We start from the raw sequence: 57671 nt of genomic DNA on the forward strand, positions 1-57671 counted from the left end.
TTCTGCGGGGACCTCCTCAGCGGCGGGGGCAGCGGCCGCGGGGGCGTCATCTGCCGGAGCGGAGGCGCTGCCGTCGCCGATGCGCGCGAGCAGCGCGCCGACCTCGATGGTCTCGTCCTCGGCGACGAGGATCTCCTCGATCACACCGGTGACAGGAGAGGGGATCTCGGTGTCGACCTTGTCGGTCGAGATCTCGAGCAGGCCCTCATCCGCCTGAACGGTGTCTCCCACCTGCTTGAGCCAGCGGGTGACGGTGCCCTCTGTGACGCTCTCGCCGAGAGGGGGGAGGACGACGGATGTGCTCATGACTGAGTCTCCTTCAGGAAGTTAAATGACGCGTGTCTAGCTTAGTGAACTGTTCACCGGTTGGTGTTCAGAGGGCGTGCAGCGGCTTTCCCGCGAGGGCGAGGAAGGCTTCTCCTAGTGCCTCGCTCTGCGTGGGATGCGCGTGGATCAGGGGGGCGATGTCCTCGGGGTGGGCTTCCCACGCGACGGCCAGCTGGCCCTCGGTGATGAGCTCGCCCACACGGTCGCCGAGCATGTGGACGCCGATGACCGGGCCGTCTTTGCGTCGGACGACCTTCACGAGCCCGCCGGTGCCGATGATCTCGCTCTTGCCGTTCCCGGCGAGGTTGTACTCGTACGCCACCACGGCATCCGCGCCGTGCTCGGCGACGGCCGCTTCTTCCGTGACGCCGACGGAGGCGACCTCGGGGCTCGAATAGGTGACCTTCGGGATCTGGATGTCGGGAACGTGTGCGGGGGAGAGCCCGGCGATGCGTTCTGCGACCGCGATGCCCTGCTGGAACCCGCGGTGCGCGAGCTGCAGCCCGGGTGTGATGTCCCCGACGGCCCACACTCCGGGGACACCGGTCCGGAGATCCTCGTCGACGGTGACGAAGCCGCGGTCGAGGGTCACCCCCGCCTCTTCGAAGCCGAGGTCGGCCGTGACGGGTCCGCGCCCCACAGCGACGAGCAGGTAGTCGGCGGTGAACTCCTTGCCGTCCTCGAGTGTGACGGTGACCGAGCGGTCGTCCTGAGTCGCATTCTGGAAGCGGACGCCGAGCGAATACTGGATTCCGCGGCGCCGGAAGGCCCGCTCGAGTCCCTTGCTCATCGCGATGTCCTCGTTCGGGACGAGGTGGGGCAGTGCCTCGATGATGGTGACCTCGGTGCCGAACGAGCGCCACACGCTGGCGAACTCGACGCCGATGACGCCTCCGCCGAGCACCAGCACACGCTCGGGGATGACATCGAGCGACAGCGCCTGCTCGCTGGTGAGGATCCGGCCGCCGATCTCGAGCCCGGGAAGAGTCCGGCTGTAGGAGCCGGTGGCGAGGACCACGTCTGTGCCGACGTACACGTCATCGCCCACGCTCACCGAGCGGTCGGCGTTCAGGCGGCCGAAGCCCGCGACGGTGATGATGCCCCGAGCCTTCACCAGGCCCTCGAGACCCTTGTACTTCTTCGCGACGATTCCCTCGCGGTAGGCGCGGACACCTGCGGGATCGATTCCCTCCAGAGTCGCCGAGATGCCGACATGCGCGGCATCTCGCACATGCTCAGCGACCTCTGCCGCGTGCAGCAGTGCTTTGGTCGGGATGCATCCACGGTGCAGGCACGTGCCGCCGACCTTGTCCTTCTCGATGAGCGCGACGGACTTGCCGAGTTCGCTCGCACGCAGGGCGGCGGCGTATCCGCCGCTGCCTCCGCCCAGGACGACGATGTCGAAGGTGTGCGTGGTCATGGTCATGCCTCCTTGTGGGATGCTTCGGCGAACGCGATGATCGATCGGACCATCGCTCCTGTGGGGCCCTTGTCGGTGAACCCGTACGGCGCCCCATTGTGCTCGCCGGAACCGGCGATGTCGAGGTGCACCCAGGGGATGCGGGGGGCGTCCTTCTCCTCCGAGACGCGGCCGATGAAGCGGCGCAGGAAGAGCCCGGCATACGAGGCCCCGCCCATGCGATCGCTCATGTTGGCGTTCTGCATGTCGGCGATGGGGGAGTCGAGCGAGTCCTCCATGTACGCCGGGAGCGGCATGTGCCAGGCCAGTTCGTCGGCTGCGTCGGTGGCGGTGAGGAACTCGGCGACCGCGGCGTCGTCACCGAACACACCGGTGTGACGGTGCCCGAGTGCCATGACGATCGCGCCGGTGAGAGTAGCGACGTCGATGATGACGTCGGGGTTCTCACGGCTGGCGGCCACGAGGCCGTCGGCCATGACCAGGCGGCCCTCGGCATCCGTGTTCGGGACCTCGACGGTCGTGCCGTCGAGGATGCGGATGACGTCGCCGGGACGCAGTGCGCGCCCGGAGGGCATGTTGTCGGTGATGCAGAGCCAGGCCGTGACGTGCACGGGCAGGCCGAGGGCGGCGATCGCGCGCAGCGCGGCGACACTCGTCGCTGCGCCCGCCATGTCGAACTTCATCCCGACCATCGAGGCTGCCGGCTTCAGCGAGAGTCCGCCGGTGTCGAATGTGATGCCCTTGCCGACGAGGGCGATGTGGCGTGTCGCCTTCGCGGGCGCATAGTCGAGGCGGACGAGGCGCGGAGGCCTGTCGGAGCCCTGACCGACGCCGAGGATGCCGCCGAATCCCTGCTCGGCGAGGGCGTCCTCGTCGAGGATCTCGACGGTGACGTCTGCCAGACCCGAGACACTGTCTGCCGCGCTCTGCGCGAGCTGTGTGGGGCTCTGCCACTCGGCGGGGACGAACACGAGGTCCTTGACCAGGGCCACTGCCTCGCCGACGGCGATCGACCGGGAGAGGGCGGCGTCGTCGAGTTCTGCGTGCAACAGGACTGAGGAGGCGCGACTCTTGCCCGAGTCCTTGCGGTACCCCTCGAACCGGTAGGCGCCGAGCACTGCACCGTCTGCGGCGGCTGCCGCGAACTCCTCGAGACCCGGTCCCAATGCCACGGACACCGTCTCGAAGCCGGTCAGTGAACGGAGAGCGGCGCCCACCGCGTTGCGCACTGCCTGGGCGTCCGGCGCGCGCCCGACACCGACGACGGCGAACGGCAGAGTCGTCACCTCGGGGGCATAGGCACGGGTGAAGGCGGACGCCGAACCGGTGAAGCCGATGCCCTGCAGCGATTCGGTGAGTCCGGGATAGCCGTTCAGCGACTCCGTCGAGTCCGAGATCTCGGGGATGACCAGCACTGCGGCGTCTGCAGCGCTTCCGGGGAACTGATCTGAGGTGCGCGAGAGCGCGGGAAGCGTCATGACTCCATCCTAGGTCGGCCGCGCGTCCGGTCGCCGAGCGGGTGTTCGCTCTCAGCTTGAAGGTCACCGCCCGGCCGTCCGACGCTGCTCGTAGCATTGACTCATGCCCTTCTCCGGAGAGATACATGAACGTGTAGCGAACGCGCCGGTCGTGCCGCGCGGACTGCCCCTTGTCCTGCTCCTCACGGGTTTCACCGACGCAGGCAACGCCGTCTCGGGGCTCATCGAGCACCTTCGCGAGACGACCTCTCCCCAGCCGGTCGTGGTCTTCGACAACGACGTGCTCCTCGACTACCGCGCGCGTCGCCCGGTGATCTCGTTCGATCAGGACCATCTGACCGAGTTCCGCCCCGCACGGCTCGAACTGTCGCTCGCGACCGATGCTCTCGGCCAGAAGTTCCTCCTCCTCGCCGGGTACGAGCCCGATTTCGCGTGGAACGAGTTCGCACGCACGGTGCTCGAACTCGCCGACGAATTCGAGGTGTCAGGGCTCAACTGGGTGCACTCGATCGCCATGCCCGTGCCGCACACCCGCCCCATCGGCACGACTGTGAGCGGCAACCGGCGCGAGCTCACCGTGGCGCATTCCGTCTGGCGTCCGCGCACGCAGGTGCCGGCGACCGCGGGCCACCTCCTCGAGTTCCGCTTCGCCGAGCACGGCGATCGGGTCGTCGGCTTCGTGCTGCTGGTGCCCCACTACCTCGCCGAGACCGAGAACCCCGACGCCGTGATCGCGGCGGCCGAGAAGCTGATGGCCGCGACCGGCCTGGTGATCCTGCTCGACGAGGTGCAGGAACGCCGGGAGGACTACCGCACCCGCGTCGATGATCAGGTGATCGGCAACGACGAGCTGCAGCAGATGGTGCAGGGGCTCGAGCGCCGGTACGACGCCTATATGGCCGGCCGTGACCCCGAGGACGGGTCGTACGACGAGGGTGGTTTCAACGAGCGCGACCTGCCGAGCGCTGACGAACTGGCTGCAGAGCTCGAGCGCTATCTCGCTTCTCGCCCCAGCGGCGACGAGGACAAACCGGGTCGAGGCTGACGTCGAAGGCGCGAACTTCGGCCGATTGCACCTGCATGCCCACACGTGTGCGATACTAGGAGTCTGACCCGTTGTCAATCGATCTTTCCGGAGATCTGACTTGACAAGGGTCTTACTAGTGTCCGAAATGCTCCGGGGCCTGCGAGCGGCCCCGTGAAAGGCGAAACGTGACTCCTGCCACGACGAAGAAGACCCGGACGAAGAAGACCGCCGACGCTCCCGAGGTCGACGCTCCCGTCGAGGAGGCGGCTGAGAAGCCGGCCCCCAAGACGGCAGCGCAGCGGGCCGCCGCCAAGCGCGCGCCCGCGAAGAAGAAGAAGGCCGAAGACATCGTCGAAGACGACGAGACTCCTCCCGCCGCAGAGCCCGACGAGGACGACGAGGACTCGAAGCCGAAGTTCACTGAGCCTCTGCCAACAGGTGCCATCGTCATCTCGTCGAACGACGACGAAGACGTGCCCGTCTACTCGACGCAGATCACCGGTGCCACCGCCGACCCTGTCAAGGACTACCTGAAGCAGATCGGAAAGGTCGCCCTGCTGAACGCGGCCGAAGAGGTCGAGCTCGCGATGCGCATCGAGGCCGGGCTGTTCGCCGAGGAGAAGCTCTCCACGATGACTGCTGCCGAGAAGGCCAGTCAGCTCGGACTCGACCTGCAGTGGGTCGCCCGCGACGGCCAGCGCGCGAAGAGCCACCTGCTGGGTGCCAACCTGCGTCTCGTCGTCTCCCTCGCCAAGCGCTACACCGGTCGCGGCATGCAGTTCCTGGACCTGATCCAGGAGGGCAACCTCGGCCTGATCCGCGCGGTCGAGAAGTTCGACTACACCAAGGGCTTCAAGTTCTCGACGTACGCCACCTGGTGGATCCGTCAGGCGATCACGCGTGCCATGGCCGACCAGGCCCGCACGATCCGCATCCCGGTGCACATGGTCGAGGTCATCAACAAGCTGGCCCGCGTGCAGCGCCAGATGCTGCAGGACCTGGGTCGCGAACCCACGCCCGAAGAGCTCAGCCGCGAGCTGGACATGACGCCCGAGAAGGTCGTCGAGGTGCAGAAGTACGGCCGCGAGCCGATCTCGCTGCACACTCCGCTCGGTGAAGACGGCGACAGCGAGTTCGGCGACCTCATCGAGGACACCGAGGCCGTGGTCCCGGCCGACGCCGTGGGCTTCACGATGCTGCAGCGTCAGCTCGAGCAGCTGCTCGACTCGCTGTCCGAGCGCGAGGCCGGTGTCATCCGGATGCGCTTCGGACTCGGTGACGGGCAGCCCAAGACGCTCGACCAGATCGGTGACACGTTCGGCGTGACGCGTGAGCGCATCCGCCAGATCGAGTCGAAGACGATGGCGAAGCTGCGCCACCCGAGCCGCTCGCAGTCGCTGCGGGACTACCTCGAGTGATGCAGGCGAACGAGGGCAAGGCGCTCGAGGCGAGCGTCGACGGCAAGAGCTACGCGCGCATCCCTCTGCGGACGCGCGTCGTCATGCCCGATGACGACCTCGAGTCGGTCGTCATGGAGTACGCGAAGGATGCGGTGCAGCCGGGCGACCTGCTGTTCGTGACCGAGAAGATCGTGGCGATCACGCAGGGCCGGTCGTACCGGCTCGACGAGATCTCGCCGCGACCTCTCGCACGCTTCCTCTCGCGATACGTCGTCCGCACCTCCTACGGGATCGGTCTCGGAATGCCGGAGACCATGGAGATGGCAATGCGCGAGTGCGGCACCCTGCGGATCCTGTTCGCTGCCGGTGTCTCGGTCATCACCAAGGCCTTCGGGCGCCGAGGCGACTTCTACCGCATCGCCGGCGACAAGGCGCGTGCGATCGACGGCCCGACGAAGAACACGATCCCGCCGTACAATCAGGCAGTCGTGCTCGGCCCGAAGAACCCGCGCGAGGTCGCAGTGCGCCTGAAGAAGATGCTCGGTGGGAACCTCGAAGTGGCCGTCGTCGACATCAACGACATCGGCGGCAACATCCTCGGTTCGACGCTCGACAAGGCAGGCGAGCGTCGACTCGTTCGGATCCTAGGCGACAACCCGCTCGGACAGGCCACGCAGTCGACGCCCATGGGCATCGTGCGCGAGGTCTGAACTCCTCGATTCGCACGTCGCAGCAAGAAGGCCCGGATGCTCAGCATCCGGGCCTTCTGCATGCCTGTCGTGCGGTCAGAATCCGATCGCGGCCTGATAGCGCGGCTTGTGTCCTGTGCGGATGCCGGTGACGCTCGGCTTGTTCTCGTACACGCCGGCACCCCAGTTGCCCTCGACCAGAACCGGACCGTCGGGGGTGACCACGACATCCCAGCCGACGTACTGGATCTGCGGCACGACACGAGCGACCTGATCCACGAACTCGCGGACCTCATCCATCAAAGGCAGCTGGAAGTCGGCGATGGGGAAGCCGGAATCCGGGTGCGTGACGTGCACGTGACCGTGGGAGTCGTATCCGGAGCCCACGGAGTGACCGCTCTCATCGAGCATCGTGTAGAAGCCGCCGAAGCTCATCTGGTCGCTCACCGCGCCGCGTCCGAACTTCTGAGCCATCGCGAGGATGTGCGTCTTCTCGCCATCGAAGAACGCGGTGATGCGCGTGGTGTTGACGGTTCCGGGGCAGACGGCCGCGAGATCGGCGTGCTGGCGGATGACCTCTTCGACGAGAACCTGCTTCTTCGACAGGAGCTCGGCATGGAACGCGTCCCAGTCGGTGACGTCGGCGGCGTGATAGCGGTGCACGCCGGTGCCCGCCTGCCCGTGGGTCTCCTTGACGACGATCGTGCCCTGGCGCTCGGTGAAGTCACGCAGCTCGTCTGCGTTGCCCTCGGTGATGAGCATCCATTCGCGCTTGAGGAATGCGTCGAAGACGGCGTTGAACTCCGCCTTGTCGTGGAACAGGTGGCGGTAGTCCGGGTGGTCGTACTTCTGGGAGATCTCGTTCGACACCGGGTGGGTCATGAACGTGTCGCGCTCCGCCTTGGTGAGGATCGCGAAGTCGTAGTCGATGTAGTCCTGGAACCCGACGTTGTGTCGCCCGGCGGACCACAGCATGTCGACGACCACGAGCGGCACCGCCTTGCCGTGCTGAGATGACGCCTCTTTGGCCCTCTCGATGACCGAGGCGACGTCGATGCGGCGGGCGCGCGCCAGCAGGTAGCGGACGCGGGGCGCGAGGGAAAAGCGTGACATGGATCTCCAAGTTCGGGGTCCCCTCCAGTCTACGGTGGGTGCGCAGGGCATCCTGAGAAGGCGGAGCTAGGCTGGAAACGTGTGTGAGAAGACTTCGAGCTCTCGTCCGCGCGCGATGATCTCGCGGTCGGCGCTGGCGGCCGCATCGACCGCCGCTGTCGCCGCCGGGGGCCGCGTGGCCGACCTTCGCCGGGATGCCTGGGGGCACGGAGTGCTCGCTGTCGCTCACGCCGTCGTCGCGGCCGGAGCGGCCTCCGTGCGGGTCGACTACGCCACCGAGGCGGAGGCGCTGGCGCTCGAGGGCATCGACGCGGTGACGGACGGCGATGCCGATATCGACCCGTTCCTGCTCTACGGTTTGCCTGACCCTGACGGAACTCTGCGGACGAGGCCGGTGATGCGCCTGGTCGGCAGAGTGCTCTCCACCAAGCCGCTGGCCGCCGGAGACGCGGTCTCCTACGGCTACACGCATCGAGCGACGCGCGATACGACTGCCGCACTGGTCACCGGCGGATACGCGCAGGGAATCGTCCGTGCTCTCGGCAACGCCGCCCACGTCGAGATCGAGGGCGTGCAACGGCCGATCATCGGGCGCGTCGCGATGGACGTGTGCGTGATCGATCTGCAAGGCACTGCCTCCGTCGCCACCGGAGCCGATGCCACCTATTTCGGAGGGCGCGGACCTGCCGCTCCCTCCCTCGCGAGATGGGGCGCGGTGACAGGACTCACGATCGCCGAGCTCGTCGCCGTCGCAGGCTCCCACGCGGAGCGGGGGTGGGAGGCGTGAGCCGTCCGGAACTGCGCGTGGATACAGAGAGGTTTAGGTCGAACATCCGTGCCGTGCGCGATCGCATCGCTCCGTCGGCGCTGATGATCGTGCTCAAAGACGACGCCTACGGTCACGGTCTGCGCTGGGCCGTGGAGGCCGCGAGAGGAATGGGCGTCGACTGGTACGGGGCGTACGACGTCCGCAGTGGTGTCGAGGCAAGACGCGTGCTGGGTGACACGGGGCGGATCTTCGCATGGGCCACCTCGACCGATGACGAGGTCGACGAAGCGTTGCGCGCACGCATCGACCTGGGAGTCGGATCAGCGGAGTACCTGTCGCGCATCACGGCGCTGGCTGCGCGACGGGGACTGCGGGCGCGGATCCATCTGAAGATCGACACCGGTCTGCATCGCAACGGGCTGCTTCCGGCCGAGTGGGAACGCACCATCGCCGAGGTGCGCGCCGGTGAGGCCGCAGGGCACCTGGAGCTCGTGGGAATCTGGAGCCATCTCGCCGAGGCGAGCGATGACGAGGACGACGAGGCTCAGACCCTTTTCCTCGACGCCGTGCGCGTGGCGGAGCAGTCGGGTGCGACACCCGAGGCGCTGCACCTGACGGCATCCGCCGCGTCCTGGTGGCGCCCCGAGCTTCGCGGCTCGGTGTCGCGGATCGGAGCGTTCTGCTACGGCGTCCGTTCGGCGGACGGCCCCGATCTTGCCGGGGTGGCACCGGTCGCGGAGCTCACTGCGACGGTCGTCGACATCGTCGACGGTGACGCCGTGGTGGGCATCGGCGCATTCGACGGCATCCCGTCGACGCTGGCAGGGGCCCGAGTCGGCACCCTCGCGGGGGCTCGCGAGCTTCTGCGCATCGACGCGGTGACCTCGGTGGTCGAGGGGTGGCCGGGAATGCGGATCGGCGACTCGGTCTGGATGTTCGGCGCAGGAGATCATGGCGAGTCGAGCGCGACGACCCTCGCCGAGCGCATCGACACCGTCGGTGAGGAGATCCTCACCCGACTCACCGCTCGCATCCGACGGGTGAGCACCCCTTAACGAATGCGGAGCCCGTCAGATGACGGGCTCCGAGGCGGATGTGACCGCAGCTGATCAGTCGATCAGGCGAGCGGTCTCGTCGTGCCAGCTCGTTGCGATGCTGCGGAGCTTCTCTTCGTACTTGCGTCCGTGGTGTGCGCAGAAGAGGAGTTCGGAGCCGTTGACCTCGGCGGCGATGTAGGCCTGAGCGCCACATGAATCACAGCGATCCATGGCGGTCAGGCGGAACTCGACGGCGGAGGTCTCACGTTCGGTCGTTGCGTTCATCATGGTGCCTCCTTGAGTGTCGGGTTCGCTGGTTGGGCGTGTTCAATACAACCACGCTGACGGTGTACACATGCCCGGTTTGCGGCGTGTTTCGCTCAGCGCGTACGCGCGGGACGCCTCGTAGGGGTTAGCGGGGAGTGTCTGCGGCTGCAGCAGGGGCATCGCGAATAGACTCGGAGATTGTGACCGCCGAGTATTCCGCCCATCATCTCCAGGTGCTCGAAGGGCTCGAGGCCGTCCGCAAGCGTCCCGGTATGTACATCGGTTCGAACGGATCCCCGGGCCTGATGCACTGCCTCTGGGAGATCATCGACAACGCCGTCGACGAGGCCGTCGCGGGCAACGGCTCGAAGATCGACATCATCCTGCACGATGACGGCAGCGTCGAGGTGCACGACCGTGGCCGGGGCATCCCCGTGGACGTCGAGCCGCGCACGGGCTTGACCGGCGTCGAGGTCGTCTTCACGAAGCTGCACGCCGGCGGCAAGTTCGGCGGCGGGTCCTACGCGGCTTCCGGCGGTCTGCACGGCGTCGGAGCTTCCGTCGTCAATGCCCTCTCCGAGCGCCTCGACGTCGAGGTCGACCGCGGCGGCAAAACCTACGCGATGTCGTTTCACCGTGGCGAGCCCGGACTCTTCGCCGACAGCGGCGAGAAGCGACCGGACGCGAAGTTCACGCCGTTCCAGGACAAGAGCGAGCTCCGGGTCGTCGGCAAGGCGCCGCGCGGCACGAGCGGCACGCGCATCCGCTACTGGGCGGATCACCAGATCTTCACGAAGGATGCTGCGTTCCAGCTCAACGACCTGGTGACCCGCGCGCGTCAGACGGCCTTCCTCGTTCCGGGGCTGGAACTCGTGATCCGCGATGAGCGCGCGGCCAACGGCTCGGAGGTCGAGGGGCAGCCGATCGAGACGTCGTACCGGTACGACGGCGGCATCTCGGAGTTCGTCGAGTACCTCGCGAACGACGCGCCCGTCACCGACACCTGGCGCATTCAGGGCGAAGGCACGTTCAAGGAGACCGTTCCGGTTCTGCAGGCCGATGGCCACATGATCGCCACCGAGGTCGAGCGCGTCTGCGCCGTCGACATCGCGATGCGCTGGGGCACCGGCTACGACACGACCACGCGGTCCTTCGTCAACATCATCGCCACGCCCAAGGGCGGCACGCACCAGCAGGGCTTCGAGCAGGAGCTGCTCAAGGTGCTGCGTTCGCAGGTCGATCAGAACGCACGCCGACTGAAGGTCGGCAGCAACGACAAGCTCGAGAAGGACGACGTCCTCGCCGGGCTCACCGCTGTGCTGACGGTGAACGTCCCCGAACCGCAATTCGAAGGTCAGACGAAGGAGATCCTCGGCACGCCCGCCGTGCGCCAGATCGTCGCCCAGGTGCTTCGCAAGGATCTCGCGGCGCGGTTCAGCTCGACCAAGCGCGACGACAAGAGTCAGGCGACGCAGCTGCTCGACAAGGTCGTCGCCGAGATGAAGGCTCGCGTCTCTGCGCGAGCCCATAAAGAGACCCAGCGGCGCAAGAACGCCCTCGAGTCGTCGACGCTGCCGACCAAGCTGGTCGACTGCCGCACCAACGAGGTCGAGCGCAGCGAGCTGTTCATCGTCGAGGGCGACTCCGCTCTCGGCACCGCGAAGAACGCCCGCAACAGCGAGTTCCAGGCGCTGCTGCCCATTCGCGGCAAGATCCTCAACGTGCAGAAGGCGTCGGTGGGCGACATGCTCTCCAACGCCGAGTGCGCCTCGATCATCCAGGTGATCGGCGCGGGTTCGGGCCGCAGCTTCGACATCGACGCCGCACGGTACGGCAAGGTGATCCTGATGAGCGATGCCGACGTCGACGGCGCTCACATCCGCACGCTGCTGCTCACGCTGTTCTACCGGTACATGCGTCCTCTCATCGAGCACGGTCGCGTGTTCGCCGCAGTGCCACCGCTGCACCGTGTGATCGTGATGAACCCGGGTTCCAAGCCCAACGAGACGATCTACACCTACAGCGAGCAGGAGATGCACGCGCTGCTTGCAAAGCTCCGCAAGTCGGGTAAACGTTGGCATGAGCCGATCCAGCGGTACAAGGGTCTCGGCGAGATGGACGCGGAGCAGCTCGCCACGACCACCATGGATCGTGGCGGACGCCTGTTGCGCCGCGTGCGCATGGAGGATGCCGAAGCGGCCGGCCGAGTCTTCGAACTGCTGATGGGCAACGAGGTCGCTCCTCGTCGCGAGTTCATCATCGAGTCGTCCGACCGGCTCTCGCGTGAATCGATCGATGCCTGAGCATCATCGCTTCAGAGCCATGGCGGCCCGGTAGACGTCCAGCAGCGCGTCTCGGTGGGTGTCCTGAGAGACTCGCTCTCGGTGAGCGATCGCAGCTGCGCTCATCCGAGTGAGCCGCGCGGGATCGTCGCGCAGCTCTCGGATCGCGGCCGCCAGGCCCTCGGCATCCGGTGTCCGAGTGACGAGCCCACCGCCGTCGGGCAGCATCTCGAGGAGATCGGGATCCGTGACGATCACCGGCAGACCGGAGGCGATCCCCTCGAGGATCACCATCGGCTGATTGTCGAAATCGAGGGAACTCGAGACCAGGACGTGCGCACCGCGCATCGCCTCGAGCACGCGCGATTGGGCGACCCCGCCGTGCACCGTGAGCTTGCCGGCAGCCATGCCGTCTGATGCCGCGGCGACGCGATGTCTGGCCACACCGTCGCCGAACATCTCGGCTCGGATGCCCGAGAGCTGACTCACGGCGTCGACGAAGACCTCAGGACGCTTCTCGGGCGAGAGCCTTCCGCACCACACCACTCGAAGCGGCTCTGCGGGGTCGAGGATGCGCGGCGGGGGAGCGCCGACCTCGTGGAGCACCGTCGCCTCCAGGCCGTTCGAGAGCACGGTGAGCGGCGTCCGCACGCCCTGAGCCGAGAGCTTCGCGGCGAAATGGGCGGAGGGCACGATGACCTGGTCGGCATGATTCGCCTGGCTGACCATGAGCCGCCACATGAGCCGCGCCGCACGTGTCTGCGCATATGGCGCGCTGCTGTCGACCACCGTGCTGTCGTGGCTCATGCGGCGCCGGTGCATGGTCGCGAGCAGCGCCGTCGTGATCGAGGGCAGCGGCAACACAGAGCGCGTGTAGACGTCGATGCGTCCGTGCATGGTCTGCACGACCGGTAGTCCGAGAGTCTTCGCCGCCTCGAAACCGCCCAGCGCCGCGAACATCTCGGTGTGCACGTGGACGATGTCGACTCGGCGGGAGCGCAGGCCCTCGGTGAGCGACGCCGCAACGGCCGAGGGGGTCCAGGCGAACGGGTATCCGTCCGGTGCGAAGCGACGGGCGGTCGGCAGGCGCACGACATGCGGGTCGTCGCCGGACTCGGCCAGGGGCGCGAACACGAAGACCTCGTGCCCGGCCTGCTCGAGAGCCTCTCTGTGCGCCTTGATGACCGTCTGCACGCCGCCGAGCGTGGGCAGGTAGTAGTCGGTGACCATGGCGATGCGCACTCGACCACAATAGGACGACTATCGTGATGAGCATGTCCGGAGCCCGTGTGCTGGTGACGGGGGCGAGCGGGTTCCTCGGCGGTCACGTCGTGCCCGAGCTGCGGAGACACGGATACGAGGTCTTCGCCGCGGGCCGCAACGAGCACGCGCTCGAGCTGGTCGCCGACGACGGTCACCGAGTTCTCGGCGATCTGGCCTCTCTCCGCACGCAGGACCTCCCCGTGGACGCCGTGATCCATTGCGCCGCGCTGTCGGCTCCCTGGGGGCGCTGGAGGGACTTCCGCGAGGCGAACGTCGACGGCACCGATCATGTCGTCGAGTTCGCCCGTCGCAACCGTGTGCGCCGGGTGGTGCATGTGTCGTCTCCCAGCGTGTATGCCGCACCTCGGGACCGCATCGGCATCCGCGAACCCGACGTCGATCGCTCCAATCGACTGAACGGGTACATCCGCTCGAAGATCGCCGCCGAGGATCTGCTGCTCGACGCCGTGGACAGCGGGAAGATCGCAGAGCTCGTGATCGTGCGCCCCCGCGGCCTGATCGGCGTGGGCGACCCGAGCCTCGTGCCCCGCCTTCTCGACGTCCACGCACGCATCGGCGTGCCGGTCTTCGACGGCGGCGACAATCTCATCGACGTCACGGCGGTCGAGAACGTGGCCTTGGCGCTGCGCCTCGCTCTGACCCACGGAGACGCCGCGGGCGGGGTGTACAACATCACCAACGACGACCCGCGGCGGTTCCGCGAACTGCTGACGATCCTTCTCGAGCGGATGGGGGAGACCCCGCGGTTCCGCCCGATGCACCGAAGAGCGGCCTGGGTGCTGGCATCCGCGTCGGAGGGCGTCTGCTCGATGCTGCCGTGGCGGCCGGAGCCGCCGCTCACTCGCTACACGCTCAGCACGATCGCGTACTCTCAGACGCTCGACATCACGCGCGCGAAGGCGGAACTCGGATACCGCCCCGAGGTGTCGCTCGATGACGCTCTCGCCGGCGTGGCCGCACACCTGAGGGAGAATGCGTGACCGGCCGCCTCCGCCACTACGTCTGCGGCAGCACCTCACATGACGTCGGCGCGATGTTCCGCGGCGCACCGCATGGTGTCCGCGAGTTCCCCTCCGGCGTGTTCCTGTACGACACCGCGGACGGCCGGCGCGTGCTGTTCGACACCGGATATGCGACGGGACGGTGGCACACCGGCTGGCGCGGTGCCGTCTATCGTCGTCTGCTTCCTCCGATCGTCGGGGACGCGGATGATGTGGCCGCCCGGCTCCGCGCGGACGGCGTCGACCCCGCGTCCGTGACGCACGTCGTGCTGTCTCATCTGCATCCGGACCACGTCGGGGGAGTCCGTCGGTTCTCGCATGCCACTTTCGTGCTGAGCGCGGGGCACGAGCGGACGCTGTCGGCTCCGCGACTGCGCGCGGGGGTGCTCACCGGCCTGCTTCCGAGCTGGTTCTCGGATGCCGAGCGGATCGTGATCGATGAGGGAGCCTTCGCCACCGTCGAGGTCGGCGGCACCGCACTGCGAACTCACGACCTTCTGGGCGACGGTTCGTACCTCGTCGTCGATCTGCCCGGCCATGCCGACGGACACCTCGGCGCGCTGATCGAGCGCCGCGTCCTGCTCGCCGGGGATGCGGCATGGGGGAGCGATCTGATCGACGCCTCCGGCACGCTGAAGGCCCTGCCCCGAGCCGTCCAGCACGATGCCGATCGATACGCCGCCACGGCGCGGATTCTCGGCGAGCTCGCAGCGGCCGGCATCCGCGTGGTCTGCAGCCATGATCCGCTCGACGCGAAGGAGCTGTTGAGCTGATGTCGAAGCTCAGGATCCTGCGCGAGTTCGCCGCGGCACGCTGGCTCCGCCCGTTGCGCACTCGGGCTGCGGTCGAACGGCGTCAGAGGCGCCTGCTGCGCTCGCACCTGAGATTCCTGCGACGGCGGTCGCCCTACTTCCGCGACCTTCTCGCGACGCGCTCGTTCTCGGAACTGCCGCTCATGGACAAGAGCGTCATGATGAGCCGCTTCGACGAGATCAACACCGTCGGCGTGGGCAAGGACGAGGCCCTCGCACTCGCGATCGCGAACGAGCGCTCCCGTGACTTCGACGCGGATCTGGGCTCGAACTCGGTGGGCCTGTCGAGCGGCACCAGCGGCCACCGTGGCCTCTTCGTGGTCAGCAGCGCCGAACGCGATGCCTGGGTGGGAACCGTGCTCGCCCGCACCCTGCCTCGGGGCAGGCTCCTCGGGCATCGGATCGCGCTGTTCCTCCGGGCGGACAACAGCCTGTACGAGTCGGTCGGCTCGCGGGCGGTCTCGTTCCGCTACTTCGACGTCTACACCGACATGGACGACAACACCGCCCGGCTGCGCGAGTACCGACCGACCATCCTCGTGGCTCCGCCGTCGGTGCTGAGGCTGATCGCACGTGCGGCCGACGCCGGTGGATTCGACGTCGTGCCGCAGCGGGTGTACTCGGTGGCGGAGGTGCTCGAGCTCTCTGACGAGCGGCGCATCACCGCCTCCCTCGGACAGCCCGTCCTGCACCAGCTCTACCAGTGCACCGAGGGATTCCTCGCGCACACCTGTGAGCACGGGGTGATCCATCTGAACGAGGACAACATCCTGGTCGAACGCGAGGCGCTGGATGCCGAGCGGTTCACGCCGATCGTGACGGACCTGCGCCGTCGCGCGCAGCCGATCGTGCGGTATCGGCTCGGCGACGTGCTCCGCGAGCGCACCCGACCGTGCCCCTGCGGCAGCGCGCTCACCGCGATCGAGCGCATCGAAGGACGAGAGGGCGACACGCTGGTGTTCCGTTCCCTCGACGGCCGCGATCTGCCAGTCTTCGCAGACGTGATCGCGCGCGCATTGCTCTATGCCGAAGGGTTCGACGAATATCGCATCACCCAGATCGGCGAGTCGCGGCTGCGGATCGCGCTCGACACCCTCGACGATCGATCTCGGCGTCTCGTCGAAGACGAGGTGCATGCGCTGGCCGACCGGCTGGGTTGCGAGCGGCCGGACATCACGTTCGTCGACTACGTGAACGACGGGGCCGTGAAGCTGCGGCGCGTGGTGCAGGAATGGGGGGACCGGAGATGGTGAGGAACTGCGAGATCGTGGGCTGGGGGACTTCTCTGCCTTCGCGTGTCGTCCGATTCGGGGAGGAGACGCGGTATCGCATCGACGACGACGTGTCTCATCTCGACATGCTGGCTGAGGCGTGTGAGCGGGCACTGGCGCACGCGGACATCACGGCGGACGACGTCGACCTCGTTCTCGGTGCGTCTGCCGCGGGGATCCAGCCGATCCCGTGCACGGCCGCGCTCGTGCTGGAGAGACTCACGCTCACCGGGCATGCGGCCGCCTTCGACGTGAACTCGACCTGCACGAGCTTCATCACGGCGCTCGACATCGCCTCGCGGTATCTCGATGCCGGGGATCATGAGACGATCCTCGTGTTCGCAGGAGATGTGGGGACGCGGTTCCTGAATCCGGAGCAGCGCGAGAGCTTCGAGCTCTTCAGCGACGCCGGTGCGGCCGTCGTGCTGCGCCGCTCCGCTGACGGCGACCGAGGAGTGATCGCCAGCGCTCAGCGCACCTGGCCCGCGTATGCGCACGACACGGAGATCAGGGGCGGGCTGTCGGGATCGCCCGCGCAGGCCTATGCGGCGGGAGACTCCGCTGACTACCTGTTCGACATGAATGGGCGCCGGGCGCTGTTGGGGATGATGCGCGTGCTTCCCGAGTTCTTCGAGGCGTTCCACCGAGGATCGGGAATCGCGCACGACGATGTCGCCCTCTGGGTTCCCCACCAGGCGTCTGCCGCGCTCGGGCCGATGCTCGACCGCCTCGGAATCCCGGCCGGCCGTCGGATCGATGAGGTGCGGGACTTCGGCAACATGGTCTCGTCGTCCGTGCCGTTCATGCTCGCCCGCTCGCTCGAGAGCGGTCGCGTCGGGGCAGGCGACACCGTGATCCTCTGCGGCACGGCCGCCGGGCTCACCGCCAACATCCTCGCTCTCCGACTCTGATCCGGCTCACCGGCCGCCGCCTCAGACGCCGCTGCGGGTCAGGTCGCACTGGCGCGCGCGCTCAGACCAGAGTGCGACCGATGCTCCCGATCACGCCGTCGATCGGCTGACCCGACGCATCGCGTCGGGCGCCGGGCTCGGGGAGCTTGCGCACCGCACCTGTCGGGTCGACGGCCTGCGCGGGGCTCGGCCCGACCCAGGCGACCGTGAGGTGGTCCTCGCCCTTCAGGAACGAATGCGCGCGCACTCCGCCGGTCGCCCGACCCTTCGACGGGTACTCGGCAAAGGACGTCACCTTGGCGCGTCCTGGCTCGGTGCCCGGAAGGCTGCTGTCGGAACCCGAGACGGTGGCGACCACGGCATCGGCATCCGGCGAGACCGCTCCGAAGAACAGCACCGATGAGCCGGCGCCGAGCTTGATGCCGGCCATGCCGCCTGCGGGCGCGCCCTGCGGGCGGACGGCCGAGGCGGAGAACCGCAGCAGTTGGGCGTCGGTCGTCACGAACACGAGGTCGGCGTCGTCCTGCGCTTCGACCGCGCCGACGACCGTGTCACCGGGCTTCATGCCGATGACCTCGAGATCCGGACGAACGGGAAGCGTCGACGGGACGATGCGCTTGACCGTCCCCTGCGCCGTGCCCATGGCGATCGGGACGTCGCTGTCGAAGCGCACGAAACCGAGGATCCGCTCTCCGCGGATGGTGATGCCGAGATAGTCGCGCAGCGGAGCTCCCGCCGCGAGCTGCACCGAGGACGACGGCACGGACGGCAGATCGACGGGGGAGAAACGCAGCACGCGCCCCTCAGAGGTCAGCGCGCCGATCTCTGCGCGCACCGTCGTCTCGAGAGTCGTCAGGATCGCGTCGTGCTTGCTTCGCCGTGCCGGAAGCGTCAGCTCCTGGCCCTCGGCGAGGTCCACCCGCACGGCACGCCCTGTGGTCGAGAGCACGAGCACGGTCGGAGCGTCGGCGATCTGCAGGTCGACCGCGCCCTTCGTGGCGCGCGGCTTCGGGGGCGCGGCGTTCATCAGCAGCGTGCGGCGAGGAGTCCCGTATGCGTCAGCCGCTGCGTCGAGCTCCTCGGCGACCACTGCTCGCAGGAGCACGTCGCTCCCGAGCAGGTCCCGCAGCCTGGCGATCTCGGCGAGCAGGGCGTCGCGCTCGGTCTCGAGCTCGATGCGCGAGAACTTCGTCAGGCGCCGCAGGCGCAGTTCGAGGATGTACTCGGCTTGAAGCTCGCTGAGGTCGAACACCGAGCGCAGTCGCGCCCGCGCCTGCTCGGAGTCGTCCGACGAACGGATGACCTGGATGACCTCGTCGATGTCGAGGATCGCGATGAGCAGGCCCTCGACGAGGTGCAGGCGCTCCTCTCGGCGGGCGAGACGGTATCGACTGCGGCGGGTGATGACCTCCAGCCGGTGAGCGACATAGACGCGCAGCATCTCCTTGAGCCCGAGCGTGCGCGGCTGTCCGTCGACCAGGGCGACGTTGTTGATGCTGAAGGAGTCCTCGAGCGGGGTGAGCCGGTAGAGCTGCTCGAGCACGGCATTGGGGTCGAAGCCGGTCTTGATGCCGATCGCGACGCGCAACCCGTGGTTGCGATCGGTGAGATCGGTCACGTCGCTGATGCCCTGCAGCTTCTTCGACTGCACCGCGTCACGGATCTTCTCGATCAGACGCTCGGGGCCGACCATGTATGGGAGTTCGGACACGATGATGCCGGTGCGCCGTGGCCCGAGCGGTTCGACCGAGACCTTGCCGCGCACCTTCAGGGCGCCGCGGCCGGTGGCGTATGCGTCTCTGACACCGTCGAGCCCCATCAGGATGCCACCCGAGGGGAAGTCGGGGCCGGGCACGAACTCCATGAGCTCTTCTGTCGTGGCGTCGGGGTTCTCGAGCAGATGGGTGGCGGCGGCGACGACCTCGATCAGGTTGTGCGGTGCCATGTTGGTTGCCATGCCGACGGCGATGCCGCTCGCGCCGTTGACCAGGAGGTTCGGGAACGCAGCAGGGAGCACGGAGGGCTGCTGGAACTGACCGTCGTAGTTCGGGATGAAGTCGACGACGTCCTCGTCGAGGTTCTCGGTGAGAGCCATCGCAGGGGAGGCCAGTCGTGCCTCGGTGTAGCGGGCCGCTGCGGGCCCGTCATCGAGCGAGCCGAAGTTGCCGTGGCCGTCGATCAGCGGCACACGCAGAGCCCATTCCTGGGCGAGTCTCACGAGGGCGTCGTAGATCGCCGAGTCGCCGTGCGGGTGCAGCTTTCCCATGACCTCGCCCACGACGCGGGCGCTCTTGACGTGACCGCGGTCCGGGCGAAGCCCCATCTCGGCCATCTGATAGAGGATGCGACGCTGCACGGGCTTCAATCCGTCGCGAGCATCAGGCAGAGCCCGCGAGTAGATCACCGAATAGGCGTACTCGAGGAATGAACCCTGCATCTCTGTTTCGAGATCGATGTCCTGGATTCGCTCGGGGGCGAGCTCGGCAGGCGGGGTCTTCGGCATGGGCATCCTGAAATGGTGCGAGGCTGAGGGCGTACGGGAGCCTGTGTCAGACTGGCTCGGATGCCCCTCATTCTACCGTCCGAGTCGCTCGCCGCCCGCAGCGTCGTCGGGGTGGCGGACGACGTGTTCGCCGCTCTCCGCGGCGAATCGGCGAGCCTGCCGCGGGCCGAATCCGTCGTCCTCGCCATCATCGACGGGCTCGGCGCCATCAGCCTGCGCGCCCACGCCGGCCATGCCAGGGCGCTCACGTCCGGGATGGCGAAGAAGGACGTCGCCCACTCGGTCTTCCCCTCGACCACCGCGGCGGCGCTGACCAGCATCCTCACCGGGGTCTGGCCGGGGCAGCACGGCCTGGTCGGTTATCGCGTTCTCGACCCTGCTCGGGGCATCCTGGTCAATCAGCTGACCGGCTGGGAGTCGGAAGGGCTGGATCCGGCGACCTGGCAGGCGGCTCCGACGGTCTTCGAGCGCGCTCGCGCAGAGGGGCGCCCGACCTTCGCGGTGGGCGTCGCCGCCTACGCGGCGAGCGGGTTCACCCGGGCCACGCTGCGCGGGGCCGAGTTCGTCGCCGCCCAGACACCCGCAGAGCGCGTCGAGGTGGCATACGACCTCGCCGAGCGTCACCCGGGCTCGCTGATCTACTGCTACCTGCCCGAGGCCGACAAGGCCGGGCACAGATACGGCCTCGACTCGGTGCAATGGGTGTCGGCGCTCGAAGAGATCGATGCCGCCCTGTCTCGACGCGTGCCTCCGGGCGTCGGCGTCCTCGTGACCTCGGACCACGGCATGGTCGACGTGCCGGTGCACCGGCAGGTCGTGCTCGAGGCCGAGCACCTCGACGGGGTCCGGCACATCGGAGGTGAACCGAGGATGCTGCACGTCTATGTCGAACCGGACGCCGATGCGGCGGTCGTCGCCGAGCGGTGGCGTCGCGATCTCGAAGGCCTCGCCGACGTCGGCACCGGGCAGGAGGCGATCGCATCCGGGTTCTTCGGCCCCGAGGTGACATCGGCCGCCGCGTCGAGGATCGGCGACGTGCTCGTCGTGGCGAGAGGCAACGGGGCCGTGTACGACGGCACGGCCGCGGATCAACGCAGCAGGGGGATGGTCGGCCAGCATGGTGGTCTGACCCCGGAGGAGCGTCAGGTCCCACTGCTCAGGTTCGGCGCGTTCGCTCGCTGAGCGTCGGCATCCACCCGCCTGAAGGCGCCCTATTCGTCGGTGCGTGCTCCGAACACGATCTCGTCCCACGACGGCATCGCGTTGCGGCGCTTGCGGCGTCCGTTGCCCTCGTTCGACGGCTCGGGGGTGACCTCCGGCTCGTCTTCGCCGGGCTCGTTGCTCTCGAAGGCGTCGAACAGTGCGATCGGATTCTGGTCCGTGTCGCTGTCGTCCGAGTGGTCGAGGATCGGCGCGGTCTCGCGCTGGCCGCGTCGGCGTCGCAGAGCCTCGAGCAGGTCGGCCGTCTCGGGGCTCGTCGTCGCCGACTCGGGTGCGCGCTTGATGGCGGCATCCTGCACCGCGGCGGTCGAGCGCTCGGGCGCGATGCTGTCATCGACATCAGCCTCGGGCGCGGGGAGCAGGCGGGGTCCGAAGGCGCCGGAGTCGAAGCGGCTGTCGTCCTTGTAGGGCGACGCCTGCCGTTCAGCCTCGACGGCGCGCAGACGGGGGATGAGACCGTCGGGCAGCGAGCCCTGGCGGGACAGCTGTGTGGCGTCGGCATTGAGGGGTGCCAGCGCACTGCGTCGGGGGTCGAAGCTCCAGCGTGCATCGTGCTCGACCTCGTTGGCGGTGAACTCGAGCTTGATGATCCAGCCGGTGTCGTCCTTCCAGCTCGCCCAGCGCTCGGCCGAGGCCTCGACCTCAGACAGTTTGGCGCGGATCGCGGTGCCGAAGGTGGGCTGAGCGTCGGGCTCGACATCGCTGCCGATCAGCACGGGAACGGCGAGCGCCTGACCGATGACGTGCTCACGCTCGGCGAGAACGGGTCCTTCGAAGCGGATGACGTCGTCGACGCTGATGCCGAGGAGTGCGGCGACCTCCGGTGCCGTGAGGCCGGCGCGGATCTGCGCCTGGATGTCGCGCGGACTCGCGGCGAGCCGCTGAGCAGTCGGCTCGCTCTGTCGCGTCGCGCGCCGGATCTCGCGGTGCAGGACGTCGTCGATGGGCAGCGCGAAGCGCTCGCCCGACTCGGTCGCGAGTACGAGCACTCCTGCCTCTGTGCCGACGATGGTGACGTTTTCCATGCGAATGCCCCTCTGATGGGTGTGCGTTCATGGTGTCACGCGGGGCCGCCCAGAACCGGGAATACTCTGGGCGTGCCGTGAGTTTGGTCTGTCGCAGCCGCGGGCATTTGCTTATTCCTCCGCGGTCATGCAAACTATGGCCGCCGATTACCCCGACGGCGCACCACCCACTCGCATGAAAGTGGAGATTCACCACATGGCAACCGACTACGACGCTCCCCGCAAGAGTGAAGACGACTCCGAGTCGATCGAAGCCCTCAAGGAGCGTGTGCCGGACAAGCTCTCCGGCTCGTCAGGAGACGAGGACGCGGACAACCCGTCCAGCTTCGATCTTCCTGGAGCCGATCTTTCCGACCTCGAACTTGATGTCGTCGTGCTGCCCGCGCAGCAGGACGAGTTCACCTGCATGAACTGCTTCCTCGTGAAGCACCGTTCGCAGCTCGACCACGAGGGGGCTTCCGGCCCCATCTGCAAGGAGTGCGCTGCCTGAGCGCACCAGAGAACAAGATCCCACGCGCCCCCGACCTCACGGTCAGGGGCGCGTCGTCTTGTGGTCAGGTCAGCGCTCGTCGCAGTCGGGCAGCGCCGGTTCTGGTCAAGTCAGCGCTGGGCGGCGACGATCGCCGCGGCGAGCCGATCGGGAGTTCGGGTCGAGATGGTCCAGGTGTCCACCGGGTCGTCAGGGTCATCGTTCGGAACGACGACCACCCCGTCGACACCTCCGCGGATGAGATGCCAGCCCCGTGCCGGCAGGTCTGGGCCCCGCGCCTGGCGCGCCTCTTCGGCGCTCAGCGCTCGGGGCGTGCCGAGGTGCTGGACCTCGATGTGCGCTCGACCGGCACGAAGCACGTCGCCGTCGACCGACACGACCGGCGCGAGCGCGATGAACGCGACCACCAGCACAGCCGAGACGGCGGCGCCGACGATCAGGGCGACGGTCGAGCCGATGGGCACGAAGATGAGCGCCACCATGGGGCCGGCGAGAGCGACCGTCACCAGCAGCCACAGGCTGGGGGACAGTCTCTCGCGGTAGCGGGTCCGCGCGTCGGGAGCGATGTTCTGCATTAGCCTCGTGGGGTGACTGAATCCGTTGATGTCCCCATTATCGCCTCTGTCGTGCCCGGCTACGCCCACCCCGGCGATGCCGGAGCCGATCTGGTGGCGGCCGAGGCCGTTCATCTGGCCCCGGGGGAGCGGGCGCTCGTCGCGACCGGGGTGCGCATCGCGTTGCCGGAGGGGTACGCGGCATTCGTCGTGCCCCGCAGCGGTCTCGCGGCCAAGCACGGCATCTCGATCGTGAACTCGCCGGGAACCGTGGATGCCGGATACCGCGGTGAGATCAAGGTGAGTCTGATCAACACCGACATCCACACGGCGTACGATGTGGCCGTCGGCGATCGCATCGCGCAGCTGATCGTGATGCCCGTGACTCGTGCCACCTTCATCCCGGTCGAGGAGCTGCCAGGCAGCGTCCGCGGCGAGGGTGGCTTCGGCTCGACCGGCTACCAGGCAGGACTCCATTCATCTTCGGCAGGACAGATCAATGACTGACAACAACGCGACTCCTTCGAAGTCGGCACCGGACGACCGGGCGACACAGGGTCCCTTCGACGACTCCGAGGCGAACCCCGTTCGTCCGTACATCGACCTCGGTGGAATCAAGATCCTCCCGCGTGAGGGGCTGAACCTCCGGCTCGAGGTCGAGGAGCAGTCCAAGCGCATCGTCGCAGTCGGACTCGACTACGCGGACTCCTCCCTCCAGGTGCAGCCGTTCGCCGCGCCCCGATCCGGTGGGCTATGGGACGAGACCCGCGTGCAGCTGCGCGATCAGGTCCGCACCCAGGGCGGGCGGGTCGAGGAGCGCGAGGGGCCGCTCGGCAAGGAGCTTCTCGCAGAGGTCCCTGCCGCGGCCAACGAGGGCTCCGAGCTGCGGCTCGCCCGGTTCATCGGCATCGACGGCCCTCGATGGTTCCTCCGCGGCGTCATCGGCGGCGCTGCGGCGTCTGACCTCGAGGCCGCCGCCAAGGTCGAGGATCTCTTCCGGTCGATCGTCGTCGTCCGCGGGGGAGCTCCGATGCCTCCGCGCGACCTGATCCCGCTGAAGATGCCCGCGACTCCCGGCTCCGCGTGACCACCCCCGCTCCCGAGCCCGAGCGCGAGCAGAGCGCATCCGACATCGTCGGGGCCGCGCTCGGCGGCGCTGCCCGCCGCGCCGGTCTCGACCCGACCGAGAGCGACGCGACGCACAAGGTGGTGTGGTCCGCGATGGGCGGATGGCGCGGCATCCTCGAATCGGTGCTTCCCAGCCTCGCGTTCGTCATCCTCTTCACGATCCGGCCCGAACCCCTGATCCTGCCTCTGGGCGTGTCGGTCGGACTCGCGGCGGTCTTCACCATCGTCAGACTGCTCCAGAAGTCCCCGCCCTCGGCCGCCATCGGTGGCCTCGTGGCCGCGGCGGCTGCCGCCGCACTGGCGCTGTGGACGGGGCGAGGCGAAGACAATTTCGTCCCCGGGCTCATCACCAACGCCGTCTACGGCACCGGGATGCTCGTCTCGGCCCTGATCGGCTGGTCGCTGATCGGTCTCGCCGTCGGCTTCCTGATGGGAGAGGGCACCGCGTGGAGGCGCGATCGTCGAAAGCGTCGTGCGTTCCTGTGGCTCGGCATCGCCTGGGCTGCGCTGTTCTTCGCACGTCTCGCGGTGCAGCTGCCGCTGTATCTGGCGGGGGACGTCACGGCTCTCGGCACACTGAAGCTCATCATGGGCCTGCCGCTGTTCGCGCCGTTGATCGCGGTCACCTGGCTCGTCGTGCGCGCCCTGTATCCGCGAACCCCGGATGCCGGAACACCGCAGCGGTCATGATAGATTTATCTTGACATCAAGATAAATTGCAGGCTTTCGCCCGGAGGTCGAGCAGAGCAGACTGGTTAGGACTGCCTTGCTAGCCGCAGGGGCTCGCTGGCGAGCAAGATGGAGGCGCCTGTCGCTCCCATCCGAATAGAAGGAGACGGAATCGTGTCCACGGTGAACAGCTTCGGTGCCAAGAGCACCCTGACGGTCGGCAGCACCGACTACGAGATCTTCCGCATCGACACGGTGCCCGGTTTCGACAAGCTCCCTTTCAGTCTCAAGGTCCTCCTCGAGAACCTGCTTCGCACCGAGGACGGCGCGAACGTGACGAAGGCGCAGATCGAAGCCCTGGGCTCCTGGGATGCCGCGGCTGAGCCGAGCACCGAGATCCAGTTCACGCCGGCCCGTGTGGTCATGCAGGACTTCACCGGTGTTCCCTGCATCGTCGACCTCGCCACCATGCGCGAGGCGGTCACCGCACTGGGTGGCGACGCGAACAAGATCAACCCGCTCTCACCCGCCGAGATGGTCATCGACCACTCGGTGATCGCCGACCTCTTCGGCTCGGAGAACGCTCTCGAGCGCAACGTCGAGATCGAGTACGAGCGCAACGGCGAGCGCTACCAGTTCCTGCGCTGGGGCCAGACGGCCTTCAGCGACTTCAAGGTCGTTCCCCCGGGGACCGGCATCGTGCACCAGGTGAACATCGAGCACCTGGCCAAGGTCATCTACGACCGCGACGTCGACGGCGTGCTGCGCGCATACCCCGACACCTGCGTCGGCACCGACTCGCACACCACCATGGTCAACGGTCTGGGCGTGCTCGGCTGGGGCGTCGGCGGCATCGAGGCCGAGGCCGCGATGCTCGGCCAGCCCGTGTCGATGCTCATCCCGCGCGTGGTCGGCTTCAAGCTCTCGGGTGAGATCCCGGCCGGTGTCACGGCGACCGACGTCGTCCTCACGATCACCGACCTGCTGCGCAAGCACGGCGTCGTCGGCAAGTTCGTCGAGTTCTACGGCGAGGGCGTCGCCTCGGTGCCGCTCGCGAACCGCGCCACCATCGGCAACATGTCGCCCGAATTCGGTTCGACCGCGGCGATCTTCCCGATCGACGACGTCACCCTCGACTACCTGCGCCTGACGGGTCGCAGCGAAGAGGCCGTCGCGCTGGTCGAGGCCTACGCCAAGGAGCAGAAGCTCTGGCATGACGCCTCTCAGGAGCCCGTCTTCAGCGAGTACCTCGAGCTCGACCTCGGCACCGTGGTGCCGTCGATCGCCGGCCCGAAGCGCCCGCAGGACCGCATCCTCCTCTCCGACGCCAAGTCGCAGTTCGAGCAGGACATCCTCGCGTACGCCTCGGCATCGACCTCGGACTCCGTCGTCGATCTCGAGTCGAAGCACTCCTTCCCGGCATCCGACCCCGGTTCGGTCCCCGGCGAGGAGGAGCCCACCACGACTCGTCCCGTGCACATCAACAGCGGAGCTCCGGCGCACGCGTCGAAGCCCGTGCCGGTCACGACTCCGTCCGGTGAGAAGTACATCCTCGACAACGGCGCGGTCACCCTCGCGGCGATCACCTCGTGCACCAACACCTCGAACCCCTCGGTGATGATCGCCGCGGGTCTGGTCGCCCGCAAGGCGCTCGAGAAGGGGCTCAAGCAGAAGCCGTGGGTCAAGACCACACTCGGCCCCGGATCCAAGGTCGTCACCGACTACTACGAGAAGTCCGGTCTCGACAAGGACCTCGAGGGCCTCGGCTTCTACACCGTCGGCTACGGCTGCACGATCTGCATCGGCAACTCGGGCCCGCTGATCGAGGAGGTCTCCGCGGCCATCAACGATCACGATCTCGCCGTGACCGCCGTGCTCTCCGGTAACCGCAACTTCGAGGGACGCATCAGCCCCGACGTGAAGATGAACTACCTCGCCAGCCCGCCGCTGGTCATCGCCTATGCGCTGGCAGGCTCGATGCACTTCGACTTCGAGAACGATGCGCTCGGCAAGGGAACCGACGGCGAAGACGTCTTCCTCAGGGACATCTGGCCCAGCCCGGCCGAGGTCCAGGAGCTCGTCGACTCGTCGATCTCGCGTGAGCAGTTCATCAAGCAGTACTCCACCGTCTTCGACGGCGACGAGCGCTGGCGCAGCCTGCCCACCCCGGACGACGACATCTTCCAGTGGGACGAGAACTCGACCTACGTGCGCAAGGCGCCGTACTTCGACGGCATGACGATGGAGCTCACCCCGGTGCGCGACATCGAGGGCGCGCGCGTCATGGCTACGCTGGGTGACTCGGTCACGACCGACCACATCTCGCCTGCCGGCAACATCAAGCCCGGCACCCCTGCGGCTCAGTACCTCACCGAGCACGGCGTCGACCGCAAGGACTTCAACTCCTTCGGATCGCGCCGCGGCAACCACGAGGTCATGATCCGCGGAACGTTCGCGAACATCCGCCTGAAGAACGTCATGGTCTCGGCCGTCAACGACGGCCAGGTCGTCGAGGGTGGCTTCACCCGTGACTTCACGAAGCCCGGTGGACCGCAGTCGTACATCTACGACGCGAGCATGAACTACCAGGAGCAGGGCACGCCCCTCGTCATCTTCGGTGGCAAGGAATACGGCTCCGGCTCGTCGCGAGACTGGGCGGCCAAGGGCACGAGCCTGCTGGGCGTCAAGGCCGTCATCACCGAGAGCTTCGAGCGCATCCACCGCTCGAACCTCATCGGAATGGGCGTCGTCCCGCTGCAGTTCCCCGCAGGCGAGAGCTGGGAGTCGCTGGGTCTCGACGGCACCGAGGTCGTCTCGATCACGGGTCTCGAGGAGCTCAACAACGGCACCACTCCGAAGACGGTCCGTGTGACCGCCACCCCGACCGAAGACTCGCCCGAGGGCAAGCAGGTCGTGGAGTTCGACGCGGTCGTCCGCATCGACACCCCCGGTGAGGCGGACTACTACCGCAACGGCGGAATCCTGCAGTACGTGCTGCGTTCGCTGGTCTGATCACAGCGACGACGAGGGCCCGGTTCTTCTGAACCGGGCCCTTTCGCGTGTGCGGGTCCGTGTCAAGGGGCGAGGCGTTCTCCGAGCTTTCACGGATGGCCGCGGTAGGATCGATCAGGCTTTCGAACCGGAATCGGATGCCGCCAACGGTGCCTAAGAGGAGGTGCAGATGCCCATTCTTCCGAGCATCTCAGGACCCCGTGATCTCGACTCCCTCTCGACGGAGCAGCTCATCGAACTCGCCGGCGAGGTCCGCGAGTTCCTCGTCGAGAACGTGTCCCGTACCGGCGGCCATCTGGGCCCCAACCTCGGAGTGGTGGAGCTGACGATCGCTCTGCACCGGACCTTCTCGTCGCCCGACGATCCGTTCATCTTCGACACCGGCCACCAGTCCTACGTGCACAAGCTGCTCACGGGACGCCAGGACTTCTCGTCCCTCCGCGTCCGCGGTGGACTCGCGGGCTACCCCCAGCGCGGCGAGAGCCTGCACGACGTGGTCGAGTCCTCCCACGCGTCGAGCTCTCTCAGCTGGGCCGACGGAGTCTCCCGTGCGCTGACCGCGACCGGTCGCGGCGATCGTCACGTGGTCGCGGTGGTCGGCGACGGTGCGCTCACGGGCGGCATGACGTGGGAAGCCCTCAACAACATCTCCGACGACAACGACCGCAATCTCGTGATCGTCGTCAACGACAACGGGCGCTCGTACGCTCCGACGATCGGCGGGATGTCGCGGTACCTCAACCGCGTGCGCACCGCCGCGGCCTACAAGGACCTGCATCACAAGTCGGACCGGCTCTTCCGGGCGTTCGGGCCCGTCGGTCGCGCGGTCTTCCGCGGCGTGCGTGGTGGCACCCACGGCTTCCTGTCGCGTTTCACCAACAACGAGGCGCTGTACTCCAACCTCGACATCAAATACCTCGGTCCCGTCGACGGGCACGACCTCCCGGCACTCCTCGAGACCCTCGAGCTCGCGAAGTCCTATGGTGCACCGGTCATCGTGCACGCCATCACGGAGAAGGGCCGCGGATACCAGCCCGCCCGAGACGACGAGGCCGACCAGTTCCACGCTGTCGGGCGCATCGATCCGACCACGGGCGAGACGCTCTCGTCGGGCGGCACCGGCTGGACCGACGTGTTCTCCGACGCCCTGGTCTCGGTCGGCGAGCGTCGCGACGACGTCATCGCCATGACGGCAGCCATGCTGCGCCCGACGGGGCTCGCTCCGTTCGCCGAGCGCTTCCCCGACCGTGTGTACGACGTGGGCATCGCCGAGCAGCATGCGGTGGCCTCCGCCGCTGGCCTCGCGTTCGGCGGACTGCATCCCGTCGTGGCCCTCTATGCGACCTTCATGGGACGCGCGTTCGACCAGGTGCTCATGGACGTCGCGCTGCACCGCGCGGGCGTCACCTTCGTTCTTGATCGTGCGGGTGTCACCGGACCCGACGGGCCCAGTCACCACGGCATGTGGGACCTCGCGATGCTGCAGATCGTCCCGCACATCCGCATCGCGGCACCACGAGACGCCGCGCGGCTGACGGAGGCTCTCGACGAGGCCGTCCTCGTGGACGACGCCCCGACGGTGATCCGCTTCCCCAAGGGCGACGTCGCGCCCGAGCTGCCGGCGATCGAGCGCCTGCACGACGGCGTGGACGTGCTGGCCAGGGGTGAGTCGGAGGATGTCCTGCTGGTGGCCATCGGCCCGTTCGCAGCTCTCGCGATGGATGTCGCCGAGCGGCTTCGTGCCCAGGGGATCGGCGCGACGGTCATCGACCCCCGGTGGGCGATTCCCGTGCAGCCCTCGATCGTGAGCATGGCCGCGCGGCATCGCCTCGTGATCACCATCGAAGACGGCATCCGCGTCGGCGGCATCGGCACTCGCGTTCGTCAGGTCCTTCGCGAAGCCGGCATCGACACGGCCGTCGACGAGCTGGGGCTGCCGGACGAGTTCATCGATCATGCATCGAGGGACCAGATCCTCGCGGATGCAGGCCTCACCGCGTCGAAGATCGCGCAGGACGTCGTCTCTCAGGTGCTCGGAACGCGAATCCCCGTTGCACGGGATGCCGGCGCGAACGGATCGATCGACCTGCCGCTGCACGAGCGGAGCTGATCGACGTCGCATTGCGGTCCCGGCCGAGGAAGGCCGAGGAGTCAGCGAACCCGACGATCAGTTCAATGCGTGGAGGGCGGCGACCGCCTGGGCCCCGCGATCGGAGTCGCGGAGAGCGGTCGAGAGCAGGTAGCCGTCGGTCAGGGCATCGCCGGTGACCATGACGCGCACGAGCTCGACTCCGCACGCCCGGCGCACCTCTTCGGCGCTGGCAGCGATCACGCGGGTGTTGATCTCGTCGTTGTGCGGCAGCTCGGCGCCGTCGAGTCCTCGGATGACGTCTCGCAGCGCCGCACCGACGATGTTCGAGGCGCGTTCCTTGACGTTGACGACATCGAGTTCGAAGACCCGGAGATCTCGCCCGGTCGGGATCGGACGCCACTCGAACGAGGCATGCACGCGGTGCTGATGTCCGTTCGCCCCGGTCATCTCGCGCGCGGGCAGATCGGTGGCACGGCACCGCACGTCGATGAGGCGGTACCAGTAGAAGAGTGGGAATGCGCCGTGGGATCCCGGGTCGAGCACGACGACCTCTCCGACCGCTCCGCCTCGGGATGACGGTCGACGCTGCGGTCGGTTGCGGATGATCGGCTTGCCGTTCCGCGTGCGGATCGCAGCCCACCCCTCATCGACCGTGACGATGAAGATCTTCAACAGCGCCGGCACGACCAGCAGGATCGTGAGGATCGCAGTGCCGGTCTTGAAGAGGCCCGACATTCCCTTGCCGCCCAGCATCGAGAGGAGCATGTCCATGCCACCACTGTGCCCCCTCGAGCGCGGGCGGATCGCCATCTTCGAGGCGCATGCGAAGGTGTTCATGCGCTGTTCCGCGCTCGTTACCCGGCCTGCCGCGAGGCGGATAGGGGGCGGGTCGGTCGCGGTGGTGCGGCCGTGTCAGGAGAAGGCGGCGAGTATTTCGGCGACGGCGGATTCGACGGCTGTACGCTGCCGCTCGCGGTCCGCGTCCACGAGGCCGACGCGCGTGCGCCGGTCGAGCACATCATCTGCGGTCATCGCGCCCTCGGCGCGGACGGCGAACTCGATGGTGGCGCGCGACACAGGCCCGCGGCCCACGCTGTCGCCGGCGGGAACGGCGACGGCGGTGTCGGTGAGCCGCAGGGTCGCCGTGCTGCTGGGGCCCGCGCCGAGTCCTGCCGTCTCCACGGCCAGGTCGACCGCGTCCTCGGCCATCCGTCGGTAGGTGGTCAGCTTGCCGCCGAGCACGTTGACGAAGCCCTTCTCCGAGACCGCGACGAGATGACGACGGGAGATATCCGCCGTCGAAGTCGCGCCGGTGTCGACGAGTGGGCGCAGCCCGGCGAATGATCCGCGTACCTGGTTCCGAGTGATCGGCACGGACAGCACTCGGTTGAGGTTCGTGAGCAGGAACGCGATGTCGCCCTCGGTCGCCACAGGAACGCGCGGCACCGGCCCCGGCGCGTCCTCGTCGGTGAGTCCGACGATCACGCTTCCGTGCTGCTGCGGCAGCGCGAAGACGTAGCGGCTGATCGAACCCTCGTGCGGAATCGTCAGCGCGGCCGACGGGTCGCCGAGATCGGCGGCATCGAGCACGATATGCGTCCCGCGACTGGGCCGCACCGTGATCGACTCATCGAGACTCCCGGCCCAGACACCGGTGGCGTTGACGACCGCTCGCGCCCGGATATCCAGGCGCTCGTCCGTCAGCACGTCCTGAGCGATGGCGCCGTCGCGGCGCAGCTCGAGCGCCCGCACCCGTGTGAGGATGCGAGCGCCGTGACTCGCCGCAGTCCTGGCGACCGTGACGACCAGGCGCGCATCGTCGACGAGCTGACCGTCGTACGAGAGCATCCCTCCTCGCAAGCCCGCCCGGGAGAGCGAAGGGACGAGGCGCTGAGCCGTTCGAGCCGAGACGAGGCGCGGCGGTGGCAGGAACCGGCTCGGCGTGCGGGCTCGTATGCGCAGCAGGTCTCCCATCGCCATCCCGACAGTCCCGGCCGCACGCTGGCGCGCGCTCACCCCGGTCGTGAAGGGCAGGAGCTGGCCGAGCGGACGGATGAGGTGCGGTGCGATCCGCGTCATCAGGAGGTGTCGCTCGACAGCGCTCTCCTTGGCGGTGGCCACATCGCCGGTGGCGAGATAGCGAAGTCCGCCATGCACGAGTTTCGAGCTGAAACGGCTGGTGCCGAACGCGAGGTCCTCTCCCTCGAGAAGAGTGACGCTCAGACCCCGTGCTGCGGCATCGAGCGCGACGCCGACACCCGTGATGCCCCCGCCGATCACGAGGACATCGACCGTCTCGTCGCCCGTCCGGCGGAGTTCTGCGGCCCGACGCGCGACGTTGAGGTCGGGGGAGTGAGAGGTCATGGCCGGAGCAGCCCGTCGAGTGCGGCGCGCAACTCGCGCTCCCACGAGTCCTCGGAGAGGAGCTCTGAGACCGTTCCGTGGGAGAGCACCGCAGACTGGGCGATGAGCAGCAGCATGACGGCGATCTCATTCGGATCACCCCAGCGGACTGATCCGCCCCGCTGCGCCGATCCGATGGCCGTGGCCAGCCAGCCCAGGATCAGTCGCTGGCTCGATCCCACCCGCTGCAGCGTGTATCGGGTGAATGCTTCGGGCTCTTCAGCGAGAAGCCGCCCGTACACGGCGTCTGCCCGGAAGAGCGCGGTGAAGCGCAGGACGTCGTCGACCAGCTCGCTTCGGGTGGCTGCATGAGCCGGGAACCGGTCGAGGATCACTGCGACTCTGCGCAGCAGCGCTGCGCGGACGACATCGTCGGCATCGCTCCAACTGCGATAGACGGTGGGCCGACTGTGACCGGCACGGCGAGCGAGCTCTGCGATCGTCAGGCCGTGCACTCCTCGGCGAACGATCAGCTCATCTGCGGCGTCGAGGATGCGCGATTGCGTGGCATCCCATTCGGGCGCTGAGGTGCCGACGTCGGCCAGTACTTGACGTTCTTCCATGATCTGTCACACTGTAACGCATGAGCGGAGAGAACGGCAGGGTCGCCGTGCGGTCGGAGATGCGCTGGAACGGCTGGGGCGATCCCGCTCGGGCATCAGATCTGCCGCGTGCCGTGCGCATGCTTCTGCCCTTGCTGCTCGGACGCCCGCAGAAGCCCGTGACGGCGGTGAACCTCGCCGAGGTGCGGGTCGAGCCGTCCGCACTGCTCGACGGCGATCTTGAGGCGCTGAGGGCGGTGGTCGGGGCAGAGCACATCGACACGGCGGATGAGTCGCGGATCCGCCATGCAGGGGGCCGCTCGACACCGGATCTGCTCAGACGGCGGCAGCGGGAACAGGCGTCGCCGGATGCCGTCGTGCTGCCAGGAAGCCACGATGAGGTCGCGGCGCTGCTCCGCGTGTGCGCCGACCTGGGGATCGCCGTGATTCCGTTCGGGGGCGGAACGAGCGTGGTCGGCGCTCTCGACCCCGATCGAGGCGCGCACCGCGCGGTCATCAGTCTGGACCTGCGGCGGCTCTCGGGCCTCATCCGTCTCGATGAGGTGAGCGGCGAGGCCTGTCTCGCCGCAGGGACCGCCGGTCCGGAGGCTGAGGCGCTGCTCGCTGCTCAGGGCTTCGAACTCGGCCACTATCCGCAGAGCTTTCGCTACGCCACGATCGGCGGGTTCGCGGCTGCGCGCTCGTCGGGGCAGAACTCGGCAGGGCATGGGCGATTCGACTCCATGGTCACCGGCCTCAGAGTCGCGACCCCGACCGGGGACATCGATCTCGGTCGATCACCGGGCTCCGCAGCCGGTCCCGATCTCATCCGAGTCTTCCTGGGGTCGGAGGGCATCTTCGGGGTGATCACCGAGGTTCGTGTTCGAGTCCACCCTGTGCCACGAGAACGCGTCCTCGAGTCGTGGAGCTTCGCGGACTTCTCGCATGGTGTCGACGGGCTGCGACAGGTGGCCCAGAACGGTGGTGGCCCCACGGTCATTCGTCTCTCAGATGAGGCCGAGACCGCCGTCAGCCTCGCCCAGGTGGGCCGGATCGGGAAGGCGCTCGCGAAGGGCGCGAGCATCGTCACCGTGTACGAGGGGGACGGCATCGCCGAGCGTCGGGCGCGGGCCTCGGAGATCCTGACGGCGGCAGGTGGCGTGTCATCCGGAGCGGGCGGCGCGGAGGGATGGCTCGACGGCCGATTCGATGGCCCCTATCTGCGAGATTCGCTGCTGGACGCGGGGGTGTTCTGCGAGACGCTGGAGACGGCGACCACGTGGTCGAACCTGCACCACCTCCGAGCGGAGATCACGGCCGCTCTTCGCGGCGGCTTCGCGGCGGCCGGAGCCAAGTCCTATGTGATGTGCCACGTCTCACACGTCTATCCGACCGGAGCCTCCCTGTACTTCACGGTGCTCGCGAACCTTCGGTCCGACCCCCTGGAGGCGTGGGCGGAGATCAAGCGACGGGTGAACGACTCGATCATCGCGGCGGGTGGCACGATCAGCCATCACCACGCCGTCGGTCGCGATCATGCCCCATGGCTCGAGAAGGAGATCGGCGAGACGGGCGTGCGGATCCTCGCGGCCATCAAGCGCGAGCTCGACCCGACGTGGATACTCAACCCGGGGGCGGTCATCATGTCGGATCGGTCGGCCTGACATGGCTGAGCACATCGCCGTGCTGTCGAACCCGTTCGCCGGCAAGGGGCGCGGAGCGCATCAGGCCGAAGCCGCGCTCGCCCACCTCCGCGCCCGAGGTCTGGACGTGCGCGTCTACACGGGAGAGTCGGCCGCGTCCAGCCGGATCCTGGTGGCACAGGCGCTCCGTGAGAGTCCTCGCGTGCTCGTCGTCGTCGGAGGAGACGGCACGCTCTCCGCCATCCTCGACGCGGTGTGCGCAGCCGGGGTGCCGGTCGTCCTGGTGCCGGCCGGCACCGGCAACGACCTCGCTCGAGCTCTGGGTCTGCCCCGCCGCGACCCGGTCGCCGCGGCGGAGCTCGTGCTGACCGGCGTTCCCCGAGCGATCGACATCGGTGAGATTCGCGCGGCGGGTCGCGTCGATCCATTCCTGACGATCGCCGCGCTCGGGTTCGATGCGAAGGTCAGTGATCGCACCAACCGGCTGCGCTGGCCGCACGGTGTGCTGCGCTACTACCTCGCCCTGATCGTGGAGCTCGTGCGCCTCCGGCCGATGGAGTTCACGGTCTCCGTCGACGGCGCCGCGCCCATCCACGCGCCCGGCACGCTCGTCGCGGTGGGCAACACCGAGAGCTACGGCGGGGGCATGCCGTTGTGCGTCGGCGCCGCCGCCGACGACGGGCTGCTCGACATCGTGCAGGTCGCGCCGCTGACTCGGCTTCGGCTGCTGCACCTGTTCCCGCTGCTGTTGCGCGGAGCGCATCTGACCAGACCCGAGGTGACCCGTCGCCAGGCTCGTTCCGTGACGGTGAGCGCCCCGGGGCTCGTCGTCTACGCCGACGGAGAGCGCATCGCCGAGAGCGAGTGCACCATCGGAATCCGCCGGTCGGCTCTGACGATCCTGGTGCCCACGACTGCGCAGGAGCAGCGATGAACGATACCTCGCGCGATGCGCAGGACAGCGGGGCCTTCGACGACGAGGTCGTCGTCATCGGCTCGGGGTTCGGCGGCTCGGTGGCCGCATTGCGGCTGGTGGAGAAGGGCTATCGCGTGCGCGTGTACGAGGCGGGTCGTCGCTTCGAGGACGAGGACTTCCCGAAGACCAACTGGAACGTCCGCCGCTATCTGTGGGCGCCGAAGCTCGGATGCTTCGGCATCCAACGCATCCATCGTCTGCCTCATGTGATGATCCTCGCGGGAGCAGGGGTGGGCGGGGGCTCCCTCAACTACGCCAACACGCTGTATCAGCCCGGCGGCGCGTTCTTCGATGACCCGCAATGGAGTGCTCTCGCGGATTGGGAGACCGACCTCGCGCCGCACTATGCGACAGCGAAGCGGATGCTCGGAGTGGTGGAACGCTATCCGCACACGGGCCCCGTCGAGCGCATCATGGCGGGCGCAGCCGACGACCTCGGAGTGGGCAGCACGTTCCGCAACGCACCTGTCGGGGTCTGGTTCGGCAAGCCCGGCGAGCGCACAGCGGACCCCTTCTTCGGAGGGGAGGGTCCGGACCGCACAGGCTGCACGCTCTGCGGCAACTGCATGGTCGGATGCCGCGTCGGCGCCAAGAACACACTGATGAAGAACTATCTCGCCCTCGCAGAGAAGCGCGGTGTCGTCATCGAGGCGTTGCGCACCGTCACCGAGGTGCGCGAACTCCCCGGCGGTGGCTTCTCGGTGACGACGGAGCGAAGCGGGGCATGGTTCCGGAGCGAGCGCCGCACCGTCCGCGCACGCCAGGTGGTGCTGGCAGCGGGGACCTGGGGCACGCAGCAGCTGCTGCATCGGATGAAACGCGCCGGAGCCCTCCCACGGGTGTCGGACGCGGTCGGCCGCCTCACCAGGACCAACTCGGAGGCTCTCGACGGCGCCGTCGCCGTTGCTGTCCCGGCCTCCCTCGAGCTCGCGCGCGGCGTCGCGATCACGACCTCGTTCCACATCGATGCGAGTACGCACGTCGAGAATGTGCGGTACGGGCCGGGATCGAACCTCATGGGGGCGCTCGCGTCGATCATGGTGCCCGGTGATCGCGGTCTCGGACGACGACTGGCGAGTCTGATCGGTCAATTCGTGCGTGCGCCGATCCGTCAGCTGCGTCTGGGCTCACTTCGACGCTGGAGTGAACGCGGCATCATCGCGCTCGTGATGCAGACGGTCGACAACTCCCTCTCGCTGTCACTCCGGCGACGGTTCGGGCGGCTGGTCATGACCAGTGCGCAGGGACACGGCGAACCGAACCCCAGTCATCTGCCGCAGGCGCACCGCGCGGCCGCGGCGATCGCAGCGCGGGTCGAGGAGGATGGCGGCGTTCCGGCTGCGGCCCGAGGCTCGTGGCCCGAGGTCTTCGGCATCCCGCTGACTGCTCACTTCCTCGGAGGCGCCGTGATCTCGTCCACCCCCGAGACCGGCGTGGTCGATCTCTACCATCGGGTATGGGGTCACCCGGGGTTGCACGTCGTAGATGGCGCCGCCGTGCCGGCGAACCCCGGGGTGAACCCGTCGCTGACGATCACCGCGCTCGCCGAGCGCGCTCTGTCGCACTGGCCCCGCCGCGGCGAGGCCGATCAGCGCCCGCCGCTGTAGACACGACGGAGGGGGCCGCCTGATGGCGGCCCCCTCCGATGTTCAGATCAGCGGTTCTCGATGCCGCGGATCTGCGGCGTGTGGAACTCGCCGCCGAACGCCCGCTGCGAGGCGCCCTCACGGTCGAGGTACGGCGATGCGCCGCCGTCGATGAACGGCCAGCCGGCTCCGAGGATGAGGCACAGATCGATGTCCTCGACCTCGGGCACGACGCCCTCGTCGAGCATCAGCTTGATCTCGCTCGCAAGGCCGTCCTGCACGCGCTGCAGAATCGTCTCTGCCGACGCCGGCGTCTTGCCGACGGCGGGCTTCAGCAGCTTCTCTGCCTGCTTCGTCCAGCCGGTGACGCGACCGCCCTTGTCCTTCTCGACGACCGCATCGAGCTCCGCGAGCGCATGGAAGTTCTCGTTCGCATAGAAGCGGTCGGGGAACGCGTGCGCCATCGTGTCCTGCACGTGAGCGGCGACCTTCCAGCCGACCAGGTCGATCAGCTGGAACGGACCCATCGGAAGGCCGAGCGGCGCGAAGGCCTTCTCGACGTCCGTGATCGGGGTGCCCTCGTAGACCGCGCGAGCTGCTTCGCCCATGACCTTCGCCAGCAGCCGGTTCACCACGAAGCCCGGGGCGTCGGCGGTGAGCACCGCGTTCTTGCCCAGGTTCTTGGCGACGACGAACGCCGTCGACAGCGCGGCCTCGGAGGTGCCCGGTGTCTTCACGATCTCGATCAGCGGCATCACCGCGACCGGGTTGAAGAAGTGGAACCCGACGAGGCGCTCGGGGTGAGCGAGCTTCGCGCCGATCTCTTCCACAGACAGCGACGAGGTGTTCGTCGCGAGGATGGCGTCTTCGGCGATGACCTTCTCGATCTCGCCGAACACCTGCTGCTTGACGCCGACCTCTTCGAAGACGGCCTCGATGACGAAGTCGCAGTCGGCGTAGAGGGTCTTGTCGGTGGTGCCGGTCACGAGCGCCCGGAGCTTGTTGGCGGAGTCCGCGTCGAGGCGACCCTTCGCCTCGAGCTTGCCGATCTCCTCGTGGATGTAGGCGACTCCCTTGTCGACGCGCGCCTGGTCGAGGTCGGTGATCAGCACGGGCACCTGCAGCTTGCGCACGAACAGCAGCGCGAACTGGCTGGCCATCAGGCCGGCGCCGATGATGCCGACCTTGCTCACCTTCTTGGCCAGGGCCTTGTCGGGAGCGCCGACCGGGCGCTTCGCGCGCTTCTGCACCAGATCGAAGGCATACATCGAGGCGGCGAACTGGTCACCCGTCACGAGATCGGCGAGGGCCTCGTCTTCTCGGGCGAAGCCCTCGGCTTTCGTTCCGCTCTTCGCCTTGTCGAGCAGGTCGAGTGCGGCGTACGGAGACTTCGGAACCGTGCCGATCTTCGACTCGAGCATGCCTCGGGCCATCTTGATCGCGATCGGCCACTTGGTGAGTCGTTCGATCTTGCCCGGCTCGTTCTTGCGCTCGACCTTCTTGCCCCCGAGGACCGCATCTGCCCAGGCGAGGGAGTTCTCGAGGTAGTTGGCCGCGGGGAAGATCGCATCGACGATGCCGAGATCGAAGGCCTGCTGCGGTTTCAGCATCCGGTTCTGCTTGAGCGGGTTCGAGATGACGACCTCGAGAGCGTTCTCGATTCCGATCAGGTTGGGCAGAAGGTATGCCCCACCCCACCCGGGGATGATCCCGAGGAAGACCTCGGGGAGCGCGATCGCCGCTGCGGAGGCGTCGACCGTGCGGTAGCTGGAGTTCAGCGCGATCTCCAGACCGCCGCCGAGCGCGAGGCCGTTCACGAACGCAAACGACGGCACGCCGAGCTCACCGAGCTTGCCCAACACCTTGTGACCGAGCTGCGCGATCAGGCGGGCGTTGTCACGCGAGCCGACCTTGCTGATGTCGGAGAGGTCGGCGCCGGCGGCCAGGATGTACTGCTTGCCGGTGATGCCGACCGCCTGGATCTCTCCGGCAGCGGCGCGGGCGGCGAGCCCGTCGAGGGTCTCGCCGAGGGCGGTGAGCGTGGCGGGTCCCAGAGTGTTCGGGCGGTTGTGGTCGCGTCCGTTGTCGAGGGTGATCAGCGCGAGGACCTTGCCCGACGCGAGGCGGATGTCACGCACGGGGGAGTGCGTGATCACCTCGCCGTCGGTGAGAGCCTGGATGGGGGAGAAGTCGACATTCGCGTACTGCTCGGAAATCGAGTTGGCCATCGGGCTTACTTCCTCTTCTTGCCGTCGTAGTGCGGGTTCTCCCAGATGACGGAGCCGCCCTGCCCGAGACCGACGCACATGGCCGTCAGGCCGTAACGCACGTCGGGGCGCTCGGCGAACTGCGCCGCGAGCTGGATCATCAGACGCACACCGGATGCCGCGAGGGGGTGACCGAGTGCGATGGCGCCGCCCCACTGGTTGACACGGGGGTCGTCATCGGCGATGCCGAAGTGATCGAGCAGCGAGATGACCTGAATCGCGAAGGCCTCATTGAGCTCGAACAGGCCGATGTCGGCGATCGTCAGTCCGGCCTTCTTCAGGGCCTTCTCCGTCGAGGGGATCGGTCCGATTCCCATGATCTCGGGCTGAACGCCGGCGAAGGCGAACGAGACCATGCGCATCTTCGGCGCCAGGCCGAACTCCTTCACGGCTCCACCGCCGGCGAGCAGCGACATCGTGGCGCCGTCGGTGAGCGGCGACGAGGTTCCCGCCGTCACCCGACCGTGCGGGCGGAAGGGCGTCTTCAGGGCGGCGAGGTCGTCCATCGTGGTCTGCGGACGACGACCCTCGTCCTCGGTGGCGAGACCCCAGGCGCCGTCGGCGCCCTTGGTCGCGACCGGCACGAGATCGGGCTGGATCTTTCCGGCGTCGTAGGCCGCCTGCACCTTGTGCTGGCTGAGCATGCCGAACCGGTCGGAGCGCTCCTTCGTCAGGTGCGGGAAGCGGTCGAAGATGCGCTCGGCCGTGACGCCCATGTTCAGGGCACCGGGGTCGACCATGCGCTCGGCGACGAAACGCGGGTTGGGGTCGGCGTTGCCGCCGATCGGGTGGTGGCCCATGTGCTCGACACCGCCGGCGAGAGCGAAGTCGTACATGCCGACGCCGATCGACGCGCCCATGGTCGTGACGCTGGTCATCGCGCCGGCGCACATGCGCTCGACGGCAAGTCCTGGCACAGTCTGCGGAAGCCCCGCGAGAATCGCCACGGAACGGCCGAGGGTCAGACCCTGGTCTCCGGTCTGACTGGTCGCGGCGATGGCGACATCGTCGATGCGGTCGGCCGGGACGGCTGCGTTCCGCTCCATGAGGCCGATGGTCGCCTTGACAGCGAGGTCATCAGCGCGGGTGTTCCAGTACATGCCTTTTTCGCCGGCGCGCCCGAAGGGGGTGCGCACTCCATCGACGAAGAAGACGTCCGATATTTCGGCCACTCTGCCTCCAAGTTTGTGCGGTGGCCTCAGTCTATGGAGGGCCGGAAACGGGGAGGAATCGGTTGGATCGAACCTACGAAGCGTCCGACGGGGGCTCGTCGGGTGTTTGCGCGGCTTCTACAAAGGCGTCGGCGATCTTCTGTGCAGTCTGTGCAATCTGCCAGGGGCGGGCACCGAGCTCCGCGAGCGCGTCGCCGATGGCTTCCGGCGTCGTTCCCGGCACGTCCCAGGCCACCCGGCGGAGGTGATCGGGGGTGAGCAGGTTCTCCGTCGGCATTCCGAGCTCCTCAGCCGTGGCCTCGACGACGGGGCGCGCGGCCTTGAGGCGCGCATCGGCCTCCGGATTGCGGTCCGACCATGCCCGAGGCGGCGGCAGCGTGTCGCTCGGAACCCGCTCACGGGGCAGCTCCTCCGTGGTGCGTCCATCGACCATCGCCTGCCACCAGCGATCGAGTTGCGTACGGCTCGCTCGACCTTGGAAGTCCTTGATGCCTGCCAGCGCCTGCTTGCTCTGCGGGTTCGCGAGCACCGCAGCGATCAGTGAGCGATCCGGCACCAGACGTCCCGGAGAGACATCCTGATCCTGCGCGAAGGCCTCGCGAGCCTGCCACAGCGAGCGCGCGACGGCTAGGTTGCGCGCACCGCGCACCTGGTGGAGCCCGCTCAGGCGACGCCAGGGGTCTTCGCGCGGAGGCTTCGGGAGTCGGGTGAGCGTGGCGGCGAACTCCTCGGCGGCATACGCGGTCTTGCCCTGCTCTTCGAGCTCCGCCTTCAGCGCCTCATAGACGTCGATCAGGTACAGCACATCGAGCGCCGCGTACTCGAGCCAGGCCGCGGGGAGCGGTCTGGTCGACCAGTCCGCCGCGGAGTGCTCCTTCTTGAGGGTGATGCCGAGCGTGTTCTCCACGACGGCAGCGAGACCGACTCGTTCGTGACCCAGCAGACGCGATGCGAGCTCGGTGTCGAAGATCTCCTGCGGCAGCAGATCGAGTTCGCGAAGCGAAGGGAGATCCTGGCTGGCTGCATGGAAGACCCAGAGCACATCGCCGATCGCCTCCTGCAGCGGGCTGAAGTCGCCGAGCGCCGGGGGGTCGAAGAGGAAGACCCCCGCGTCTCGGCGGAAGACCTGCACGAGATACGCCCGCTGGGAATAGCGGAATCCGGATGCCCTCTCGACGTCGACGGCGACAGGGCCTGTGCCTGCGGCCAGTGCAGCGCACGCCGCACGGAACTCCGAGACGTCGGAGATCACGGAGTATTCAGTCACGTGCTGCCTTTCGCGCGCCGATAACGGCGATGCCCTCGGAACCCGGCGGAAGACCCGCCAGCATCCCGACCAGTTCGACCCAGGCCTCGACATGGGGTGCGAAGGGGCCCTCGGGTGTCCAGGACGCCCTCAACTCTATCTGTGCGCCGTCTCCTTCGACGGCGAGGCCACCGAAGCCCTTCGAGAGGGTCTTGGTCGACGTGCCGGACTCGGAGTGATAGCCGGCGCCTCTGGAGTCGAGCGCGTCGACGAGCCACGACCAGGTGACATCGGCGAGCAGGGGATCGGTGCCGATCTCCGTCTCCAGAGGAGCCTGGGCGAAGATCACGATTCGCCAGTCGCCGTCCCACGCTGCCGGGTTGTCGGGATCATGCAGCAGCACGAAGCGTCCGGTGCCGTAGGCGGACTCCCCGCTGTCGTCCGGGCGGACGTCTGCGGCGAGCGCGAGGGCGTGCGGAGCCAGGCCCTGTGGTGTGGGTATCTCGCGGATGGTGATGTCTGCGCGGAAGGCGATATCGCGCAGTTCGGCCACGGCGGCGTCGAAGATCGTCCCGGCATCGGGGTGAGCGGTCACGGCAACAGGCTAGAGTCAGGAAGCGATGAAGAGTCTCAGGCACGCCGTTGCGCTCCTTGTCCCTGCACTGCTCGCTCTCGGGACGGCACTGGCCCTGCTCGTCTTCAGCGTGGCCCGCCGGGTCGTGATTCCGAAGAAACGACCGGCCGACGTCGAGATCCTCGCGGTCGACACCGGCGCGCAGACGATCGAGCTCACTCGAACACGAGACACCGAGCTGCCGGGGCGGTACGGTCTCTTCACCTCGGGCACGTACGGGTACGTCAAGCTCGGTGCGGTGCTCAGCGCCGACGCGACGACCGTGCGGCGCAAGCTGCTCACGCAGATCGAGCCCGGCGCCCGCGTCGAAAGGAGTGCGGGATTCAGCGGCTGGTACTACTCGACGCCCAGCGAGCTGCACCTGCCATGGCAGAACGTGCTCATCGGGTCACCGGCGGGTCCGTGCCCCGCGTGGCTCTTCCCCGGCCAGTCGTCGACGTGGGTGGTCCAGGTGCACGGCCGCGGAGTCACCCGTGCCGAGTGCCTTCGCGCAGTCCCCGTGCTGCACGCGGCGGGCTTCCCGAACCTCGTCGTGTCGTACCGGAACGACGGCGAGGCTCCACGCAGCCGAAGCGGCTCCTACGCGCTGGGGGCTGCCGAGTGGCGCGATGTGGACGCCGCTGTCTCCTACGCGCTGCGCCACGGCGCTGAGCGCGTGATCCTGATGGGATGGTCGATGGGGGGTGCGGTCGCTCTGCAGACCGCACTGAACTCGGGCAACCGCGACCGCATCGCCGGACTGATCCTCGAGTCGCCCGTGATCGACTGGCGCAGCGTGCTGCGCTTCCAGGCGCGAGCGGCGGGAATGCGCGCGCCGCTGCCGGATCTGGCTATGAGCGCGCTGTCCGTTCCGCTGACCGCGCGGCTCAGCGGCGCTGAGAACGCGATCTCGTTCGACAGCCTTGACATAGTGGCGCGCGCGGATGAGCTGAAAGTGCCCATTCTCATCCTGCACAGCGATGACGACGGATTCGTGCCGGCCGACGCGTCGCACGCGCTGCAGCAGGCCCGCCCGGATCTCGTCACCATGCCGGCATTCTCGGGCGCTCGGCACACCAAGATCTGGAACTACGACCAGACCGGGTGGAGCGACGCCATCACCGGATGGCTCGCCGCTCAGGGCTTCAGCGCTTCTGCCTGACCTGCTTCTTCGCGCGCATGAGCATTCCCGTCATGCCGCCGATGCGCAGGGGCGACACGGCTCTGGTGAGCCCGATCGACTGCGGGTAGTCGTCGGGGATCGCCAGGACCTCGTCAGCAGTGAGGCCGGTGATGCCCTGCACGAGGATGCTCGCGAACCCGCGCGTGGTCGGTGCCTCGGGCGGAGCCGTCGCGTGCATCGTGACCACGCCGTCATTCACCTCGACGTAGATGTAGACGGGGGATTGGCACTCCGCGACGCGCTCGCACATCTCCGGGTGGTTCGCGACCTCCTCGGAGACCTCGGGCAGCTCGTCCGAGTACTCCAGCAGGAGCAGCAGACGATCCGCTTCGGGGGTCTCGAGGAATCCGGCGCGGATCTCAGCGAGGGTGTCAGGAAGTTCGCTCTTGCTCATCCCCGCCATCCTCCCACGGTCAGAGGGATCCGGGCTCCGATCCGGTGACGATCGGGACGCGCACCGCGCTGCCCCACTCGGTCCACGAGCCGTCGTAGTTGCGGACGTTCTCGAAGCCGAGCAGGTGCCTGAGCACGAACCAGGTGTGGCTGGAGCGCTCACCGATGCGGCAGTACGCGACGACGTCGTCGCCGTCCGTGAGCCCGGCGCCGTCGCGGTAGATCGCATCGAGTTCGGCACGCGACTTGAAGCCGCCGTCCTCTGCGACCGCCTTGGCCCACGGCACGCTCTGAGCAGTCGGGATGTGGCCTGCGCGCAGAGCGCCCTCGTCGGGGTACGCCGGTGCGGTGGTGCGCTCACCGCTGTACTCCTCGGGGGAGCGGACGTCGATCAGGGGGCTGCCGATGTGTGCGAGAACGTCTTCCTTGTAGGCGCGGATCACAGAGTCATCGCGCTCGACGACGGGGTACTCCGTCGGTGTGATCTGCGGTGCGTCGCGGGTGATCTCTCGACCCTCCGCGATCCAGCGATCGCGACCGCCGTCGAGCAGTCGCACGTCCTCGTGGCCGAAGAGCGAGAAGACCCAGAGTGCGTAGGCGGCCCACCAGTTGTTCTTGTCGCCGTAGATCACGACCGTGTCGTCGCGGGAGATGCCCTTGCTGCTGAGCAGCTTCGCGAACCCCTCGCCATCGACGTAGTCGCGGACGACCGGGTCGTTGAGCTCGGTGTGCCAGTCGACCTTCACGGCGCCCGGGATGTGACCGGTCTCGTAGAGGAGCACATCCTCGTCGGATTCGACGACGACCAGGCCGGGCGTGCCGAGGCGCTCGGCCAGCCACTCGGTGGTCACGAGCCGGCCGGGCTCGGCATACTCGGCGAACTTGGACGAAGTGGTGTCGAACTCGATGGCCACAGGGATCTCCTCAGACGGTGAGCGGCGATGATGCAGGGGTGACGGCGTAATGTGGAGCCGATACTTCGACGATAGATCCACGCCGCGCGCCCTGCACCGGATTCGTAAGACTTCGACACAGGTGCGCCCCCGATACAGGACCGTGATGACCGACACGCCCACCCGCACGGGCATCGTGCACCTGACAGATCGACAGCCGACCGTCACCGGTCCCGAGATGCTGGCCAGCCTCGTGCCGCCGCCGCAGTTCGACGGCGCCACGTTCGAGAGCTATCGCGCCGACGAGGCGTACCCGTCTCAGGAAGAGGCGAAGGAGACTCTTATCCGCTTCGCCGGACGAGGCGCTCCTGTGAAGCGCGGTGGATTCTTCGGCCGAGCCAAGAAGGAGCCCGAGACGAAGCCGGGCGTCTATCTTGACGGCGGCTTCGGCGTCGGAAAGACCCACCTGCTGGCCTCGATCTATCACGCGATGCCCGCGCGCAGGAAGTACTTCGGCTCGTTCATCGAGTACACGGCTCTGGTCGGCGCGCTGGGATACAAGAACACCGTCGACCTGCTCAAGGGCGCCGATCTGCTGTGCATCGACGAGTTCGAGCTCGACGACCCGGGCGACACCATGGTGATGACGCGCCTGATCGGCGAACTCGTGCCGACCGGCACCAAGCTCGCCGCAACCTCGAACACGCCGCCGAACGCGCTGGGAGAGGGACGCTTCGCCGCGCAGGACTTCCTGCGTGAGATCCACGCGATGTCGGACAGCTTCCAGACGATCCGCATCGACGGCGTGGACTTCCGCCAGCGCGCTCTCGACGGGCACGCCGTCGTCAGCGATGACGATGCGTACGACCGCGCGATCGAGGATGGGGCCGGCCGGGGCACCGCATCCGACGACTCGTTCGCCGATGTGATCCGTCACCTGGCTCGCGTGCACCCCTCGCGCTACCTCCGGATCATCGCAGGACTCGACCTCGTGGGCCTGAAGGACGTGCGAGTTCTGACGGACCAGTCCGAGGCTCTGCGCTTCGTCGCGTTCGTCGACCGTGTGTACGACGCGCAGATCCCGATCGTCGCCACCGGTGTGAGCCTCGACCAGGTGTTCGCGGAGGAGATGCTGAGCGGCGGATACCGCAAGAAATACCTGCGTGCTATCTCCAGACTCAATGCACTTACACACGCGGATCGCAGTGTCGCGTAACGCGATGTTCACACACGCGGCGTCTCTGTAACGCCGCCGCAACAAACCTCACGCATTCCGGAAATCGGGCGGCCTCACACTGAAGCTCTCAGTTTCCCGAATGTGAGGTTTGACTATGGATGCTCCAGGCAACATCTCCTGGGCGATCACCGCGACCGCCCTCGTACTGCTCATGACGCCCGGCGTCGCCTTCTTCTACGGCGGTCTCGTCAAGGCCAAGAGCGTCGTCAGCATGATGATGATGAGCTTCGGCTCGATCGGCCTCGTCGCCGTTCTATGGATCCTCTTCGGGTTCTCGATGAGCGCCGTCGACAGCCCCACCGCCTTCGCAGGCAACCCCTTCGCCGACATCGGCCTCTCCAGCCTCGCGGCCGGTGAGGGGTCGAACGTCGCACTTCTCGGAGTCGCATACGGTGCGACCTTCGCGATCATCACCGTCGCACTCATCTCGGGTGCCATCGCCGACCGTGCGAAGTTCGGCAGCTGGCTGATCTTCGCCGGCGTCTTCGCCACGGTCGGATACTTCCCGGTCGCCGCATGGGTCTGGGGCGGCGGTTGGATCATGAACCTCGGCACCACGCTCTTCGGTGAGGACAGCGGCATCGGCGTGATCGACTACGCCGGCGGTACCGCTGTGCACATCAACGCGGGTGCTGCCGCGCTCGCCCTCGCAATCGTCCTCGGCAAGCGCATCGGCTTCCAGAAGGGCATCCTCAAGCCGCACAACGTTCCGCTGACCCTCCTCGGCGCTGCTCTGCTGTGGTTCGGCTGGTTCGGCTTCAACGCCGGTGCCGAGTGGCTCGCAGAGGACATGGGCGGCGTCGGACTCATCGGTCTGAACACCCTCGGCGCTACGGCGGCCGCGATCCTCGGCTGGATCCTCATCGAGAAGATCAAGGACGGAAAGCCCACGTCGGTGGGTGCAGCATCGGGTGCCGTCGCCGGTCTGGTCGCCATCACCCCCGCCTGCGCCAACCTGACCCCCGGGTGGTCGCTGCTGCTCGGTGCCGTCGCCGGCATCGTGTGCGCACTCGCGGTGGAGATGAAGTTCCGCCTCGGTTTCGATGACTCGCTCGACGTCGTCGGCATCCACCTCGTCGGTGGCCTGATCGGAACGCTCTACCTCGGCTTCTTCGCCTCCGGAACCGGTCTCTTCGTCGGTGGCGACGCACGCCAGCTCGCCGTCCAGGCGATCGCAGCTCTCGGTGTGCTGGTCTACTCCTTCGTCGTCGCCTTCATCATCGGCTTCGCGATCGAGAAGACGATCGGCTTCCGCGTCACCAGCGAAGACGAGATCGCCGGTGTCGACCAGGTCGTGCACGGCGAGGAGGGATACGCACTGGCCGACGCCTGAACTCCCGTTAGGGTGACCGTGTGAGCAACTCGAACGGCATCCTGGCAAGACTCGCGGAGATCCTCTTCACAGCACTGGGATCTGACCGGGCGTCTCGGACGAACACTCGTCCGGGACGCCCGGTCTCGCGTGTGCGCACGTCCGAGGAGGTGCGCTCCGCAGCATCCGGCTCGAGAAATCCCGCGCGGGGAAAGGAGACGGTGCGCGTCGACCCCGACCGGATCAAGCAGCTCCGCATCGGCTACGCGCCCGACCGCGACGGCGCACCGGACGCGGGAGAGATCATCTGGACCTGGGTGCCGTACGAGGAGAACGACGGCAGGGGCAAGGACCGTCCGGTGCTCGTGATCGGGCGCGAATCGGCGGATCGGGTCTACGCGGTGCGAATGACGAGCAAGGCCCACGACGGCGACCGCGACTATCTGTCGATCGGTTCCGGAGACTGGGACTCGCAAGGACGCGAATCGTGGGTCGATATCGAGCAGCTCTACAGCGTGCACGAGAGCGGTCTGCGCCGCGAGGCGGCCGTGCTCGACCGTTCTCGTTACGGTCGGGTCGCATCGGCGCTGGCACGTCGGTACGGCTGGGCGAGCGCGTGAGCATCTGACTCTTTCGAGCGTCTCGGGGTCCCGAAGCTGCGCACTCTGCTGAGCGTCCACACCAGCGAGCCGGATGCGACGAGAGCCGCCACGAGTCCCGCGACGTGCAGTGTCAGAGACATGCCGCCCCGCTCGGGCAGCAGGAATCCGTATGGCACCCAGCCGTCCGTGATGCCCCTGAGCAAGACGACGCCCAGCCATGCGACCGGGTACGGGAGCACGAGCCAGAGGCGTCGCCACGGCATCGGAGCACGATCGCCGATGAGCACCCAGTCGAATACCAGCAGCACGGGGAACAGGGTGTGGAGTGCGAGGCTCACCCAGGCCGGCGCGCTTCCGGTTCCCGGTACCAGCACGTTGTACACGACGCCCACGACGATCATGCACGCAACGGCCACGGCACGAGCGCTGGTGAGCGGTACAGGTATCGAGCGACGGCGAATCGTCAGCAGCCCCGTCGCTATCAGGACACCAGCGGTCAGCAGACTCGTCAGATTCGTGAAGTAGCCGAAGTAGTCGACCAGACTCGCTCCCTGACGGGGAATTCCGATCACATACGTGAACACCAGGATCTCGACCACCACTCCGCCCACGAGCACACGGAGGATTCCGATCCCAGGAGAGGCAGGCGGCAATGACGTCATCCGTTCAGGGTACGAGCGGGACTCCTGCAATCCGTTCGGCGAAGCGCTGCGAACCATCTGTGAGTCGCAGCACGCGACGACATCACAGGAGGCATCATGCGTTTCATCCCCACCAAGGTCCATGGCATCCTCGACTACGTCGTCGGAGTGGCGCTGATCGCTGCTCCGTGGCTGTTCGGCTTCGCAAACGTCGGCGGTCCCGCCGTGATCATCCCGATCGTGCTCGGCGTCGGCCTCATCGTCTACAGCCTGTTCACGAAGTACGAATGGGGCCCCTTCGGCTTCATCCCGATGCCCGTCCACCTCGTCTTCGACATCGTCGCGAGCCTGTTCCTGGCGCTCTCGCCCTGGATCTTCGGCTTCTCGACCGAGGCGCCCAACGTGTGGCTCCCGCACGTGGTCGTCGGTGTCGCCGTGATCCTGGTCGTCCTGTTCTCACAGCCCCAGCCTGCGAGCGTCAAGGCCACAGCACGCGCCTGATCCATCTGCACTCTGAAGCCCCGCACGGAACGTCGGCCCCGTGCGGGGCTTCAGTTCTGCAACGCCGAGCTCACCCAGCGTGCGTACTGCTGCCAGGGTTCGCCCTCAGTGCGCAGCCCCGCAATGTGCGCCGACAGGATCGGGGTGAGCGTGAACCACTCGCCCCCCTCGCGGGCTTCCGCGAACTCCCGATGTCTCGCCTGTTCGACTTCCCGACCGCCACGCTCGAAGGCCAGGAGCTCTTCGTGCCGGATGCTGGCGAGGCGTTGCCGAGGGCGACGGCTGGTTCCGATCTTCACTCGGCGGTCATAGCGGATGTAGTAGACCACCTCGATCACGGGCCTGGGCAGACCGGGATCCGGCGAGTCCCCGTATCGCCATCCGCACCAGGCGCACATCAGCGCCGCTGCCACGCGCACTGCCTCCGCGTGGCCGCACAGCGAGCAGGGGCTGGGTAGCTGGATGGCCGACACGGTCGGCACGCTACCGGCAGCCACCGACGTCGAACCTCGCCTAGCTGCGCCGCAGCGAGCCGGAGTCTTGGAAGCGCTGCGACGAGCGGGTCGAGATCCCGGGAGTGGATGGTCTCCCACACCGCCGGCATCCCGCGGCTGCGGTCGCCCGAGAGGAAGTCGTCGAGCAGAGTGGTCATCCTGTGCCGGGCGACGATCCGCTCATGGGTGCGAAAAAACCCCGCGACACCTGAGTGTGCGGGGTTGTGGTGGGCGATACCGGACTCGAACCGATGACCTCTTCCGTGTGAAGGAAGCGCGCTACCAACTGCGCCAATCGCCCATACCTGTGGGGTACGTCAACCGATACTACCCGACGGTCGGAGGCGAAGTTGACCATGCTGGGAGACACGCGCGAGATTCGGTTTGAGTTTTGACAGTCGCCGATCATCGGCTAATGTTTCATAAGTGCCCGGGACAACAACCGGGAACAACGCGGATGTAGCGCAGTTGGTAGCGCACAACCTTGCCAAGGTTGGGGTCGCGAGTTCGAGTCTCGTCATCCGCTCAAGTGCAGGGGCCTTCTTCGGAAGGCCTTCCGCACGTGGGGTCAATCCACACGGTGGCGTGGCCGAGCGGCTAGGCACCGGCCTGCAAAGCCGTTTACACGGGTTCGAATCCCGTCGCCACCTCAGTAACTGAATAGCCCGAACGGGCGCGATTGGCGCAGCGGTAGCGCGCTTCCCTGACACGGAAGAGGTCACTGGTTCGATCCCAGTATCGCGCACAGAGAAACCCCCGGTTTTCCGGGGGTTTTTTGTTTCTCCGGGGTGATCTTTCGCCGAACGAGCCGACGAGGAGATCGTTCACTCGGCGGTGATGAGCGTCGGAGCAGGGTCCTCCAGCCCGCTTCGTAGCTCGACCCGTGTTCACACGACGGGAGCGGGGCAACTGCCCGCTCACACTGCGATCAGGTCGGCTGTGACGACCGCTTGACCACGTCGTAGGCGGCGAGCGCAGCCTTGCGTGTCGCAGCGAGATCGACGATCGGCTCCGACGGAGCATCCGATGCCCACTGCGAGATGTAGAGACCGTTCGGGTCGAACTTCTTCGCCTGCAGTTCGGGGTTGAAGACACGGAAGTACGGTGCGGCGTCAGCGCCGGACCCTGCCACCCACTGCCAGTTGAACGGGTTGCTCGCGCCGTCAGCATCGACCAGCGTGTCCCAGAACCACTCCTCGCCGCGACGCCAGTCGATCAGCAGGTTCTTCACGAGGAACGATGCCGTGACCATGCGCACCCGATTGTGCATGAAGCCGGTGTGCCAGAGTTCCCGCATGCCCGCATCCACCAGCGGGATGCCGGTGTCGCCATGCTGCCACGCCTCGAGCTGCGCCGGATCGAGCGGCGGCCACGGGAACGCGTCGTACTGACGGCGCAGATTGACGGTCGCCAGGTCGGGGGAGTGGAACGTCGTGTGCCAGGCGAACTCGCGCCAGCCGAGCTCCGAGAGAAAACCTGCGGCGCCGTCGGCGTCGACCGCCTCCTGCCAGACGGTGAACGGGCTGAGCTCGCCCCAGCGGAGACGAGGCGAAAGCAGAGAGGTGGCACCGGCCGACGGCTCGTCACGGGCGCGGTCATATGACCCGATGTCCTCGTGCAGGAAGGAGCGCAGCCGGGCGCGCGCGGCGGGCTCGCCGGGCTCCCAGGTCTCGCGCAGTCCGCCGGCCCAGTCAGGGCGGGTGGGCAGCAGGTTCCAGTCGTCGAGGTCGTCTGAGGCCGGCGCGCTGGCGACCCCGTCGAGGCTTCGCGGTGCGGGGAGCGGCGCTCGGGGCGTGGGAAGCGCGAGGCAGGCGCGCCAGAAAGGGGTGAACACCGAGAAGTGGGTGCCGCTGCCGGTCTTCACCGTCCACGGCTCGTGCAGCAGCGATGCCTGGAAGGACGTCACCTCGAGTCCGTCGTCGCGCAATGACGTCTTCAGGGTCGTGTCGATGTCACGTTCGGCACCGCCGTAGCGCCGGTTCCAGAACACGGCTGTGGCTCCGGTGTCGGTGACCGTCTCGCGCACGACGCGCTCGGCCGGACCACGCCGGAGGATGAGCGATGCGCCGAGGTCCTGCACCCGTTCGCTCAGCGACGCGAGGGAATGGTGCAGCCACCAGCGAGCAGCACCGCCCAGCGGTCGTATGCCGGGGGACTCCTCGTCGAGGACGTACAGCATGACCAGGGGTTCGTCGCGATCGATCGCTGCCCTCAGTGCCGGATTGTCGGCGAGCCGAAGGTCGTCGCGGAGCCAGACGAGTGAGGGAGAGACCATGGCACCATTCTCACCCGAGCGTCCGAACCGGTGGGCGGGGTTGCGCGCCTGGGACCTCAGCGGCTACGGCGCGCCGGTCGCCTGCGCGCGGGAGCGGGCTCGGCGGTCGACCACACAGCCCACAGCACCAGGAGCGGCTGGAGGAAGAGGCGTCCGAAACGACGAGCCTCGGTGTCGAGACCCGGCGTCGACCGTCGGGTTCGCCACTGGTGCACGTTCCCGGGGAAGACGGCGACGAAGAACGCGGCAGTCGCGAAGCCCATGCGGCGTCTCTCCTTCGGGAGGGCGAGCAGCCCGACGGCGAGAGCGACCTCAGCGGCTCCCGAGGCGATCACGATCGCGTCCTTGTCGAGGCGCGTGGCCTTCGTGGCCCAGTCCGGCACGACGACCCGGAAGCCACGGGTGCTCACGAAATGGACGATGCCGATCGCCCCGAGTGCGAGTGCGAGGATCCAACGCGCCAGTGCTCTGATCATCTGCTCACGCTACCCCGACGGCTCCGGAGGGCATACGGTTCGTCGGAGCGCCGCCACGCCCGGTCATCCGGGGCCGAGCATTCGGGCGCCCTCCCATTCGCGAAACCCGTCGGCGATCTCGGGTGCGTGCGTGTGATGCAGATAGTGCTCGCCGTCGACGGGGATGACGGTTCCGTCGTCCACGGCCGCGGCCTGGCGCTCGTGCAGGTCGAGCCAGTTCGGAGTGACCGCGTTGTCGGCGACCACGAACAGCAGGAGCGGGAGTCGGTCGGGAAAGCCGGTGCCCGCGGCATCCGCGAAGTTGGTCCTGATGTGCGTCATCTCATCGAGATAGGTCGGGGAGAGCGAGTTCCGATTGCTGAGGAGCGCCATCTGCTCGCGCGCGTCGTCGTCGTAGTCGAGGCCGCCCAGGTCATCGCCCGTCAGGCTCGTGATGACTCGGACCAGGCCCAGACTCTTCGCCGCGCCCAACAGTCCGACGGGGAACTCCGTGTCCATGTTCGGCTGCCCCGGCACGCTCGTGTCGATGCCGACGAAGGCCGTCACCTCATCCGGGTATCGCTCGGCGTACTCGATCGCATAGATCCCGGCGATCGAGTGCCCCATGAGCACGTACTCGTCGACCTGCAGCACCCGGAGTGCCTCGTGGATCTCGCCGACGATGTTCTCGGTCGTCCGCTCGGTGTCGGTGCCGTCGCTCAGACCATAGCCGAACGGTTCGACGACGATCACCCGGTGATCTTCCGCCAGATCGGATACCAGCGGCGCGAAGTCGAGCACAGGCGAGGCCGTGCCGAAGCCCGGGAGAAGCACGATGTCGGTCGCGCCCTCTCCTGCGACGAGGACGTTCATCTCGCGACCGTCGACCACCACCGTCTGACCGTAGGGTTCGATACGGTCGCGCTCGGTGGCTGTGGCTACCGCATTCACGATCGTCGTGGTCGTGAGACCGACCGCGAGAACGCCGCCGATCGCGGTCAGGACGAGGAGGGTTCTCTTGATGGATCTGCGCACGGTGGCCTTCCCGGCGCACGCGGAGATCGGGAGGAGCGCGCGCCTGCTCTCCAGCCTGACGAACGCGAGACGCCCGCGCGTCAGCCCTCGACAGACATCCGCATACCGCGTTCGCGGTATGCGGATGTCATCCGGCGGGAGGATCCGAGCGTCGCGGAGACGCGAAATACTGGATGCATGCCGTCGACCCGTGAACCCCGTGTCGGGATTCGACTGAACGATGTCGTCGTCGTCGCACTGATCGTGATCTTCGCGCTGCTGCCGTTCCCCGACGACACCTTCCGCGCGCGAGGACTCCTCTTCGTGCCGGCGCTCGTCGCCGCTGCGGTCATGCCCTTCCGTCGTCGTTGGCCGCTCGTGGTGCTGGCGATCAGTCTGCTGTGCGCCGTCGCGTCTGCGGCCGCAGGCACCATCTCACCGAGCGCGCTCCTCGCCGCAGCGATCGGCTGCTACTCCGCCATCGATCGACGCGGACGCGGCATCGGACTGATCGCGGTCGCAGTCTCGGCCGTGGTGGTCTTCCTCTCGAACGGCTGGGCCCTTGCGGGGGATCTTCTCGACTCGACCGCGCTGCAGTTCGTCCTGCTCGTCGTCCTCGGCGGTGCACTCGGAGACGCGGCCAGATCTCGGCGGGAATTCGCCGCCGCGATGATCGAGCGCGCGGAGCGCGCCGAGCGGAACCGCGATGACGAGGCGCGCAGACGCGTCGCTGAGGAGCGGGTGCGCATCGCCCGAGACCTCCACGATGTCGTAGCCCACCAGATCGCGGTGATCAGCCTGAACGCCGGTGTCGCCTCGTCGGCGCTCGACAGCAGGCCGGAGCGCGCCAGGGAGGCTCTCACCACGGTGCGCAGTGCATCTCGCACGGTGCTCAGCGACATCGGCGGCCTCATGTCGCTGCTTCGCTCCGATGCTCTCGACGACCCCGAAGACCGCCGGCCGCAGAGCGGGCTGGCCCAGCTGGACACCCTGATCGACGGTTTTCGACGAGGTGGGCTCCGAGTCGATCTGCGGCGCCAGGACGACGGGTTCGTGCTGTCGCCCGCGAGTGACCACGCGGCGTATCTCGTGCTGCAGGAGGCACTCACGAACGCCCACAAGCACGGCCTCGGAGACACAGCCACCGTGGCGCTGCGCATCGAGAGCGCGGCCCTGCACCTGACGATCGTGAACCCGACCAGAAACGTCGCACCTGCGTCGCCGGCCCCCGGCAACGGACTCCGTGGCATCCAGGAGCGGCTCGCAGCGGTGCGTGGAGCGGCACACTTCGGCAGCGATCGAGGTGTCTTCTCGCTGGAGGCGTGGATCCCGGTCGAGGGCGTCGATACGCCATGACCGTCTCGGTGCTCGTGGTCGACGACCAGCCTCTCGTGCGACATGCGGTGCGGGACATCCTCATCGACGGTGGCCTCGTGGTCGCGGGGGAGGCATCGAACGGACACGACGCCGTGCGTCTGGCGAAGACGGCCGCACCGGACGTCGTGCTGATGGACATCAGGATGCCGGAGCTCGACGGAATCGCCGCCACCGCTCTCATCTGCGCTCAGAACGACTCAGCCGTCCAGAACGACTCGGCGGCTCAGCCGCGAGTGCTGATCCTGACGACGTTCGAAGAGGACGAGAACGTCGTCGCCGCACTTCGCGCGGGGGCGAGCGGCTTCATCGGCAAAGGCGCGGAACCCGACGAGATCGTCCGGGCTGTGCGCACCGTCCACGACGGGGAAGCCCTGCTGTCGTCGATGGCCACGCGTGCACTGATCGAGCGCTCCATCCGACGCGGCGGATCAGACCCCGCCGCACGATGGACCACCGCCCTCGCTCTCCTGACTCCGCGCGAGCGCGAGGTGCTCGTGCTCGTCGCCGAAGGCCTCGCCAATGACGACATCGCCGCGGGGCTCACGATCTCGCCGCACACCGCGAAGACCCACGTGAACCGGATCATGTCGAAGGCGGGAGCACGCGACAGGGCGCAGCTCGTCATCCTCGCCTACGAGACCGGACTCGTCGTGACCGGCGCCTGATCCGCATCCTCAGGCGTGACAAGCCCTGCGCCACACTGGGATCATGACCGTCCTGCGCATCAGCATCCTGTTCGTGCTCGCCGCCGTCGCCGAGATCGGGGGTGCCTGGCTGATCTGGCAGGCTGTGAAGGAGAACAGAGGCTGGGTGTTCGCGGTTCTCGGGGTCATGGCCCTCGGCGCATACGGGTTCATCGCGGCGCTCCAGCCCGACGCGAACTTCGGGCGTGTGCTGGCGTCTTACGGCGGCGTGTTCATCGCCGGATCCCTGGCGTGGGGGATCATCGTCGACGGCTTCAAGCCGACGCTCTGGGACTGGGTCGGATCCGCGATCGCGCTGGTCGGCGCGGCGATCATCATCCTCGCGCCGACGGCGGCGGACACCTCGTCGGAGACGGGACTGTAGCGGTCAATCGGCCCCGGGCATGCGAGTAGCCTAGATCCAGACCCAGATGGAGTGTGCAGTGCCTGAAAATGCTCAGCCGAAAGACGGCTTCGCCCTGTTCTCTGACCGTTCAGTCGTCGCGATGCGCGTCAACGGAACCCTCAAGGACCTCGCCGCGACAGTGACGGATGCCGACGAGGTCGAGCCGGTCACGATCGACAGCCCTGACGGACTCAACATCCTCCGACACTCGGCGGCGCATGTGCTCGCGCAGGCGGTGCAGCGGATCAGCCCGCAGGCGAACCTCGGCATCGGTCCGCCCATCACCGACGGCTTCTACTACGACTTCGGCGTCGAGACGCCGTTCACGCCCGAGGACATCAAGGCGATCACGAAAGAGATGCAGCGCATCGTGCGTGAGGGCCAGCGTTTCGTGCGCCGTGTCGTCACCGACGACGAGGCGCGAGCCGAGCTCGCCGACGAGCCTTTCAAGCTGGAGCTCATCGGTCTCAAGGGCGGCAAGGAGGCGGCAGAGGGCGCGTCCGTCGAAGTCGGCGAGGGCGAACTCACGATCTACGACAACACGACCCGCGACGGCGAGGTCGTCTGGAAGGACCTGTGCCGCGGGCCGCACCTGCCCAACACCCGCATGATCGGGAACGGCTGGGACCTCACCCGCATCGCCGCCGCCTACTGGCGCGGCAGTGAGAAGAACCCGCAGCTGCAGCGCATCTACGGCACGGCGTGGCCGTCGAAGGACGAGCTGCGCGAGTACCAGCACCGTCTCGAGGAGGCCGCGAAGCGCGACCACCGTCGACTGGGCAAGGAGCTCGACCTGTTCTCGTTCCCCGAGGAGATCGGCTCGGGCCTCTCGGTCTGGCACCCTCGCGGTGGCATCGTCCGCGGCGAGATGGAGCAGCACGCGCGCAGGCGGCACATCGAGGGCGGCTACACGTACGTGTACACCCCGCACATCTCGAAGGAAGACCTCTTCCTCACCTCGAACCACCTCGTCACGTACAAGGAGGGCATGTACCCGCCGATCGTCATGGACGAGGAGCGCGACGACGAGGGGAACATCACCAAGCAGGGCCAGGACTACTACCTGAAGCCCATGAACTGCCCGATGCACATCCTCATCTACAAGGAGCGGGCACGCAGCTACCGCGACCTGCCGCTGCGCTTCGCCGAGAACGGCACCGTGTATCGCAACGAGCTGTCCGGTGCACTGCACGGCCTCACTCGCGTGCGCGGCTTCACCCAGGACGATTCGCACCTCTTCGTGACGCCGGACCAGCTCGAGGGCGAGGTCTCCAAGGTCCTCGAGTTCATCCTGTCGATGCTCCGCGACTTCGGCCTGACCGACTTCGAGCTCGAGCTGTCGATGAAGGACGACGAGAAGTCCAAGTGGATCGGCTCGGACGAGTTCTGGGAGTCGTCGACCGATGCTCTGCGTCGCGTCGCTGTGGCATCCGGTCTGAAGCTCACCGAGGTTCCGGGCGAGGCTGCCTTCTACGGCCCCAAGATCGACCTCAAGACGCGCGACGCGATCGGCCGCACCTGGCAGCTGTCGACCGTGCAGGTCGACCCCAACCTGCCCGAGCGCTTCGAGCTCGAGTACATGGACAAGGACGGCCAGAAGAAGCGGCCGATCATGATCCACCGTGCGCTGTTCGGGTCGATCGAGCGGTTCTTCGCGATCCTTCTCGAGCACTACGCCGGTGACTTCCCGGTGTGGCTGTCGCCGGTGCAGGTCGTCGGCATCCCCGTCGCAGACGAGTTCGCCGACTACCTCGGCGAGGTCGTCGACACCCTCCGGACGCAGGGAGTGCGGGCTGAGCTCGACACCTCCGACGACCGGATGCAGAAGAAAATCCGCACGCACACGACCGGCAAGGTTCCGCTGCTGCTGATCGCGGGGGAGAAGGACCGCGAGGCCGGCACCGTCTCGTTCCGCTACCGCGACGGCACGCAGGAGAACGGCGTGCCGATCGCCGACGCCGTCTCTCGCATCCGT

At 67.6% G+C, this 57671-nt stretch carries 52 protein-coding genes and 4 tRNA genes (1 of these 56 running past the window's edge); 32 read left to right on the top strand and 24 right to left on the bottom strand.

Going from position 1 to position 57671, the window contains the following annotated elements; genetic code table 11:
- The 3 genes from RU09_RS10080 to RU09_RS10090 all read right to left on the bottom strand — a co-directional run.
- Positions 1-306 (bottom strand): biotin/lipoyl-containing protein (locus tag RU09_RS10080; RefSeq protein WP_042540186.1); only part of this gene is annotated, 306 nt, incomplete at its 3' end.
- Between the two features lie 67 nt (positions 307-373).
- Entirely contained in the window at positions 374-1747 is a 1374-nt protein-coding gene (lpdA, locus tag RU09_RS10085) for a dihydrolipoyl dehydrogenase (protein WP_042540188.1), read from the bottom strand.
- 2 nt (positions 1748-1749) lie between these two features.
- The gene (locus tag RU09_RS10090; protein ID WP_042540190.1) at positions 1750-3225 is read right to left on the bottom strand and encodes a leucyl aminopeptidase; all 1476 of its coding nucleotides are present in this window, start codon (positions 3223-3225) and stop codon (positions 1750-1752) included.
- A gap of 103 nt (positions 3226-3328) precedes the next feature.
- Between RU09_RS10090 and RU09_RS10095 the strand changes: the two genes are divergently transcribed.
- The 3 genes from RU09_RS10095 to RU09_RS10105 all read left to right on the top strand — a co-directional run bounded on the left by RU09_RS10095 (position 3329) and on the right by RU09_RS10105 (position 6362).
- Positions 3329-4270, top strand: a complete 942-nt coding sequence (locus tag RU09_RS10095) for a proteasome assembly chaperone family protein (protein WP_042540192.1) — start codon at positions 3329-3331, stop codon at positions 4268-4270.
- Positions 4271-4437: 167 nt separating this feature from the next.
- Entirely contained in the window at positions 4438-5670 is a 1233-nt protein-coding gene (locus RU09_RS10100; protein ID WP_042540194.1) for an RNA polymerase sigma factor, read from the top strand.
- The gene (locus RU09_RS10105) at positions 5670-6362 is read left to right on the top strand and encodes a coenzyme F420-0:L-glutamate ligase (RefSeq protein ID WP_042540196.1); all 693 of its coding nucleotides are present in this window, start codon (positions 5670-5672) and stop codon (positions 6360-6362) included. Before RU09_RS10100 ends, RU09_RS10105 begins: the two co-directional genes overlap by 1 nt.
- Before the next feature lie 75 nt (positions 6363-6437).
- Here the strand turns inward: RU09_RS10105 and RU09_RS10110 are convergent, their stop codons facing one another.
- Positions 6438-7454, bottom strand: a complete 1017-nt coding sequence (locus tag RU09_RS10110) for a sugar-transfer associated ATP-grasp domain-containing protein (RefSeq protein ID WP_042540198.1) — start codon at positions 7452-7454, stop codon at positions 6438-6440.
- Positions 7455-7533: 79 nt separating this feature from the next.
- Here RU09_RS10110 and RU09_RS10115 point away from each other — a divergent pair, with 79 nt between their 5' ends.
- Positions 7534-8241: an alanine racemase gene (locus tag RU09_RS10115; protein ID WP_231567504.1), complete on the top strand. Its 708-nt coding sequence runs from the start codon at positions 7534-7536 to the stop codon at positions 8239-8241.
- Between the two features lie 17 nt (positions 8242-8258).
- Positions 8259-9278, top strand: coding sequence for an alanine racemase (locus tag RU09_RS10120; RefSeq protein ID WP_269430333.1), 1020 nt, complete (start codon positions 8259-8261; stop codon positions 9276-9278).
- A 54-nt stretch (positions 9279-9332) separates the two neighbouring features.
- On the opposite strand, the gene RU09_RS10125 is transcribed toward RU09_RS10120, so the two are convergent.
- Positions 9333-9545 carry a DUF7455 domain-containing protein gene (locus RU09_RS10125; protein WP_042540282.1) on the bottom strand — a complete coding sequence of 71 codons (213 nt, stop codon included), beginning with the start codon at positions 9543-9545 and terminating at the stop codon, positions 9333-9335.
- Positions 9546-9727: 182 nt separating this feature from the next.
- Here RU09_RS10125 and RU09_RS10130 point away from each other — a divergent pair, with 182 nt between their 5' ends.
- Positions 9728-11830, top strand: a complete 2103-nt coding sequence (locus tag RU09_RS10130) for a DNA gyrase/topoisomerase IV subunit B (RefSeq protein ID WP_082041087.1) — start codon at positions 9728-9730, stop codon at positions 11828-11830.
- A 3-nt stretch (positions 11831-11833) separates the two neighbouring features.
- On the opposite strand, the gene RU09_RS10135 is transcribed toward RU09_RS10130, so the two are convergent.
- Positions 11834-13051 carry a glycosyltransferase gene (locus RU09_RS10135; RefSeq protein ID WP_042540202.1) on the bottom strand — a complete coding sequence of 406 codons (1218 nt, stop codon included), beginning with the start codon at positions 13049-13051 and terminating at the stop codon, positions 11834-11836.
- Positions 13052-13083: 32 nt separating this feature from the next.
- Between RU09_RS10135 and RU09_RS10140 the strand changes: the two genes are divergently transcribed.
- The 4 genes from RU09_RS10140 (at position 13084) to RU09_RS10155 (ending at position 17088) form a co-directional block, all read left to right on the top strand.
- On the top strand, positions 13084-14073 hold the full coding sequence (locus RU09_RS10140; RefSeq protein ID WP_042540285.1) for an NAD-dependent epimerase/dehydratase family protein: 990 nt from the start codon (positions 13084-13086) through the stop codon (positions 14071-14073).
- Positions 14070-14867, top strand: a complete 798-nt coding sequence (locus RU09_RS10145) for an MBL fold metallo-hydrolase (RefSeq protein ID WP_052492929.1) — start codon at positions 14070-14072, stop codon at positions 14865-14867. The genes RU09_RS10140 and RU09_RS10145 overlap by 4 nt, the downstream gene beginning before the upstream one ends.
- A complete protein-coding gene (locus tag RU09_RS10150) occupies positions 14867-16159 on the top strand; it encodes a F390 synthetase-related protein (protein ID WP_042540204.1) in 1293 nt (430 codons plus the stop codon). The genes RU09_RS10145 and RU09_RS10150 overlap by 1 nt, the downstream gene beginning before the upstream one ends.
- An 89-nt stretch (positions 16160-16248) precedes the next feature.
- On the top strand, positions 16249-17088 hold the full coding sequence (locus RU09_RS10155) for a 3-oxoacyl-ACP synthase III family protein (RefSeq protein WP_197065997.1): 840 nt from the start codon (positions 16249-16251) through the stop codon (positions 17086-17088).
- 61 nt (positions 17089-17149) lie between these two features.
- On the opposite strand, the gene RU09_RS10160 is transcribed toward RU09_RS10155, so the two are convergent.
- Complete coding sequence (locus RU09_RS10160; protein WP_082041088.1) at positions 17150-19591, bottom strand: DNA gyrase/topoisomerase IV subunit A; 2442 nt, start codon at positions 19589-19591, stop codon at positions 17150-17152.
- A gap of 60 nt (positions 19592-19651) precedes the next feature.
- Between RU09_RS10160 and RU09_RS10165 the strand changes: the two genes are divergently transcribed.
- Complete coding sequence (locus RU09_RS10165; protein ID WP_042540210.1) at positions 19652-20773, top strand: alkaline phosphatase family protein; 1122 nt, start codon at positions 19652-19654, stop codon at positions 20771-20773.
- A 29-nt stretch (positions 20774-20802) separates the two neighbouring features.
- Here the strand turns inward: RU09_RS10165 and sepH are convergent, their stop codons facing one another.
- Complete coding sequence (gene sepH / locus RU09_RS10170) at positions 20803-21837, bottom strand: septation protein SepH (protein ID WP_042540212.1); 1035 nt, start codon at positions 21835-21837, stop codon at positions 20803-20805.
- 196 nt (positions 21838-22033) lie between these two features.
- On the opposite strand from sepH, the gene RU09_RS10175 reads away from it, so the two are divergent.
- Positions 22034-22327, top strand: coding sequence for a DUF4193 domain-containing protein (locus RU09_RS10175; protein ID WP_042540214.1), 294 nt, complete (start codon positions 22034-22036; stop codon positions 22325-22327).
- Positions 22328-22437: 110 nt separating this feature from the next.
- On the opposite strand, the gene RU09_RS10180 is transcribed toward RU09_RS10175, so the two are convergent.
- Positions 22438-22902, bottom strand: a complete 465-nt coding sequence (locus RU09_RS10180) for a DUF3093 family protein (RefSeq protein ID WP_042540216.1) — start codon at positions 22900-22902, stop codon at positions 22438-22440.
- Between the two features lie 12 nt (positions 22903-22914).
- Here RU09_RS10180 and dut point away from each other — a divergent pair, with 12 nt between their 5' ends.
- From dut to dxs, 5 genes are all read left to right on the top strand, one after another.
- On the top strand, positions 22915-23388 hold the full coding sequence (gene dut / locus RU09_RS10185; protein WP_042540218.1) for a dUTP diphosphatase: 474 nt from the start codon (positions 22915-22917) through the stop codon (positions 23386-23388).
- Positions 23381-23968: a DUF3710 domain-containing protein gene (locus tag RU09_RS10190; protein ID WP_042540219.1), complete on the top strand. Its 588-nt coding sequence runs from the start codon at positions 23381-23383 to the stop codon at positions 23966-23968. The genes dut and RU09_RS10190 overlap by 8 nt, the downstream gene beginning before the upstream one ends.
- Positions 23965-24699 carry a DUF3159 domain-containing protein gene (locus RU09_RS10195; protein WP_042540221.1) on the top strand — a complete coding sequence of 245 codons (735 nt, stop codon included), beginning with the start codon at positions 23965-23967 and terminating at the stop codon, positions 24697-24699. Before RU09_RS10190 ends, RU09_RS10195 begins: the two co-directional genes overlap by 4 nt.
- Positions 24700-24852: 153 nt before the next feature.
- Positions 24853-27690 (top strand): aconitate hydratase, encoded by a 2838-nt coding sequence (locus tag RU09_RS10200; RefSeq protein WP_042540223.1) that lies wholly within the window; start codon positions 24853-24855, stop codon positions 27688-27690.
- A 169-nt stretch (positions 27691-27859) separates the two neighbouring features.
- Positions 27860-29800 carry a 1-deoxy-D-xylulose-5-phosphate synthase gene (dxs, locus tag RU09_RS10205; RefSeq protein WP_042540225.1) on the top strand — a complete coding sequence of 647 codons (1941 nt, stop codon included), beginning with the start codon at positions 27860-27862 and terminating at the stop codon, positions 29798-29800.
- A 57-nt stretch (positions 29801-29857) separates the two neighbouring features.
- Here the strand turns inward: dxs and RU09_RS10210 are convergent, their stop codons facing one another.
- The 3 genes from RU09_RS10210 to RU09_RS10220 form a co-directional block, all read right to left on the bottom strand.
- Positions 29858-30553: an SPFH domain-containing protein gene (locus tag RU09_RS10210; protein ID WP_042540289.1), complete on the bottom strand. Its 696-nt coding sequence runs from the start codon at positions 30551-30553 to the stop codon at positions 29858-29860.
- A gap of 141 nt (positions 30554-30694) precedes the next feature.
- Positions 30695-32146 (bottom strand): glycerol-3-phosphate dehydrogenase/oxidase, encoded by a 1452-nt coding sequence (locus RU09_RS10215; protein WP_042540227.1) that lies wholly within the window; start codon positions 32144-32146, stop codon positions 30695-30697.
- Positions 32143-32748 carry a TetR/AcrR family transcriptional regulator gene (locus RU09_RS10220; protein ID WP_042540229.1) on the bottom strand — a complete coding sequence of 202 codons (606 nt, stop codon included), beginning with the start codon at positions 32746-32748 and terminating at the stop codon, positions 32143-32145. The genes RU09_RS10215 and RU09_RS10220 overlap by 4 nt, the downstream gene beginning before the upstream one ends.
- 20 nt (positions 32749-32768) lie before the next feature.
- On the opposite strand from RU09_RS10220, the gene RU09_RS10225 reads away from it, so the two are divergent.
- From RU09_RS10225 to RU09_RS10235, 3 genes are read left to right on the top strand one after another with little or no spacing between them, the layout of a single operon-like run.
- The gene (locus tag RU09_RS10225) at positions 32769-34391 is read left to right on the top strand and encodes an FAD-binding oxidoreductase (protein WP_231567506.1); all 1623 of its coding nucleotides are present in this window, start codon (positions 32769-32771) and stop codon (positions 34389-34391) included.
- A gap of 1 nt (position 34392) precedes the next feature.
- On the top strand, positions 34393-35304 hold the full coding sequence (locus tag RU09_RS10230; RefSeq protein WP_042540231.1) for a YegS/Rv2252/BmrU family lipid kinase: 912 nt from the start codon (positions 34393-34395) through the stop codon (positions 35302-35304).
- Positions 35301-36953: a GMC oxidoreductase gene (locus RU09_RS10235; RefSeq protein ID WP_042540233.1), complete on the top strand. Its 1653-nt coding sequence runs from the start codon at positions 35301-35303 to the stop codon at positions 36951-36953. Before RU09_RS10230 ends, RU09_RS10235 begins: the two co-directional genes overlap by 4 nt.
- 47 nt (positions 36954-37000) lie before the next feature.
- Here the strand turns inward: RU09_RS10235 and RU09_RS10240 are convergent, their stop codons facing one another.
- The 4 genes from RU09_RS10240 to RU09_RS10255 form a co-directional block, all read right to left on the bottom strand.
- A complete protein-coding gene (locus tag RU09_RS10240; RefSeq protein WP_042540235.1) occupies positions 37001-39160 on the bottom strand; it encodes a 3-hydroxyacyl-CoA dehydrogenase NAD-binding domain-containing protein in 2160 nt (719 codons plus the stop codon).
- A gap of 5 nt (positions 39161-39165) precedes the next feature.
- On the bottom strand, positions 39166-40371 hold the full coding sequence (locus tag RU09_RS10245) for a thiolase family protein (protein ID WP_042540237.1): 1206 nt from the start codon (positions 40369-40371) through the stop codon (positions 39166-39168).
- Between the two features lie 73 nt (positions 40372-40444).
- On the bottom strand, positions 40445-41638 hold the full coding sequence (locus tag RU09_RS10250) for a ribonuclease D (RefSeq protein WP_042540239.1): 1194 nt from the start codon (positions 41636-41638) through the stop codon (positions 40445-40447).
- Positions 41631-42212, bottom strand: a complete 582-nt coding sequence (locus RU09_RS10255; RefSeq protein ID WP_042540241.1) for a DUF3000 domain-containing protein — start codon at positions 42210-42212, stop codon at positions 41631-41633. The genes RU09_RS10250 and RU09_RS10255 overlap by 8 nt, the downstream gene beginning before the upstream one ends.
- A gap of 25 nt (positions 42213-42237) precedes the next feature.
- On the opposite strand from RU09_RS10255, the gene RU09_RS10260 reads away from it, so the two are divergent.
- Complete coding sequence (locus RU09_RS10260; RefSeq protein WP_042540243.1) at positions 42238-43392, top strand: alpha/beta hydrolase family protein; 1155 nt, start codon at positions 42238-42240, stop codon at positions 43390-43392.
- On the opposite strand, the gene RU09_RS10265 is transcribed toward RU09_RS10260, so the two are convergent.
- Together RU09_RS10265 and RU09_RS10270 are read right to left on the bottom strand one after the other, a co-directional pair.
- Positions 43376-43807: a SufE family protein gene (locus tag RU09_RS10265; protein WP_042540245.1), complete on the bottom strand. Its 432-nt coding sequence runs from the start codon at positions 43805-43807 to the stop codon at positions 43376-43378. The two genes, RU09_RS10260 and RU09_RS10265, sit on opposite strands and share 17 nt — an antisense overlap.
- 19 nt (positions 43808-43826) lie before the next feature.
- Positions 43827-44720 (bottom strand): sulfurtransferase, encoded by an 894-nt coding sequence (locus tag RU09_RS10270; protein ID WP_042540247.1) that lies wholly within the window; start codon positions 44718-44720, stop codon positions 43827-43829.
- 145 nt (positions 44721-44865) lie between these two features.
- Between RU09_RS10270 and zapE the strand changes: the two genes are divergently transcribed.
- From zapE to RU09_RS10285, 3 genes are all read left to right on the top strand, one after another.
- Positions 44866-45915, top strand: coding sequence for a cell division protein ZapE (gene zapE, locus RU09_RS10275; RefSeq protein WP_042540249.1), 1050 nt, complete (start codon positions 44866-44868; stop codon positions 45913-45915).
- A 115-nt stretch (positions 45916-46030) separates the two neighbouring features.
- Positions 46031-47269: an ammonium transporter gene (locus RU09_RS10280; protein ID WP_042540252.1), complete on the top strand. Its 1239-nt coding sequence runs from the start codon at positions 46031-46033 to the stop codon at positions 47267-47269.
- Between the two features lie 20 nt (positions 47270-47289).
- Complete coding sequence (locus RU09_RS10285) at positions 47290-47868, top strand: type II toxin-antitoxin system PemK/MazF family toxin (protein WP_082041089.1); 579 nt, start codon at positions 47290-47292, stop codon at positions 47866-47868.
- Here the strand turns inward: RU09_RS10285 and RU09_RS10290 are convergent.
- The gene (locus RU09_RS10290) at positions 47814-48512 is read right to left on the bottom strand and encodes a Pr6Pr family membrane protein (protein WP_197066001.1); all 699 of its coding nucleotides are present in this window, start codon (positions 48510-48512) and stop codon (positions 47814-47816) included. The two genes, RU09_RS10285 and RU09_RS10290, sit on opposite strands and share 55 nt — an antisense overlap.
- A 96-nt stretch (positions 48513-48608) precedes the next feature.
- On the opposite strand from RU09_RS10290, the gene RU09_RS10295 reads away from it, so the two are divergent.
- The gene (locus RU09_RS10295; protein WP_042540254.1) at positions 48609-48992 is read left to right on the top strand and encodes an SPW repeat domain-containing protein; all 384 of its coding nucleotides are present in this window, start codon (positions 48609-48611) and stop codon (positions 48990-48992) included.
- Between the two features lie 50 nt (positions 48993-49042).
- On the opposite strand, the gene RU09_RS10300 is transcribed toward RU09_RS10295, so the two are convergent.
- Complete coding sequence (locus RU09_RS10300; RefSeq protein ID WP_231567507.1) at positions 49043-49489, bottom strand: GIY-YIG nuclease family protein; 447 nt, start codon at positions 49487-49489, stop codon at positions 49043-49045.
- A 222-nt stretch (positions 49490-49711) separates the two neighbouring features.
- Positions 49712-49787 (bottom strand) — tRNA-Val (locus RU09_RS10305).
- Positions 49788-49939: 152 nt separating this feature from the next.
- Between RU09_RS10305 and RU09_RS10310 the strand changes: the two genes are divergently transcribed.
- From RU09_RS10310 to RU09_RS10320, 3 genes are all read left to right on the top strand, one after another.
- Positions 49940-50012, top strand: a tRNA-Gly gene (locus RU09_RS10310).
- 53 nt (positions 50013-50065) lie between these two features.
- A tRNA-Cys gene (locus RU09_RS10315) sits at positions 50066-50136 on the top strand.
- A 23-nt stretch (positions 50137-50159) separates the two neighbouring features.
- Positions 50160-50231, top strand: a tRNA-Val gene (locus RU09_RS10320).
- A 183-nt stretch (positions 50232-50414) separates the two neighbouring features.
- Here RU09_RS10320 and RU09_RS10325 read toward each other — a convergent pair.
- From RU09_RS10325 to RU09_RS10335, 3 genes are all read right to left on the bottom strand, one after another.
- Positions 50415-51761, bottom strand: coding sequence for a cryptochrome/photolyase family protein (locus RU09_RS10325; RefSeq protein ID WP_042540256.1), 1347 nt, complete (start codon positions 51759-51761; stop codon positions 50415-50417).
- A gap of 56 nt (positions 51762-51817) precedes the next feature.
- On the bottom strand, positions 51818-52237 hold the full coding sequence (locus RU09_RS10330; RefSeq protein WP_052492931.1) for a DoxX family protein: 420 nt from the start codon (positions 52235-52237) through the stop codon (positions 51818-51820).
- A 63-nt stretch (positions 52238-52300) separates the two neighbouring features.
- Positions 52301-53251: an alpha/beta hydrolase gene (locus tag RU09_RS10335; protein ID WP_082041090.1), complete on the bottom strand. Its 951-nt coding sequence runs from the start codon at positions 53249-53251 to the stop codon at positions 52301-52303.
- Positions 53252-53428: 177 nt separating this feature from the next.
- On the opposite strand from RU09_RS10335, the gene RU09_RS10340 reads away from it, so the two are divergent.
- The 4 genes in view from RU09_RS10340 to thrS are tightly spaced (at most 46 nt apart) and all read left to right on the top strand, a layout consistent with a single transcriptional unit that may run on beyond the window.
- The gene (locus RU09_RS10340) at positions 53429-54586 is read left to right on the top strand and encodes a sensor histidine kinase (protein WP_042540259.1); all 1158 of its coding nucleotides are present in this window, start codon (positions 53429-53431) and stop codon (positions 54584-54586) included.
- Complete coding sequence (locus RU09_RS10345; RefSeq protein ID WP_042540261.1) at positions 54583-55272, top strand: response regulator transcription factor; 690 nt, start codon at positions 54583-54585, stop codon at positions 55270-55272. Before RU09_RS10340 ends, RU09_RS10345 begins: the two co-directional genes overlap by 4 nt.
- A gap of 43 nt (positions 55273-55315) precedes the next feature.
- Complete coding sequence (locus RU09_RS10350) at positions 55316-55675, top strand: YnfA family protein (protein ID WP_042540263.1); 360 nt, start codon at positions 55316-55318, stop codon at positions 55673-55675.
- A gap of 46 nt (positions 55676-55721) precedes the next feature.
- On the top strand, positions 55722-57671 hold the 5' portion of the coding sequence (gene thrS / locus RU09_RS10355) for a threonine--tRNA ligase (protein ID WP_042540265.1). Its footprint extends 51 nt past the window's final position; the window shows 1950 of its 2001 coding nt (coding positions 1-1950); the start codon lies at positions 55722-55724; its stop codon lies off the right edge, out of view.

Origin of the sequence: Microbacterium sp. MEJ108Y, assembly GCF_000834175.1 — a bacterium.
In the GTDB taxonomy this organism is placed as follows: domain Bacteria; phylum Actinomycetota; class Actinomycetes; order Actinomycetales; family Microbacteriaceae; genus Microbacterium; species Microbacterium forte.

Bases quoted from the DNA above. Each gene is read 5' to 3' on its own strand.
- lpdA (WP_042540188.1), bottom strand. From the start codon at position 1,747: ATGACCACGCACACCTTCGACATCGTCGTCCTGGGCGGAGGCAGCGGC.
- RU09_RS10090 (WP_042540190.1), bottom strand. From the start codon at position 3,225: ATGACGCTTCCCGCGCTCTCGCGCACCTCAGATCAGTTCCCCGGAAGC.
- RU09_RS10095 (WP_042540192.1), top strand. From the start codon at position 3,329: ATGCCCTTCTCCGGAGAGATACATGAACGTGTAGCGAACGCGCCGGTC.
- RU09_RS10105 (WP_042540196.1), top strand. From the start codon at position 5,670: ATGCAGGCGAACGAGGGCAAGGCGCTCGAGGCGAGCGTCGACGGCAAG.
- RU09_RS10110 (WP_042540198.1), bottom strand. From the start codon at position 7,454: ATGTCACGCTTTTCCCTCGCGCCCCGCGTCCGCTACCTGCTGGCGCGC.
- RU09_RS10125 (WP_042540282.1), bottom strand. From the start codon at position 9,545: ATGAACGCAACGACCGAACGTGAGACCTCCGCCGTCGAGTTCCGCCTG.
- RU09_RS10140 (WP_042540285.1), top strand. From the start codon at position 13,084: ATGTCCGGAGCCCGTGTGCTGGTGACGGGGGCGAGCGGGTTCCTCGGC.
- RU09_RS10150 (WP_042540204.1), top strand. From the start codon at position 14,867: ATGTCGAAGCTCAGGATCCTGCGCGAGTTCGCCGCGGCACGCTGGCTC.
- RU09_RS10160 (WP_082041088.1), bottom strand. From the start codon at position 19,591: ATGCCGAAGACCCCGCCTGCCGAGCTCGCCCCCGAGCGAATCCAGGAC.
- RU09_RS10165 (WP_042540210.1), top strand. From the start codon at position 19,652: ATGCCCCTCATTCTACCGTCCGAGTCGCTCGCCGCCCGCAGCGTCGTC.
- sepH (WP_042540212.1), bottom strand. From the start codon at position 21,837: ATGGAAAACGTCACCATCGTCGGCACAGAGGCAGGAGTGCTCGTACTC.
- RU09_RS10175 (WP_042540214.1), top strand. From the start codon at position 22,034: ATGGCAACCGACTACGACGCTCCCCGCAAGAGTGAAGACGACTCCGAG.
- RU09_RS10180 (WP_042540216.1), bottom strand. From the start codon at position 22,902: ATGCAGAACATCGCTCCCGACGCGCGGACCCGCTACCGCGAGAGACTG.
- RU09_RS10190 (WP_042540219.1), top strand. From the start codon at position 23,381: ATGACTGACAACAACGCGACTCCTTCGAAGTCGGCACCGGACGACCGG.
- dxs (WP_042540225.1), top strand. From the start codon at position 27,860: ATGCCCATTCTTCCGAGCATCTCAGGACCCCGTGATCTCGACTCCCTC.
- RU09_RS10210 (WP_042540289.1), bottom strand. From the start codon at position 30,553: ATGGACATGCTCCTCTCGATGCTGGGCGGCAAGGGAATGTCGGGCCTC.
- RU09_RS10215 (WP_042540227.1), bottom strand. From the start codon at position 32,146: ATGACCTCTCACTCCCCCGACCTCAACGTCGCGCGTCGGGCCGCAGAA.
- RU09_RS10220 (WP_042540229.1), bottom strand. From the start codon at position 32,748: ATGGAAGAACGTCAAGTACTGGCCGACGTCGGCACCTCAGCGCCCGAA.
- RU09_RS10225 (WP_231567506.1), top strand. From the start codon at position 32,769: ATGAGCGGAGAGAACGGCAGGGTCGCCGTGCGGTCGGAGATGCGCTGG.
- RU09_RS10230 (WP_042540231.1), top strand. From the start codon at position 34,393: ATGGCTGAGCACATCGCCGTGCTGTCGAACCCGTTCGCCGGCAAGGGG.
- RU09_RS10235 (WP_042540233.1), top strand. From the start codon at position 35,301: ATGAACGATACCTCGCGCGATGCGCAGGACAGCGGGGCCTTCGACGAC.
- RU09_RS10240 (WP_042540235.1), bottom strand. From the start codon at position 39,160: ATGGCCAACTCGATTTCCGAGCAGTACGCGAATGTCGACTTCTCCCCC.
- RU09_RS10260 (WP_042540243.1), top strand. From the start codon at position 42,238: ATGAAGAGTCTCAGGCACGCCGTTGCGCTCCTTGTCCCTGCACTGCTC.
- RU09_RS10265 (WP_042540245.1), bottom strand. From the start codon at position 43,807: ATGAGCAAGAGCGAACTTCCTGACACCCTCGCTGAGATCCGCGCCGGA.
- zapE (WP_042540249.1), top strand. From the start codon at position 44,866: ATGACCGACACGCCCACCCGCACGGGCATCGTGCACCTGACAGATCGA.
- RU09_RS10280 (WP_042540252.1), top strand. From the start codon at position 46,031: ATGGATGCTCCAGGCAACATCTCCTGGGCGATCACCGCGACCGCCCTC.
- RU09_RS10290 (WP_197066001.1), bottom strand. From the start codon at position 48,512: ATGACGTCATTGCCGCCTGCCTCTCCTGGGATCGGAATCCTCCGTGTG.
- RU09_RS10295 (WP_042540254.1), top strand. From the start codon at position 48,609: ATGCGTTTCATCCCCACCAAGGTCCATGGCATCCTCGACTACGTCGTC.
- RU09_RS10325 (WP_042540256.1), bottom strand. From the start codon at position 51,761: ATGGTCTCTCCCTCACTCGTCTGGCTCCGCGACGACCTTCGGCTCGCC.
- RU09_RS10330 (WP_052492931.1), bottom strand. From the start codon at position 52,237: ATGATCAGAGCACTGGCGCGTTGGATCCTCGCACTCGCACTCGGGGCG.
- RU09_RS10340 (WP_042540259.1), top strand. From the start codon at position 53,429: ATGCCGTCGACCCGTGAACCCCGTGTCGGGATTCGACTGAACGATGTC.
- RU09_RS10345 (WP_042540261.1), top strand. From the start codon at position 54,583: ATGACCGTCTCGGTGCTCGTGGTCGACGACCAGCCTCTCGTGCGACAT.
- RU09_RS10350 (WP_042540263.1), top strand. From the start codon at position 55,316: ATGACCGTCCTGCGCATCAGCATCCTGTTCGTGCTCGCCGCCGTCGCC.